The organism is Nostoc sp. DedQUE02 (assembly GCF_034531035.1).
Classification (GTDB): domain Bacteria; phylum Cyanobacteriota; class Cyanobacteriia; order Cyanobacteriales; family Nostocaceae; genus Nostoc.
In genome coordinates this window covers 1-56,666 of record NZ_JAVRBY020000038.1, presented here as the reverse complement: position 1 = coordinate 56,666, position 56,666 = coordinate 1, and the positions used below count along the sequence as shown (strand labels likewise).

The 56,666-nt window shown below is 41.3% G+C and carries 66 protein-coding genes, 1 tRNA gene and 1 pseudogene (1 of these 68 running past the window's edge); 28 read left to right on the top strand and 40 right to left on the bottom strand.

Features of this window, described 5'->3' with window-relative positions; genetic code table 11:
* Positions 1-857, top strand: the 3' portion of a protein-coding gene (locus RMX98_RS24230; protein ID WP_322681532.1) for an alpha/beta hydrolase. 64 nt of this gene lie to the left of the window's left edge; 857 of the gene's 921 nt are visible here — the last part of the coding sequence; its start codon lies off the left edge, out of view; its stop codon occupies positions 855-857.
* Positions 858-1,026: 169 nt separating this feature from the next.
* On the opposite strand, the gene RMX98_RS24225 is transcribed toward RMX98_RS24230, so the two are convergent.
* The 9 genes from RMX98_RS24225 to RMX98_RS24185 all read right to left on the bottom strand — a co-directional run bounded on the left by RMX98_RS24225 (position 1,027) and on the right by RMX98_RS24185 (position 7,296).
* Positions 1,027-1,134 carry a type II toxin-antitoxin system ParD family antitoxin gene (locus RMX98_RS24225; RefSeq protein ID WP_409881477.1) on the bottom strand — a complete coding sequence of 36 codons (108 nt, stop codon included), beginning with the start codon at positions 1,132-1,134 and terminating at the stop codon, positions 1,027-1,029.
* Positions 1,135-1,203: 69 nt separating this feature from the next.
* On the bottom strand, positions 1,204-1,521 hold the full coding sequence (locus tag RMX98_RS24220; RefSeq protein ID WP_409881478.1) for a hypothetical protein: 318 nt from the start codon (positions 1,519-1,521) through the stop codon (positions 1,204-1,206).
* Positions 1,522-1,583: 62 nt separating this feature from the next.
* Positions 1,584-2,354, bottom strand: coding sequence for an SDR family NAD(P)-dependent oxidoreductase (locus RMX98_RS24215; RefSeq protein ID WP_322681534.1), 771 nt, complete (start codon positions 2,352-2,354; stop codon positions 1,584-1,586).
* A gap of 6 nt (positions 2,355-2,360) precedes the next feature.
* On the bottom strand, positions 2,361-2,567 hold the full coding sequence (locus RMX98_RS24210) for a hypothetical protein (protein WP_322681535.1): 207 nt from the start codon (positions 2,565-2,567) through the stop codon (positions 2,361-2,363).
* Positions 2,568-2,626: 59 nt separating this feature from the next.
* The gene (gene arsS, locus RMX98_RS24205; RefSeq protein WP_322681536.1) at positions 2,627-3,634 is read right to left on the bottom strand and encodes an arsenosugar biosynthesis radical SAM (seleno)protein ArsS; all 1,008 of its coding nucleotides are present in this window, start codon (positions 3,632-3,634) and stop codon (positions 2,627-2,629) included.
* Positions 3,635-3,681: 47 nt separating this feature from the next.
* On the bottom strand, positions 3,682-4,641 hold the full coding sequence (locus RMX98_RS24200; RefSeq protein WP_322681537.1) for an inorganic phosphate transporter: 960 nt from the start codon (positions 4,639-4,641) through the stop codon (positions 3,682-3,684).
* A 157-nt stretch (positions 4,642-4,798) separates the two neighbouring features.
* Positions 4,799-5,767 carry an arsenosugar biosynthesis arsenite methyltransferase ArsM gene (gene arsM, locus RMX98_RS24195; protein WP_322681538.1) on the bottom strand — a complete coding sequence of 323 codons (969 nt, stop codon included), beginning with the start codon at positions 5,765-5,767 and terminating at the stop codon, positions 4,799-4,801.
* 331 nt (positions 5,768-6,098) lie between these two features.
* Positions 6,099-6,773: a response regulator transcription factor gene (locus RMX98_RS24190; protein WP_322681539.1), complete on the bottom strand. Its 675-nt coding sequence runs from the start codon at positions 6,771-6,773 to the stop codon at positions 6,099-6,101.
* 235 nt (positions 6,774-7,008) lie between these two features.
* Positions 7,009-7,296, bottom strand: a complete 288-nt coding sequence (locus RMX98_RS24185) for a Mo-dependent nitrogenase C-terminal domain-containing protein (RefSeq protein WP_322681540.1) — start codon at positions 7,294-7,296, stop codon at positions 7,009-7,011.
* 1,009 nt (positions 7,297-8,305) lie between these two features.
* On the opposite strand from RMX98_RS24185, the gene RMX98_RS24180 reads away from it, so the two are divergent.
* The 6 genes from RMX98_RS24180 (at position 8,306) to RMX98_RS24155 (ending at position 15,350) form a co-directional block, all read left to right on the top strand.
* The gene (locus tag RMX98_RS24180) at positions 8,306-9,799 is read left to right on the top strand and encodes a sensor histidine kinase (RefSeq protein WP_322681541.1); all 1,494 of its coding nucleotides are present in this window, start codon (positions 8,306-8,308) and stop codon (positions 9,797-9,799) included.
* Positions 9,800-9,819: 20 nt separating this feature from the next.
* Positions 9,820-10,248: a response regulator gene (locus tag RMX98_RS24175; protein WP_322681542.1), complete on the top strand. Its 429-nt coding sequence runs from the start codon at positions 9,820-9,822 to the stop codon at positions 10,246-10,248.
* Between the two features lie 74 nt (positions 10,249-10,322).
* Positions 10,323-11,405 carry a sensor histidine kinase gene (locus RMX98_RS24170; protein ID WP_322681543.1) on the top strand — a complete coding sequence of 361 codons (1,083 nt, stop codon included), beginning with the start codon at positions 10,323-10,325 and terminating at the stop codon, positions 11,403-11,405.
* 21 nt (positions 11,406-11,426) lie between these two features.
* Positions 11,427-13,898, top strand: coding sequence for an EAL domain-containing protein (locus RMX98_RS24165; RefSeq protein WP_322681544.1), 2,472 nt, complete (start codon positions 11,427-11,429; stop codon positions 13,896-13,898).
* Between the two features lie 606 nt (positions 13,899-14,504).
* Entirely contained in the window at positions 14,505-15,122 is a 618-nt protein-coding gene (locus RMX98_RS24160) for a class I SAM-dependent methyltransferase (protein WP_322678158.1), read from the top strand.
* Between the two features lie 9 nt (positions 15,123-15,131).
* Positions 15,132-15,350 carry a hypothetical protein gene (locus RMX98_RS24155; protein WP_409881483.1) on the top strand — a complete coding sequence of 73 codons (219 nt, stop codon included), beginning with the start codon at positions 15,132-15,134 and terminating at the stop codon, positions 15,348-15,350.
* Here RMX98_RS24155 and RMX98_RS24150 read toward each other — a convergent pair.
* Positions 15,335-15,832, bottom strand: a complete 498-nt coding sequence (locus RMX98_RS24150) for a GNAT family N-acetyltransferase (RefSeq protein WP_322678157.1) — start codon at positions 15,830-15,832, stop codon at positions 15,335-15,337. The two genes, RMX98_RS24155 and RMX98_RS24150, sit on opposite strands and share 16 nt — an antisense overlap.
* A 321-nt stretch (positions 15,833-16,153) precedes the next feature.
* Between RMX98_RS24150 and RMX98_RS24145 the strand changes: the two genes are divergently transcribed.
* The 3 genes and pseudogenes from RMX98_RS24145 to RMX98_RS24135 all read left to right on the top strand — a co-directional run bounded on the left by RMX98_RS24145 (position 16,154) and on the right by RMX98_RS24135 (position 18,202).
* A complete protein-coding gene (locus RMX98_RS24145) occupies positions 16,154-16,348 on the top strand; it encodes a hypothetical protein (protein WP_322678156.1) in 195 nt (64 codons plus the stop codon).
* Positions 16,349-16,516: 168 nt separating this feature from the next.
* Positions 16,517-16,740 (top strand): annotated as a pseudogene (locus RMX98_RS24140) (sensor histidine kinase); the annotation flags it as partial.
* A gap of 283 nt (positions 16,741-17,023) precedes the next feature.
* Complete coding sequence (locus tag RMX98_RS24135) at positions 17,024-18,202, top strand: ATP-binding protein (protein ID WP_322678155.1); 1,179 nt, start codon at positions 17,024-17,026, stop codon at positions 18,200-18,202.
* 65 nt (positions 18,203-18,267) lie between these two features.
* Here the strand turns inward: RMX98_RS24135 and RMX98_RS24130 are convergent, their stop codons facing one another.
* From RMX98_RS24130 to RMX98_RS24065, 14 genes are all read right to left on the bottom strand, one after another.
* Positions 18,268-19,923, bottom strand: a complete 1,656-nt coding sequence (locus RMX98_RS24130; RefSeq protein WP_322678154.1) for a glycosyltransferase family 39 protein — start codon at positions 19,921-19,923, stop codon at positions 18,268-18,270.
* A 237-nt stretch (positions 19,924-20,160) separates the two neighbouring features.
* Entirely contained in the window at positions 20,161-20,955 is a 795-nt protein-coding gene (locus RMX98_RS24125; RefSeq protein WP_322678153.1) for a GNAT family N-acetyltransferase, read from the bottom strand.
* Between the two features lie 591 nt (positions 20,956-21,546).
* On the bottom strand, positions 21,547-22,467 hold the full coding sequence (locus tag RMX98_RS24120) for an NAD(+) kinase (protein WP_322678152.1): 921 nt from the start codon (positions 22,465-22,467) through the stop codon (positions 21,547-21,549).
* A 6-nt stretch (positions 22,468-22,473) separates the two neighbouring features.
* Complete coding sequence (gene nuoK / locus RMX98_RS24115; protein ID WP_006199065.1) at positions 22,474-22,779, bottom strand: NADH-quinone oxidoreductase subunit NuoK; 306 nt, start codon at positions 22,777-22,779, stop codon at positions 22,474-22,476.
* A gap of 153 nt (positions 22,780-22,932) precedes the next feature.
* Positions 22,933-23,547 (bottom strand): NADH-quinone oxidoreductase subunit J, encoded by a 615-nt coding sequence (locus RMX98_RS24110; protein ID WP_322678151.1) that lies wholly within the window; start codon positions 23,545-23,547, stop codon positions 22,933-22,935.
* Between the two features lie 132 nt (positions 23,548-23,679).
* The gene (gene ndhI, locus RMX98_RS24105; protein WP_322678150.1) at positions 23,680-24,264 is read right to left on the bottom strand and encodes an NAD(P)H-quinone oxidoreductase subunit I; all 585 of its coding nucleotides are present in this window, start codon (positions 24,262-24,264) and stop codon (positions 23,680-23,682) included.
* Positions 24,265-24,339: 75 nt separating this feature from the next.
* Positions 24,340-25,458, bottom strand: a complete 1,119-nt coding sequence (gene nuoH / locus RMX98_RS24100) for an NADH-quinone oxidoreductase subunit NuoH (RefSeq protein WP_322678149.1) — start codon at positions 25,456-25,458, stop codon at positions 24,340-24,342.
* Between the two features lie 321 nt (positions 25,459-25,779).
* On the bottom strand, positions 25,780-26,916 hold the full coding sequence (locus RMX98_RS24095; protein ID WP_322678148.1) for a citrate synthase: 1,137 nt from the start codon (positions 26,914-26,916) through the stop codon (positions 25,780-25,782).
* Positions 26,917-27,024: 108 nt separating this feature from the next.
* The gene (gene sixA / locus RMX98_RS24090) at positions 27,025-27,519 is read right to left on the bottom strand and encodes a phosphohistidine phosphatase SixA (protein ID WP_322678147.1); all 495 of its coding nucleotides are present in this window, start codon (positions 27,517-27,519) and stop codon (positions 27,025-27,027) included.
* Positions 27,520-27,570: 51 nt separating this feature from the next.
* Positions 27,571-27,831, bottom strand: coding sequence for a hypothetical protein (locus tag RMX98_RS24085; protein WP_322678146.1), 261 nt, complete (start codon positions 27,829-27,831; stop codon positions 27,571-27,573).
* On the bottom strand, positions 27,828-28,862 hold the full coding sequence (locus tag RMX98_RS24080) for a hypothetical protein (RefSeq protein WP_322678145.1): 1,035 nt from the start codon (positions 28,860-28,862) through the stop codon (positions 27,828-27,830). Before RMX98_RS24080 ends, RMX98_RS24085 begins: the two co-directional genes overlap by 4 nt.
* Complete coding sequence (locus RMX98_RS24075; RefSeq protein ID WP_322678144.1) at positions 28,859-29,269, bottom strand: RusA family crossover junction endodeoxyribonuclease; 411 nt, start codon at positions 29,267-29,269, stop codon at positions 28,859-28,861. The genes RMX98_RS24080 and RMX98_RS24075 overlap by 4 nt, the downstream gene beginning before the upstream one ends.
* A gap of 105 nt (positions 29,270-29,374) precedes the next feature.
* Complete coding sequence (locus RMX98_RS24070) at positions 29,375-29,845, bottom strand: DUF29 domain-containing protein (RefSeq protein WP_322678143.1); 471 nt, start codon at positions 29,843-29,845, stop codon at positions 29,375-29,377.
* Between the two features lie 175 nt (positions 29,846-30,020).
* Complete coding sequence (locus tag RMX98_RS24065; protein ID WP_322678142.1) at positions 30,021-31,304, bottom strand: bifunctional oligoribonuclease/PAP phosphatase NrnA; 1,284 nt, start codon at positions 31,302-31,304, stop codon at positions 30,021-30,023.
* A gap of 340 nt (positions 31,305-31,644) precedes the next feature.
* Between RMX98_RS24065 and RMX98_RS24060 the strand changes: the two genes are divergently transcribed.
* Positions 31,645-31,863 (top strand): hypothetical protein, encoded by a 219-nt coding sequence (locus RMX98_RS24060; protein WP_322678141.1) that lies wholly within the window; start codon positions 31,645-31,647, stop codon positions 31,861-31,863.
* Between the two features lie 126 nt (positions 31,864-31,989).
* Here the strand turns inward: RMX98_RS24060 and RMX98_RS24055 are convergent, their stop codons facing one another.
* On the bottom strand, positions 31,990-32,487 hold the full coding sequence (locus RMX98_RS24055; RefSeq protein ID WP_069070622.1) for an HNH endonuclease: 498 nt from the start codon (positions 32,485-32,487) through the stop codon (positions 31,990-31,992).
* 487 nt (positions 32,488-32,974) lie between these two features.
* On the opposite strand from RMX98_RS24055, the gene alr reads away from it, so the two are divergent.
* From alr to RMX98_RS24010, 9 genes are all read left to right on the top strand, one after another.
* On the top strand, positions 32,975-34,162 hold the full coding sequence (alr, locus tag RMX98_RS24050; RefSeq protein WP_322678140.1) for an alanine racemase: 1,188 nt from the start codon (positions 32,975-32,977) through the stop codon (positions 34,160-34,162).
* A 102-nt stretch (positions 34,163-34,264) separates the two neighbouring features.
* Positions 34,265-34,346: transfer RNA gene (locus RMX98_RS24045), tRNA-Leu, on the top strand.
* Between the two features lie 961 nt (positions 34,347-35,307).
* On the top strand, positions 35,308-36,375 hold the full coding sequence (locus tag RMX98_RS24040) for a response regulator (RefSeq protein WP_322678139.1): 1,068 nt from the start codon (positions 35,308-35,310) through the stop codon (positions 36,373-36,375).
* Positions 36,376-36,451: 76 nt separating this feature from the next.
* Positions 36,452-36,817 (top strand): four helix bundle protein, encoded by a 366-nt coding sequence (locus RMX98_RS24035; RefSeq protein WP_322678138.1) that lies wholly within the window; start codon positions 36,452-36,454, stop codon positions 36,815-36,817.
* Between the two features lie 73 nt (positions 36,818-36,890).
* Positions 36,891-37,268, top strand: a complete 378-nt coding sequence (locus tag RMX98_RS24030) for a response regulator (protein WP_322678137.1) — start codon at positions 36,891-36,893, stop codon at positions 37,266-37,268.
* A gap of 4 nt (positions 37,269-37,272) precedes the next feature.
* Positions 37,273-37,770 carry a chemotaxis protein CheW gene (locus tag RMX98_RS24025; RefSeq protein WP_322678136.1) on the top strand — a complete coding sequence of 166 codons (498 nt, stop codon included), beginning with the start codon at positions 37,273-37,275 and terminating at the stop codon, positions 37,768-37,770.
* A gap of 61 nt (positions 37,771-37,831) precedes the next feature.
* Positions 37,832-40,636 (top strand): methyl-accepting chemotaxis protein, encoded by a 2,805-nt coding sequence (locus RMX98_RS24020; protein WP_322678135.1) that lies wholly within the window; start codon positions 37,832-37,834, stop codon positions 40,634-40,636.
* Between the two features lie 244 nt (positions 40,637-40,880).
* Entirely contained in the window at positions 40,881-43,916 is a 3,036-nt protein-coding gene (locus RMX98_RS24015; protein ID WP_322678134.1) for a hybrid sensor histidine kinase/response regulator, read from the top strand.
* 677 nt (positions 43,917-44,593) lie between these two features.
* Entirely contained in the window at positions 44,594-45,166 is a 573-nt protein-coding gene (locus RMX98_RS24010) for a Uma2 family endonuclease (RefSeq protein WP_322678133.1), read from the top strand.
* 383 nt (positions 45,167-45,549) lie between these two features.
* Here the strand turns inward: RMX98_RS24010 and RMX98_RS24005 are convergent, their stop codons facing one another.
* Positions 45,550-45,834 (bottom strand): DUF427 domain-containing protein, encoded by a 285-nt coding sequence (locus RMX98_RS24005; RefSeq protein WP_322678132.1) that lies wholly within the window; start codon positions 45,832-45,834, stop codon positions 45,550-45,552.
* Positions 45,835-46,401: 567 nt separating this feature from the next.
* Here RMX98_RS24005 and RMX98_RS24000 point away from each other — a divergent pair.
* Both RMX98_RS24000 and RMX98_RS23995 read left to right on the top strand, forming a co-directional pair.
* Entirely contained in the window at positions 46,402-46,626 is a 225-nt protein-coding gene (locus tag RMX98_RS24000) for a hypothetical protein (RefSeq protein WP_322678131.1), read from the top strand.
* A 202-nt stretch (positions 46,627-46,828) separates the two neighbouring features.
* Entirely contained in the window at positions 46,829-47,227 is a 399-nt protein-coding gene (locus RMX98_RS23995; RefSeq protein WP_322678130.1) for a hypothetical protein, read from the top strand.
* 55 nt (positions 47,228-47,282) lie between these two features.
* On the opposite strand, the gene RMX98_RS23990 is transcribed toward RMX98_RS23995, so the two are convergent.
* The 11 genes from RMX98_RS23990 to RMX98_RS23940 all read right to left on the bottom strand — a co-directional run bounded on the left by RMX98_RS23990 (position 47,283) and on the right by RMX98_RS23940 (position 52,134).
* Complete coding sequence (locus RMX98_RS23990) at positions 47,283-47,474, bottom strand: hypothetical protein (RefSeq protein ID WP_322678129.1); 192 nt, start codon at positions 47,472-47,474, stop codon at positions 47,283-47,285.
* 13 nt (positions 47,475-47,487) lie between these two features.
* A complete protein-coding gene (locus RMX98_RS23985) occupies positions 47,488-48,672 on the bottom strand; it encodes an IS110 family transposase (protein WP_322678128.1) in 1,185 nt (394 codons plus the stop codon).
* 333 nt (positions 48,673-49,005) lie between these two features.
* A complete protein-coding gene (locus tag RMX98_RS23980; protein WP_322678127.1) occupies positions 49,006-49,227 on the bottom strand; it encodes a hypothetical protein in 222 nt (73 codons plus the stop codon).
* A 1-nt stretch (position 49,228) separates the two neighbouring features.
* A complete protein-coding gene (locus RMX98_RS23975; protein WP_322678126.1) occupies positions 49,229-49,531 on the bottom strand; it encodes a hypothetical protein in 303 nt (100 codons plus the stop codon).
* Complete coding sequence (locus RMX98_RS23970; protein ID WP_322678125.1) at positions 49,531-49,815, bottom strand: hypothetical protein; 285 nt, start codon at positions 49,813-49,815, stop codon at positions 49,531-49,533. Before RMX98_RS23970 ends, RMX98_RS23975 begins: the two co-directional genes overlap by 1 nt.
* A 95-nt stretch (positions 49,816-49,910) precedes the next feature.
* The gene (locus tag RMX98_RS23965; protein WP_409881790.1) at positions 49,911-50,852 is read right to left on the bottom strand and encodes a hypothetical protein; all 942 of its coding nucleotides are present in this window, start codon (positions 50,850-50,852) and stop codon (positions 49,911-49,913) included.
* Positions 50,853-51,111: 259 nt separating this feature from the next.
* Positions 51,112-51,234 carry a hypothetical protein gene (locus RMX98_RS23960; protein WP_322678123.1) on the bottom strand — a complete coding sequence of 41 codons (123 nt, stop codon included), beginning with the start codon at positions 51,232-51,234 and terminating at the stop codon, positions 51,112-51,114.
* A complete protein-coding gene (locus tag RMX98_RS23955; protein WP_322678122.1) occupies positions 51,231-51,404 on the bottom strand; it encodes a hypothetical protein in 174 nt (57 codons plus the stop codon). The genes RMX98_RS23960 and RMX98_RS23955 overlap by 4 nt, the downstream gene beginning before the upstream one ends.
* Positions 51,388-51,609, bottom strand: coding sequence for a hypothetical protein (locus RMX98_RS23950; RefSeq protein WP_322678121.1), 222 nt, complete (start codon positions 51,607-51,609; stop codon positions 51,388-51,390). Before RMX98_RS23950 ends, RMX98_RS23955 begins: the two co-directional genes overlap by 17 nt.
* Positions 51,606-51,821 (bottom strand): hypothetical protein, encoded by a 216-nt coding sequence (locus RMX98_RS23945; RefSeq protein WP_322678120.1) that lies wholly within the window; start codon positions 51,819-51,821, stop codon positions 51,606-51,608. The genes RMX98_RS23950 and RMX98_RS23945 overlap by 4 nt, the downstream gene beginning before the upstream one ends.
* Before the next feature lie 70 nt (positions 51,822-51,891).
* Positions 51,892-52,134 carry a hypothetical protein gene (locus tag RMX98_RS23940; protein ID WP_322678119.1) on the bottom strand — a complete coding sequence of 81 codons (243 nt, stop codon included), beginning with the start codon at positions 52,132-52,134 and terminating at the stop codon, positions 51,892-51,894.
* 560 nt (positions 52,135-52,694) lie between these two features.
* On the opposite strand from RMX98_RS23940, the gene RMX98_RS23935 reads away from it, so the two are divergent.
* The 3 genes from RMX98_RS23935 to RMX98_RS23925 all read left to right on the top strand — a co-directional run bounded on the left by RMX98_RS23935 (position 52,695) and on the right by RMX98_RS23925 (position 54,448).
* Complete coding sequence (locus RMX98_RS23935; protein ID WP_322678118.1) at positions 52,695-52,973, top strand: helix-turn-helix transcriptional regulator; 279 nt, start codon at positions 52,695-52,697, stop codon at positions 52,971-52,973.
* Positions 52,974-53,043: 70 nt separating this feature from the next.
* A complete protein-coding gene (locus tag RMX98_RS23930; RefSeq protein ID WP_322678117.1) occupies positions 53,044-53,739 on the top strand; it encodes a hypothetical protein in 696 nt (231 codons plus the stop codon).
* Positions 53,740-53,800: 61 nt separating this feature from the next.
* Positions 53,801-54,448, top strand: coding sequence for a DUF4102 domain-containing protein (locus tag RMX98_RS23925; RefSeq protein WP_322678116.1), 648 nt, complete (start codon positions 53,801-53,803; stop codon positions 54,446-54,448).
* A 71-nt stretch (positions 54,449-54,519) separates the two neighbouring features.
* Here RMX98_RS23925 and RMX98_RS23920 read toward each other — a convergent pair whose 3' ends face one another.
* Complete coding sequence (locus RMX98_RS23920) at positions 54,520-54,840, bottom strand: hypothetical protein (RefSeq protein WP_322678115.1); 321 nt, start codon at positions 54,838-54,840, stop codon at positions 54,520-54,522.
* 21 nt (positions 54,841-54,861) lie between these two features.
* Between RMX98_RS23920 and RMX98_RS23915 the strand changes: the two genes are divergently transcribed.
* Positions 54,862-55,011: a hypothetical protein gene (locus RMX98_RS23915; protein WP_322678114.1), complete on the top strand. Its 150-nt coding sequence runs from the start codon at positions 54,862-54,864 to the stop codon at positions 55,009-55,011.
* Positions 55,012-55,037: 26 nt separating this feature from the next.
* On the opposite strand, the gene RMX98_RS23910 is transcribed toward RMX98_RS23915, so the two are convergent.
* Entirely contained in the window at positions 55,038-55,190 is a 153-nt protein-coding gene (locus tag RMX98_RS23910) for a hypothetical protein (protein ID WP_322678113.1), read from the bottom strand.
* Positions 55,187-55,774, bottom strand: coding sequence for a tyrosine-type recombinase/integrase (locus tag RMX98_RS23905; RefSeq protein ID WP_322678112.1), 588 nt, complete (start codon positions 55,772-55,774; stop codon positions 55,187-55,189). The genes RMX98_RS23910 and RMX98_RS23905 overlap by 4 nt, the downstream gene beginning before the upstream one ends.
* Positions 55,775-55,995: 221 nt before the next feature.
* Here RMX98_RS23905 and RMX98_RS23900 point away from each other — a divergent pair, with 221 nt between their 5' ends.
* Positions 55,996-56,346 (top strand): hypothetical protein, encoded by a 351-nt coding sequence (locus RMX98_RS23900; RefSeq protein ID WP_322678111.1) that lies wholly within the window; start codon positions 55,996-55,998, stop codon positions 56,344-56,346.
* Between the two features lie 2 nt (positions 56,347-56,348).
* Positions 56,349-56,666 (top strand): hypothetical protein (locus tag RMX98_RS23895; protein ID WP_322678110.1); only part of this gene is annotated, 318 nt, incomplete at its 3' end.

Genomic DNA, 56,666 nt, shown 5'->3' with positions numbered 1-56,666 from the left:
TTGACCTGTATTACCAAAGCTGGCATCCAGAGGGTAAAGTACGGGCAATATTAGCAATTTCACATGGACTCGGAGGGCATGGCGATCGCTACGGTAATATAATTGAGCATTTAATACCTAAGCAATATGCTGTCTACGCCTTAGACTTGCGTGGTCATGGACGCTCACCAGGTCAGCAAGGTTATATTAACGCTTGGGGTGAGTTTCGTGAAGATTTGGGAGCCTTTTTAGAGTTAATTCAGACTCAGAATCCTGGATGCCCAGTTTTTCTCTTGGGTCATAGTTTAGGCGGAGTGATTGTCTTAGATTACATTCTGCGCCATCCCCAACAAGCATCATTATTGCAGGGTGCGATCGCTCTTGCGCCAACCTTGGGAAAAGTTGGGGTTTCACCGATTCGGGTACTTTTAGGAAAAATGCTCTCACGGGTGTGGCCGCGTTTCACCCTGAATACAGGCATTGACATCAGTACTGCTTCACGAGATCCGCAGGTTTTAGCTGCGATCGCTCAGGATACATTGCGACATACCCTTGCTAGTGCCCGTCTAGCTACAGAATTCTTTGCAACAGTTGATTGGATTAATGCTCATACAGGTGATTGGCAATTACCATTGTTAATTCTCCACGGCGGTGCAGACCGAGTTGCTTTACCTGCGGGAAGTGACATCTTTTACCAACGGGTAAACTACACAGATAAGCTGAGAATTGAATATCCGGGAGCCTATCACGAACTTCAGAGTGACCTAAATTACCGCGAGGTAATGGCTGATTTAGAAGATTGGTTGGAGCGACACTTACCATCTGAACTGGTACAGTTAGGACGGGGAAGCGTTGAGTTAGAATTTCCCAGTTCTTAGAACCTAAATTTTAAAAGTAGCTTAGGCAGGCATATTGAAAAATAACAACTACAGTGTTGTTGGATCAACCCCTACAATTCCTTCAGACGCATAACGAACGAAATCTTTAGTATTGAATGTCAAAATATGCGTCACACTATTTGCCTTCATATTAGCAACGAGACGGGCATCATGCACCTGACTTTTCACGGTATGCTGAACTATAACCGCCTTTAGCTACTTGTTCTTCGACAAAGACTTTCATCGACTCAGGTAAGGAAATCTGAATGTTAGTCATACCTTGAGATATCTGGTGGGCGGTTTTATCTACTACATTACCAGAGCGATCGCCTATTAAAATACAAAGTCAGTTATTTACATTATCTGAAAAATATGTTGCTGAAGATAGAGAGTTTTTGCTAACCAAGATAGGTTCTCCCTTTATTCCCCCACGGGTAAGAGTACAAATTTTATAAAAGTTTTCGCATTCAAAGATTGCCATAACTAGCTCTTTCCCGGTTTGATAAGAGGATGGTAAGGGTTTACCTACCTCGCATTCCATATCAATTTCGCGATCGCGCCACTGTAACTTCCAAATACGCTTTTCGGTTATTGGTGCTTTGAGTGACTTAGCGATTGCACCATACACTTGCTCTGCTTTGATATCATCCCTAGCTGCTGGCACAAAAAACTTCATAGGCTTTGGTTACAAATAACGTGAGTTTTACTAGCACAAGCGTAACGCAGTTACCAAGGCAATCTGCTTCCATCCCACGAGAAAAACTGTCCACTATCGCCTTCTTGAAGCTGTTCGATGACATCCAATAATTGGGTAACGGTGCGTTCCACTGAAAATAATTTTTCCGCAGGGACATTTCCCTGGAAAGGACGAGAAAGGCGGGTATCAGTTGTACCAGGATGCAATGTTACTATTAATGCTTTCGGACAACTTCTTTTATACTCAATTGCCGCAGTTCGCATCAACATATTGAGTGCTGCTTTAGAAGCCCGATAGCCGTACCATCCGCCAAGTTGATTATCGCCAATACTGCCCAATTTAGCAGAAATAGTGGCGAACACGCTGCGTTCTCCATGACGAAACAGAGGCAATAAATGTTTAGCCATTAAGACAGCACCAATACTATTTATCTGAAAGTAGCGCAGCAAATTTTCTGAATTGATCTGTCTTAAGCTTTTTTCAGGTTGCAAAGTATCTTCATGCAATAGTCCTACGCAGTTGACTACTAAATGCAGTTTGTCAACTTGAGTATGTATTTTTTGAACAGCTTCAATAATCTGTAACTCGTCAGTAATATCTATCTCCAAACAAATTAATCGCTCAGGACATTCGTCTGCAAGAGTTATTAACTCTGAGGCTGATTCCGGCTGACGATAAGTTGCATAAACTTTAGCTATTTTGTCATCTTGTAGCAATTTTTTCACAAAACCCAAACCAATACCTTGACTAGCTCCCATAATCAAGGCATTGGCAAGATTAATTTCATCGATAAAAGACATATCAATTTAGGTAACTTGTGGAAGTATTTGATATTCATAGCGAGAGGCAAAATAACCACCAACTTGTCTGTCGCTGTGATGATGGAAACCAAAGCCTTCATGTACTGCTCCTAGGCGCAAACGCAAAGCATCGCAATCTAGACGTAAATAACGTTTACTAAGTCTTTGTGAGTATTCAACAACCCAAGCCAGCAGTATCGAACTGCGAAGCAATGTACAAATGCTGACTCTTCCTCAGAGATATCGGGCCACAAAAGTAAATGCTCTAGTTCTTAGAGCAAAGCGCCACCACAACTAGAGCCACACCCAGCAGTACAACCATAGCAATAAGCAGCTGTTTGTATCTCACTAATCAGGTCTAAACTGCCAGCTTCTAACAATTTGCCAACCGTTAAAGTTTCACCATTGCAAGTTTTTGCAGGCAAATTCATCATTTGGTTAAAGTCGCAATCATATACATTGCCCAGATAGTCAATTGAAAGTTCATCACGACACATTAAATATTCAACTGTGCTGGGATTAAAATGCAACTCTAAAAACTTCAAATAACTGGTGTACAGTTTTCTCCGTTCTAAATGCATTTTAGTTCTACCAACTGGGAGGTTGGTAATGGTAAAGAGGTTGTTAAACACAATATTAAAATGTTCTTGTAAGAACATTTTGTAATTTCGTTCTAGATTACTCTGTTCGGGAGCTAAGGAAAAATTTTCATCACTGGGCAACTGGGGATTAAATATCAAGTCCAAAATTAAATTTGGTTCTTTACCATAGCCAACTTGGTTAAGCCACTGCAAAGCTTTGACTGAACTATCAAAAACACCAGCACCGCGCATTTTATCAACATTATCTGCCAGGTAGCAGGGTAGAGAAGCTACAACCCTGACTTGGTTTTTAGCAAAGTATTCTGGTAAATCACCAAATCCATCTTCAAAATAAATAGTCAAATTAGACCGGACAATCACTTGTTTACCAGTTGCTCTTGCTGCTTCTACTAGCGGCTTAAATCCATAGTTCATTTCTGGCGCGCCACCAGTCAAATCCACAATTTTAATTTCGGGAAATTTTTGAATTAGCGAAATCAATTGTTCGCAAATTTTAGGAGAAAGTTCTTCTGTACGTTTTGGCCCTGCTTCCACATGACAGTGTGTACAGGCAAGGTTACAACGCTTACCTAAATTAATTTGTAAAACAGTGATTCCTTTTTTTGTCAAAGGAGAACTGAGTTTGTGGTTAAACGGTGTAACTGCTGTATCTAGTGTAATTTTTGATTGAGTTTGCATGATTTACAAGTCCTTAAAAACTGCACAAATATATTTAGACAATTTTTCTAACCTTGCAATAACCTGTAAGTTATTCCACTAATAATTGCAGCAGTTGGTAAAGTTAAAATCCACGATAGTAGAATCTGATAAAAAACACGTCTATTGGCGTTTCTGCTAATCAATCCTACACCAAAAATTGAACCAACCGAAACGTGAGTGGTAGAAACCGGAAGCCCAAACCGACTAGCTGCAATAACTAAAATTCCGGTTACTATATTTGCTGATAAGCCTTGAGCATCATTCATGGAGGCAATCTTTTCACTCATGGTGACAGCAATCTTTTGGGAGTTGAGTAAACCGCCAAGTGCCATTGCGATCGCTATTGTGATCATACCTCCCTGAATCGAAAAATACTCAATAATCAGAATGAGTGAAACAATTTTAGGAGTATCATTTAATCCTCTAGCAAAACTGACAATTCCAGCGCTAATAAAATGACAAGTATCAATCATTTTTTGGTTGACTTGTAGATGCCATTTGGAATTAATATAACCAGATAAGCTGTAAATTCCTGCGGACAAAGGAATAGCCATGATTGGACTGAGTAGTAAAGGCAAAATAAAGGAAGTTCCCAAAGCAGCAAAATTAAGTTGCAGTCCGATCGCAACTAATCCAGCGCCAACAATCGCACCTGTTAAACTGTGAGTAGTGGAAATGGGAAACCCCATGAAAGTAGCAATAAGTACAGTTAAACCACTAGCGATCGCTACTGCGATATGAAACTCTGGGGCATTAGCGATCGCATCAGGTAATAGTCCTTTTCCAGAAAAGTTTTTAATTAGTGTCTGTGCTAAAAAAGTTGCCGTTATTGCACCAGCAAAAGTTGTAAAAGTTGCCCACAAAATTGCTGTTTGATAGCTACTTGTTCTGCTACCAAACAACGTTGCTACACCTTTAAAATTGTCATTAGCACCATTTGAATATGCTAAAAAAAGTGTAGCTAAAAACAGAATAATTAACAACATTTCGGGGTTTATAAGGAGAAATCAGAATCCAGAACTAAATTATTGAAGTATTTGAATTGTGCATTAATTTCCCAGTCACACAGAATTATTCTGGATTATGACTGGTGCTTCAAAGCCGGAAGCTTTGCTACTGAAACCTGAATCCTGTCTGAACAAATTAACAGCAACCACCACCGCTATAGTGCCAAGTTGAATTGGTAACAATAATTTCTACTGGCTTGATTGCAGCAAGTTTAGCAGCCGTTTTGTCACACACTGCTGCGGGAATACCTCGCTGAAGTACATGACCTGCTGAATCATCAAAAAATGGTTCTGAACCAGCATAAATTGCTGTTTTACCCGTAAAAATGCAAGCACCATCTTCTGGAATTAAAACTTTAAAAGAAACAGAATCCAGACTTTCTAAAAGTAGATTTTCTTCTAAATTATAAGTCTGTGAATCTAAGAGACGGTAAGGACGACGGGCACGAATTTCAACTTGACCAAAACCAGCATTTATAATCCGTTCAGTATACTGTTGATATGTAAGTGCGCCTGATAAACACATAGCTCTCAGTCGCTCATCTTGTTGAAGATGTGCTGGAATTGGAAAAGTCGCTATGGGATCGCTCATCTGCAAGCGTCCACCTGGTTTTAATACCCGATATGCTTCTTTTAAAGCACGAGTTAAATCTTCTGGTTCAAAGATGTTGAAAAGGCAATTCTGGGCCACGATATCAACGCTAGCATCAGCAACAGGTAAGTTAAAAGCATCACCTTCGCGAATTTCTACAAAGCTGGTGTCAAACCAAGGGTTTTCTTGAGCAGCAATTTCTAGATTACGTGTGGCTGCTTCCCGCATAGCCTCAACTGGTTCAACGGCAATTACAGCACTTGCATAGCGGGAAAAATAAGCGAATTGCAAGGCTTCTAAGCCGCCCCCAACGCCAACATACAGTACAGTAGGTTGGTTTCCTAGTTCCGTAGGGTGAACAGTGGTACCACAACCATAATTCATTTCTTGCATTGGCAAAGGAATTTTTAATCCTGGTAATCGCAGGGGCGTACTTTGCACACAACAAAGTCCAACTTGCGGGGTCTGGGCAACTTCGCGGTAGAATTGTGCTGCGGTTTCTAGATAGGTCATGCAATTTTAGATTTTAGACGATGACAGCTTTGTGCATCCTAGTATAATTAGCTCTGAGTTGGATGAGTTTTTGCTGAGATTGCCAAAAACTTCAAATATTCCTAAAATAGAAAAATTTGGCATTTTCCCGTTATTTGACACTGGAAGGTAGAGGGAGCATAGAAAACCCGGATTTCTCACCACATCTTGATTAAGCCTGCGCTTGAGCAGGGGAGCAGAGGGGCAGGGGAGCAGGGGAGCAGGGGAGCAGGGGAGCAGAGGAGAAGTGGCAGTAAGTTTTTCCGCTCTGCCCCTCTGCCCCTCTGCCTCTTTTCAATCCCAATTGCCCAATTCAATCACGCAATGTGTAGCCAACACCGTTCACAGTTTGAATGAGGCACTTTTCGTTATTGGCTTCAAGTTTCAGGCGCAAGTAGCGAATATAAGCTTCAATGGTGTTAGCATCGCCCATGAAGTTATAGCCCCAGACTTCCTCTAAAATGCGATCGCAGGTAATTATCTGTCGCGGATGGGCCAGTAAATATTCTAGTAAATCAAATTCCTTAGCAGTTAACTCAATTAACCGCCGATCTCGATACACTTCCCGTGTGCGACGATTTAAACTTAGGTCTTCAAATTCTAAAACATCTGCGGCCCCTGCTTGGTGGCTTCTTCGCAGGTGAACACTGACTCTACCTAATAATTCATCAACACTGAAGGGTTTAACGAGGTAATCATCAGCACCAGCCTCTAAGCCTGCAATGCGATCGCTCACTTCATCTTTGACGGTTAATAAGATTATCGGCACTTTATCAACAATACTTCGCAGGCGGCGGCAAATTTCCAACCCCGACAAACCAGGTAAGATCCAGTCTAAAATTACTAAATCTAGATGTAACTCTCGCGCTGCGGTGAGTGCAGTTAATCCATCGTAGGCAACACTGACTTGATAGCCTTCATAATTCAATTCCAATTCGACAAATCGTGCCAGTTTGACTTCATCTTCAACCAGTAAGATGTGCGTCATGATGATGTTAATGATTTCAGCAGGATACGGTAAGCAAGAATACGGTCTGGAAACACTGTCTTCGAGGTGTCAGCTACTTAATAGCCAAACATCTAATTAGGTGTACGTTAGCTTAGTATAAACCTGAGTAAGTAACAACCGTAAGTCTGCAATTTGCGTCGGCTGTGCCCGCCGTTCGCGTAGCGTCTTGTAGAGAAGGCATCGCTGCTCGATCAAATAACGATCCAACTGGCTATTAGCAATAGGCTGTGACATCTTCACCGCATTCATCGGCAAGATAACAAAGTGCTTTAAAACGCAAACCAACCACCTCCTCGTATAGAGGATTTAATTTGCACATTGGTGGAATGTGAAACAACTTCCGACCAAACAGCGTGATGTCTCGCTCAAAGGGACACTGAGCAGGAATAGCTTTGCACAAGAAATGAGCCAATTTGGAGTTATGAATTTCTATTGTTTCTAACCATTCACGGACTGGGTGCAGTAAATCATTGTGTAATGGGGTTTGAATAAAGCTTGTCATAATTTTTCACCTTGATAATTTCAAATTAGATTGAGTTTGTTGTATTTGAACCTTTATAAATTAAATACAGTTAGATTTTGTAGTTTTATGCACTTATTGCTTGTTCTTTGGCACACTATTAACTACACATTCAAGTCCTACAGTTCCTGATAATTTGTCCTCACTTTTCACGTCAGATTGAAAAACCAACGCGAAACTAAAATTTGGTGGGCTATATACTTGCTAATACTAGTTAGCAGACGTTAGCAATATAAAACTATAGGACTGAAATGCATACACAACAACGCTTTTCAGCAAAGTGATACCAATACGGTTCGGTTAAAGGGGAAAGGGGAATAAAAAACCTTTAACCCAAATCCAGTACCCTTTTCCCCAAACCCTATTCTGAGTTCAAAATGCTTATCCGAACTGTATTGAAAGTGATACTATTTGACAAACATTTTGTCTGAATCCCTTAACGATGCAAAATTTTTTGGTTTACTGATAGTACTTTATGTCTTTTTTAATCTCAGTTCTTAAGCAATCAAGTTAATATCAAGCTAATAATAGCTAACTTTTTTAAGTATAATTACTGTAAACGCATATCACATTAGCATAATTTATGCAAGCGTAAATCTAGTGAAGATGGCTGCGGAAATATGCAGAATAATTGAACAAAACTTATTATTTGCCTTCCTATGTCTCAGAAAATATACGCTCACAATCATTAACTAATATAGATATCCTTTACTTTATTAGAGCTAATTCGCTCTCAAAGTTAAGAAACTTGATATGAGTTACTAAGACTATGACGAGTAAGTAGTGGGGCTACTAGTCACCTTTCTCCTCCAGAGACAAGAACGCGTGACAATCCTAACGGCGCTAACGCTGCATTCGCAAAGCGTCTCATTGGCGCAACCTCTCGTAGAGAAGACAGCCAGTAGAGAGCGACTATTATCGCTCTACAGCACTGGCTCACCGTTTTTACCACTTTAGTCAGCAGCTACTTTTTCAACTAGGAAGGTAAAAAATGGAATGGGCTATTTACAAAAAGAATACGGGCAGTTTTGTAATAGCAGTCGCAATTATGGCTGGTGTTGGCGTAGTCTCGTATCTTAGTTTGCTTCAGTATAGAGAAAACGCTCAATGGGTTACACACACACGCGAGGTGCTAGAAAAGACAAAAGAAGTAATGTCACAGATCAAAGATGCAGAGACTGGACAACGAGGCTATCTTCTCACGGGCAAAGAACGTTATCTAGAACCCTATCGCACTGCAACTAGCGAGATTACTCAGAAAGTTAAGGTTCTGCGCCAATTAACTGCGGATAACCCCAATCAACAGCGACGGCTCGATCGCCTTGAACCCCTGATTGTCAGAAAACTAGTTTTGATGAAACAGGCGATTAACGCCAGGAGCAAAAATTTAGAGTCCGCGCTGCAAATAATTCAGACAGATCAGGGTCAGCAGATCATGGAAGAGATCCGAATGCTGACTACAGGTATGGAGAACGAAGAGAATGAGTTATTGAAACAGAGGTCGATAGAGGCAAACATCAGCGCTCATCAAACAACTTTGCTGACTATTTTTGGCAGCATTATTGCTTCTGCGATCGTCGGTTTAGCAACCACGATCACCAATCAGGAACTCGTCAAACGCAAGCGGATGGAAATTTCTCTACAAAAAGCTCGCGATGAGTTAGAAATAGAGGTTAGCAAACAGACTGCTGAACTGAGAAACACTAACGAAGAATTGCAAACTGAAATTAATGAGCGCAAAAAGGCAGAGTCAGAGATTCTGCGCCTGAACGTCCAGCTTGAACAGCGAGTCGCCGAACGCACAGCACAACTCGAAGCCACTAACAAAGAGATAGAAGCATTTAGTTATTCTGTGTCTCACGACCTGCGAACCCCCTTGCGGAGCATTGACGGCTTTAGCCAAGCACTACTAGAAGATTATAGTGATAACCTCGACGCACTAGGTCAAAATTACCTCCAGCGAGTGCGTGCAGCCACCCAGCGAATGGCACAACTGATCGATGATTTACTGAATCTGTCACGATTGACGCGCAGTGAAATGCGTTGTGAAAAGGTTGATCTGAGCGCACTAGTGGAAGCGATCGCTACAGAGTTGCACAAAACCCAACCAGAACGCCAAGTGGAGTTTATCATTACGCCAGGATTGGTTACTAATGGTGATACTCATCTGTTACGGATTGTGCTAGAAAACCTGCTGGGTAATGCGTGGAAGTTTACAGGAAAACATCAAAAAGCACGGATAGAATTTGGGCTTTTAGAGCAAGATAAAACCCCTGTATATTTTGTCCGTGATGACGGCACAGGCTTCGATATGGCTTATGTTGAGAAACTCTTCGGTGCTTTTCAACGCCTGCACGCCATGACTGAGTTTGAAGGCACTGGCATCGGATTAGCTACTGTGCAGCGTATTGTTCACCGTCATGGTGGCCGTGTCTGGGCTGAAAGCGCAGTGGAGCAAGGCGCAACATTTTACTTCACCCTTTAACTATAAGGAAAATATACAACATGATTCTATTAGTAGAAGACAATCCTGACGATGAAGCGTTAACCTTACGGGCACTGAAAAAAAATAACATTATGAACGAGGTGGTAGTAGCACGCGATGGGGTAGAAGCCTTAGATTATCTCTTTGGTAAAGGTGTTTATGCCGATCGCGACATGAGCCTTATGCCCCATCTTATCCTCCTAGATTTGAAGTTGCCTAAAATGGATGGTCTGGAAGTTTTGCGACAACTGCGAACCGATGATAGGACAAAAATCCTTCCTGTGGTGATTCTCACTTCATCCAAGGAGGAACAAGACTTAATCAATGGTTACAGCTTGGGTGCCAACAGCTATGTTCGCAAACCAGTAGATTTTTCCCAATTCAGTGAAGCAGTGCGACAACTAGGGTTGTACTGGTTTGTCTTAAACGAATCACCGCCGAGGGTATAGCTTACTAATCCTCCAAATCAGGTTATGGATGCAAGGCTGACTTTCTGAATTACGAATTACAAATTACGAATTACATGGGTATACCACTGCGCGTATTACTTGTTGAGGATTCAGAAGATGACGCTTTCTTGCTGCTGCGTGAACTGCAACGCGGTGGCTATGAAGTAACCTTTGAAAGAGTTGATACACCCACAGCTATGAAAGCTGCGATGGGCGTTGGCGGGGCTTCTCTCCGAGAGGCTTCGCCAACGCCCATCGCAGAGCAAACATGGGATATCGTCATCTGCGATTATTCCATGCCCACCTTTAGCGCTCCTGCTGCATTAAAGCAGGTCAAGGAAAGTGGACTTGACTTGCCATTCATTATTGTCTCAGGCACAATTGGTGAAGATACCGCAGTAGCCGCCATGAAAGCTGGCGCTCATGACTATATCATCAAAGGCAAGTTAGCGCGACTTATCCCTGCTGTTGCACGGGAGTTGCGTGAGGCACAGATAAGGCGGGAGCGTAAACAAGCAGAGGAGCAAATTAAAGCATCTCTTCAAGAAAAAGAGGTGCTATTGAAAGAAATCCATCACCGGGTCAAAAATAATTTGCAGATTATTTCTAGTCTGCTCAACCTGCAAGCAGAATATCTCAAGGACAATCAAGCCATTGAGGTATTCAAAGATAGCCAGAATCGGATTGAATCAATGGCTCTAATCCACGAGAAACTGTATCAATCTCAAGACTTGGCTAGAATTAATTTTGCTGACTATATCCGAGATTTAGTAACTAATTTATTTTATTCATACAACGTTAATTCCAGCGCTATTACCTTGAAAATGAACGTTGAGGAGGTTTTTCTAGTCATTGATGCAGCTATTCCTTGTGGCTTGATTATTAATGAACTTATTTCAAATTCCCTAAAATATGCCTTTCCTCAAAGAGAACCGGGAGAAATTTATATTGAATTTTGCTCTATAGAAGAAAATTTATTTACACTTACTATCAGTGATAACGGTGTCGGTTTTGCACCAGATTTTGATTTTCAAGCTACAGAAACATTAGGGCTACGATTAGTAAAAGGTCTAACACATCAAATCCAAGGCAATATCGATTTTAGCAGTCATAATGGAGTTAAATATAAAATTATATTCCCGAATATAGTTTTATAAATTTATAACTTAAATAAAAATATGAACCCAGTAAATATATTAGTTGTTGAAGATGAATTCATCGTGGCAATGGATATACAAAGTCGGCTACGAAAATTTGGATACACTGTTATGGGGCTTGCCGATTCTGGAGAAGAAGCAATTAAAAAAGCAGGAAATGATTCTTTAGATTTAGTTTTAATGGATATTCACCTCAAAGGAAATATGGACGGTGTGGAGGCCGCTCAGATAATTAATAATCTTTTTAAAATTCCAGTCATATATCTTACTGCTAATGCCGATGAATCAACGTTGAATCGAGCCAAGGTAACAGAACCATTTGGTTACATTCTTAAGCCATTTAAAGAAAAAGAATTAAAGTTTACTATTGAAATTACTCTTTCTAAACATCGGACGGAAAAAAAGTTAAAACAGAATGAACAATGGCTGACTACTGTACTTAAAAGCATTGGAGATGCTGTAATTACTAGCGACGAATCTGGAACTGTAACCTTCATGAATCCTATTGCGGAGGAACTCACGGGCTGGAATTATTCAGATGCATTTGGTAAAGAAACAACAGAAGTATTCAACATTGCTCATGAAAAAACTCGTATAGAAATTGAAAATCCGGTAACGCGAGTTGTTCAATCGGGCATTACTGTCGCTCTACCAGAACAGAGAATACTTATTGCTAAAAACGGTACAGAAATACCAATTGATGATAGTATCGCACCGATTAAAGATGACAACGGTAACATCATGGGTGCAGTTTTGGTCTTTCAGGATATTACCGAGCGCAAGCAAATTCTGGAAGCACTAGCGCGTCGCCAGCAAGAATTTAAAGCACTAATTGAAAATGCACCTGATATTATTTCCAGATTTAACAATCAATTGCGCTACGTTTACGTTAATCCAGCTATTGAAAAGGTTACAAGAATATCAGCCGAAACATTTATTGGCAAAACAAACGCAGAGTTAAATCTGCCGGAAGAATTTTGCCGGATATGCGATCGTAAACTTCAGCAAGTTTTTCAAACTAAGCAAGAAACAGAGTTTGAATGCAGTTTAGCGATCGCCTCCCAAACAAAACATTACCATACCCGTCTTGTACCTGAATTGGCTAGCGATGGTTCAGTATATTTTGTATTAAGTATTTCTCGTAATATTACTGCTCTAAAACTCGCGGAGGCGCAATTAATTCATGATGCCTTTCACGATATACTAACCGGTCTGCCAAACCGTGCCTTATTTATGGAACGGCTAGAGCGGGCGCTCATGCTGGCAAAACGACGTGCAAACTATACATTCGCTGTTCTATTTTTAGATTTAGATCGCTTCAAAGTTGTCAACGACAGTCTCGGTCACATGATTGGCGATCAACTCCTAACTGCCCTTGCTCGCAGATTGGAGAATTGCCTGCGCTCTGGAGACACAGTTGCCCGTCTAGGGGGAGACGAGTTTACAATTTTGCTTGACGATCTCAAAAACATTAATGACGTAACAAGCGTGGTGGAGCGGATACACGAAGCTCTGACATCTGCGTTCCAACTCAGTGGGTACGAGGTATTTACCACCGTCAGCATTGGTATCGCTTTGAGCAAGGGTGGTTACAACCGACCGGAAGAACTCTTGCGCGATGCTGACATTGCAATGTATCGCGCTAAGGCATTGGGTAAGGCACGCCATGAGATATTTGACTCAACCATGTATACCCAAGTAACGCAGCTATTAGAGTTAGAGATGGATTTACGACGGGCAGTTGAACGCCAGGAGTTTTTGGTTTACTACCAGCCAATTGTTTTATTAGAAACTTACAAAGTTATTGGCTTCGAGGCTCTCGTTCGTTGGCAGCACCCGCAACACGGATTAATTGCTCCAGAGAACTTTATTCCCTTGGCAGAAGAAACTGGACTAATTATCCCTATTGGTTATTGGGTACTAGGTGAGGCTTGTCGTCAGATGCGTGCTTGGCAAATACAATTTCCTACTGACTCACCTTTAACAATCAGTGTAAATCTTTCTACTAAACAGTTTTCACAACCCGGACTGATTGAACAAATTAACCAAATTATGCAGGAGACTGGTTTGGAAGCTGGCAGTTTAAAGCTGGAGATTACCGAAAGCGTACTAATGGAAAATATTCAATTAGCAACTTTTATGCTTTTGCAACTGCAACAGATGAATATCCAATTACACTTAGATGATTTTGGTATAGGCTATTCATCCTTGAGTTACTTGCACCGCTTTCCAAGCAATGCCTTGAAGATTGATCGTTCCTTTATTAGTAAGATTGGTGCTAATGGAGAAAACTTAGAGATTGTTCAAGCGATCGTCACCCTAGCACAGAGTCTAAATATAGATGTAATCGCAGAGGGCGTAGAAACACTGGAGCAACTGGCACAACTTAGAGCCATGAAATGCAAATATGCACAGGGATATTTTTTCTCCAAACCCCTGGATAGCATGTCGGTAGAGAGATTAATTGTATCTAGCATTGAACCTAGATGCTAGCTAGTCTTTAACTTAACGTGAGTTCGACAAGTCCTTTTTTGACCTCTCCCCCAACCCCTCTCCGTGTGGGAGCTACGGTGTACACACAAGTTTTAAAAACCTAGCTTGATTGGGCTTAACTCATTCTCATACAAAGTATCGGAACGAGAGAAATAGCATTGTTATTCTATGCAATTCCATTGTTATTCGATGCAATTCCATTGTTATTTGATGCAATGCCATTGTTATTCTATGCAATGCCATTGCAGTTAAGAAACTTGTGTGTACACCGTAACCGTGTCGGAGAAGGGAGCCAAAACTCTAATTTCTCGTTGCTCCTCCCTTTCCCCGTGGGAGAGGGAGGTTGTCCGGGAGAGGTTCATCGAACTCACGTTAACTTAGTATAACTAACCTGACAAAAGCCTGGTATTATAGCAAGGGACTGGGTGAAAAGTCTTTTTGTGTCTAAGTTTTATCAACAGATGATGTCCTACTAACTACCAAGGCTTGTGCTATACAATCAATTCAGAATCGCTATAGTTAACTTGTATTGTGAACCAAATTCTTGGAGGCGCAGCTAAACTTAGCAAAAAAAAGCATCAAGCTTTAAGGAAGCTGCGAAAAGTAATGACTGATAACTTTTTCAGTAATAAAAAGCTACTTTTTGACCGATGGGCGCCAAGTTACGACTGGCTCTTTCCTTCAGTGTTTTATCGAGCTGTTCACAAACGGTTGCTGGAGTACGTCGAATTACCAAAATTCGCAAATGTACTTGATATCGGCTGTGGTACTGGTCGCTTACTTGAGCGCCTTGCTACTCAGTTTCCCGATTTGCGAGCTACCGGATTGGATTTATCTGCTAATATGTTGCGGGTTGCAAGACAAAGCAACCGCCACCGTCCACGTTTAATTTATATTGAGGGTAAAGCTGAGTCTCTTCCCTTTGCTGATGGCCAATTTGATGCTGTTTTCAGCACTATTAGCTTCTTGCACTATTTAGAACCAAAACAGGTAGTTAGTGAAATCGCACGGGTACTTTCTCCCGGTGGACGTTTCTACTTGGTTGATTTTACCTTCCAAAAAGAGACAGAACCTCAATTATTGCCAATCTCTCCCCTTGGAATTAGACTCTACAGCCCTAATTACCGTCAATTTCTTGGCTCCTCTGCTGGGCTATTGTGTTTGAATCACCATTATTTGCTAGGGCCTGTCTTACTAACGATTTTTGCTAAACCTGCAATTTGAAAATGGGGAATGGGTGACAGTAAAGGGTTGGAAACATCTTGTATCAAGCCTTGTTCTGTATATATTAAATTACGAATTACGAATTACGAACTTGTACTGCCCTTCGACTTACCTCGACTTCTCTACGAGACGCTACGCGTTAGCGGAGCTTTCGCTTTAGCGATACGCTCGGCACAAGTCGCTCAGGAACCGCGTAACCGAAGTATTACGAATTACGAATTAGTCTGACCTTGATATTTCATAAACACCACAGGAACTTTGAGCAACTTTTTAGCTAACTGCGAGAATCTAAATTTTTCCTTGAGCGTAGACAATCCTCTTGTCTGTGGAAATTGTGGTAAGTCTTCAAAAGATATTGGCACAAAATCAAACCGACTATAAAATTGCGCCAGTTGCTGGCCTAAGCATTCCAAATAAAGTGGTTGCGTTGCTGTATTAATCAAATGCTGCGTTAGCAAAGTACCCAAACCGCGACCTCTCCAAGCAGAAGCAACCACCAAACTACCAAGTTCTTGTGCCCCTGAAAAGTTACGTAATTGTCCGCAAGCTACAAGATGATCATTGCATTCAATTACCCAAAATTGCTGCCAATTTAATTGAGTTGGGTCGAGTTTCGCTGAAAATACCAGCAATCGAATCGACCACTGATCCGCAGAAATTGCCTTGCGAAGGATACATCCAGATGGTAACGATAGATTGCTCTGGTTCATTAATTAGACTTTGATAGTTTGTATCATAATCATCACACCATATTATTCAGTCAGATTATTTGTCATTTCTTGGCAACTATCAATAAAGCAATTTTAAAAGCATCTCGGAGATAAAGCCCCTTCTAGGTTATCCATTAACCATAGCAAGGGTTCTCAGGTTAACAACTTCTATATTTATGGATTTTTGTCAGCAGACATGAGTAGTACAAAACAATACTTATGATAGAGGGAGGAATCAGCCATAACTATATTCTAGATAGATGCACCGATACTCCTAATTTTTTAAGATAATCCCAAGGATAAATAATTAGGGATGTAATCATGGCTGAACAACAAAAATCTAATAACGAACAAGCTGCGTCTACTGCTTCTCCTAACAGCGAAACCCCTATCGACGAAAGTATCCGCAAAACTGGTGATGCGGAAAAGAGTGATGCTAAATCTACTGCTACTCCAGAAGCACCAGAAAACGATGGTGTAGCAGGTAGCCCCAATCAAGGAACTGAGTCACGTTAATTAGTTTGAACTTTCCCAACTTTTAATCAGCTTGTGGGGTCTTTTGTTGTAACCCCAATACAGTAAATTTGAGTGGAGATGTGGTATTACACTACATCTCCACTTGTTTAGTGTAGCGATCGCTCAAAGCAAAGCCATTATCACCCATGACTCTTTGCCAAAATTACTTCCGAATGGCTCATCTGGGTACAGGATAATGGCATCGGTATTAAGCCTCAGTATCTTGAGCGAATTTTGGAGGTTTTCCGCTATCTCCATACTCGTTGAGAATTTCCTGGTACAGGCATTGGTCTAGCTATTTGCAAAAAAATGAGCGGTATGGCGATCGCATCTGGGCTGAGTCAGAACCGGGCGCAGGATCAGTATTTTATCTTACTCTCAACGCAAATTAAGGTATCTTTAGTATATATACTAAATATATGCTTAGTATCATCTTAGTAACAGCATGATTTATCATCAGGCATTGTGACCCATTGAAGTCTTACTAGTTGAAGGCTCTCCTAGTGATGCTAACCTAACCATCAAAGGCTTTTTAAATGCTCAAATCGCCAACGACTTGCATTGGATTGAAAATAGTGAAAGTGCCATGAACGACTTACAACACTAAATAATTAAGCCCTATCTGACAAATAGAAAATCAGGTGATTATCTAACAAATTGATATAACCCTGTACTATGGAAAAGCTCACAATTCACATTCTATTAGTAGAAGATAGTTCAAGTGATGCCAATCTGCTACGCCGGATATTATTACATACAGATCAAGAACAATGGCAGATATTACATGTTGAACGGCTATCTGAGGCAATAGATGCTAGCACGGAAAACTCCGCTTCCACCCTTGATAATTCTCACATAGCGAGTCGAAAGCAACGCAGATTCGACTTAGTTTTGTTAGACCTCGGTCTCCCAGACTCTATTGGACTGGACACGTTGAAAGAATTTCGGGCAGCAGTATCTGACATCCCAGTTGTGGTATTAACAGGTCTTGATGATGAAGATTTAGCATTGCAAGCATTAGCAGAAGGCGCACAAGACTATCTAGTTAAAGATCAAATAAATATACAACGGTTAGTGCGTGCCATTCGCTATGCCATTGAAAGGAGCGAAATTCTTAACCAATTACGGGAAAGTGAAGAACGCACCCGTCAAGCACTGGCAAAAGAACAGGAACTCAACGAATTAAAGTCGAACTTTATCGCAATGGTTTCCCACGAGTTTCGCACTCCTATGACTACGATTCAGACGGCTGTAGATATCTTAGAATATAACAACGATAAAATAACTAATGACCGGAGAACTAAATATTTTGAGCGAATCCAAAATGCTATTAATCAGATGCTTCATCTCTTAGATGAGATATTATTCTTGAGTAAAACGGAAGCAGCCAAACTTGAATGCAAACCTACACTTTTAAATTTAGAGAACTTTTGTAGCGAACTCACAGATATTTTTCAAATCAATGCAGGGAGCAAACATCAAATTATTTTTACTTTTCAAGGAGAACCGACTCAAGCGCAAATTGATGAAGACTTACTAAATTGTATCTTAACCAATTTGATTTCCAATGCCATCAAATATTCCCCTCAACATGACACTATTTGGTTTGATTTGATTTGCAAAGATAGCCTCGCAACTTTCCAGGTAAGAGATCGGGGAATGGGCATTCCTCTCAAAGACCAAACCCGCCTGTTTCAAACCTTCTATCGCGCCAGTAATGTGGGTGTAATTCAAGGAACAGGATTAGGACTTACTATAGTTAAAAAATGTGTGGAGCTACATGGTGGCTATATTCAATTAGAAAGTGAGCAGGGTGTTGGTACTACAGTAATTGTGACTCTGCCACTGCAATGATTAAGCAAATGAATTAAAATACTCTATATAATTGTTGGGTATGGTGCATTGGGCATGTTTTTCTACTATAAACTAGCAGGTAGTTTATTATTAAGTGAGATATTACGTTGGCGCAAATTACGAGTTTTAACCAATTTCCATAGCGAATAATAGTTATCACTATAAACAATATCTGTTTTTAATTTATACTTTTTTTCTATTGTTTCGCGCCAAGTATCTGAAGGATTCAGTAAAAACACATCACTAAAACTATCAGGAATTTTGGGAGGGTTTTGATTATTCACCAAAAGAAATCGTACTTTTGATTCCAAAAGATAGCTTAAAGAAAATACATTCCCATAATTATTGCCCAAAGCATTACTAATCAAAAGCGGACTAGTCGTCTGATTGATGATTTGGGCAACTTGTGGATTATTATAGTTCATACCCTTATTCCACCAAGTTTCTGCTTGGGAACTCACCTTAAAAGAAATCAGACCACAAATAATCACTAATGCCATGATTATGTGCCAAATGCTCCGACGTGATACGCTCCCATTATATAACTGTGTAGTTAGTAGATAAGCAACACCTATTTGGATTCCTAAATAAGATGGTATTAAATATGGTTCGATAGAAGATCGTATATCCCCAGAAATTAAATCTGGCATTATTAGGGGTAATGCTGGTATCACAATTAATATGATGATAAAAGACCAAACTTTATAGCTAGTTGTTTGACAGATAAAATAAATTGAATATCCTACCAAAGTTAACAAAGCTGGTATAATTAAATAGCCCAGATAATTTTCGTAACTAATATCTATATCAAAAAATATCCGGCTTAACTGCATTAGTAAAAATGGAAATATAGGTATTAAAGATGGCTGTGCGGTTGTTTTATCCGCTGAAATCAAAAATTGAAAAAATTCACCGATCGCAACTGTTATCCAAGGCATGAAGGCTAAAAAAGCTACGAGTGATGTTATTAGATAAGTTCTAACAGTTTCAGTAAACCCAAATTTGGCAGCAATTATCACATAAATTCCGTGAGCAAGTGCTACAAATGCACTCCAAAGAGATGTATAAAGGCTGATTGCTAAAGTTACTGCATAAAGGCTCCAGATAGCAAATAAATCTGGTCGTTGTCGTTCTTTTGCTAGCTCATCTTCTACCCGCATAGCTCGCAGGAGAGACGCACTAGATAGTAAAATTGTAACTAACCAAAGAATATATTCTTGTGCTTCTTGGGCGTATACTAAGTGAATTGGAGAGATGGCCATAAGTGCGATCGCTACACCAGGAACCGATAATGGCACATTAAATAATTCTCGGCATAGCCAATAAACACAAGGGAAAACCAGCAAACTAATACAGGCAGATAAACTTCTAATCGCCGTCACCGAATTACCAAAGACTTCCATCCACAATCTGGCTATTATGTAATACAACGGTGGATGTTGAGAATCTTGTTTTGCTAAAGACATAATTGTGTCATTTAAATTTTTTTCTGGATTTGCACCTTGAAACTGGGCAAAGCTTTCTTTGCTAATGACACGATTATTAAAAAGTTGCTTTTTTGCTTCATTAATTGTGTAGCCAGAAATCCGCAATGAGGCGTAAGTTTCATCATGCCAGTAAACTTTTCCATCAAGGTTAGAAAAGCGAAACAATATACCCATTGCCAATAAGAAAATAATTAAAAATCGCAACCAACTCGGAGCAAATTTGAGATGGCGCATAAGTAATTTTTCCCAATAATTTGTCTAAAAGAATTCAGTTAGGCGGACTGAATAGAGTGCTATGCCTTCTGTACGAGACGCTACAAGTAGCAAGATACCCGAAGTGTATGGCGGGCTATGCCTATCCTAGAAATTATCTGGAGTAGAATATCATAAATGTTTCTATTCTTCCAGTTTGCGTAGGTAGACTTTGTTTCTGTAACCGTGACCAAGATTTGTTAGTAAAAAAGCGAATTTCTATAAAATTTGGTAACGCCATCTCGCAAAGTCTTTGCTGTTCGATATAGTTAAAAAATCAATAGTCTTAAACTGCGTATCAATAGCTGGAACACTGCATATTTTAGCTCCAATATTCAAGTATGCCTGCAAAATTTTAGGAATTTCAACATTATATGAATCTGGGCAAGTTTGAGGCAGTTCTAAACAAGATTGTGAATTTGGATAAACCAAAATACTCGGATGCATCAAGCCATTCTGCCGAAAATAATCATAAGCGCAAGTAGCTTGCCAAGGACATTGTGTTAGTAATGATGCACAGCCAAAGAAATATTGGTTTTTACTCCAGAGGAGATAATTTGCCAGCCCTTCCCAGAGTATTAAAAGTGCCTGACTATTTCGATATTCTTTAGCTATACATGCGCGCCCAACTTCTACTGATACTTGAAGCACAGAATTAGGAATTCCATTAAGATTAAATATATCAGCAGCATCAAAGCCTAATCTTTGAGAAGCCATTGTATAGGTTTGCATCCGATAAGTTCCAATCGTTTTACCCGTCTGTTTGGAGATCAGCATTAAATGATGGCAAACTGCATCAAATTTATCTATATCCATCTGAGTAAAGTTAGAAGTAGATAATCCTAAGCCTAGTTCAAGATTAAAAACTTCAAAACGTAACCGAAAAATTGATTCTAATTCTTCTTCTGTTGAAGCAAGTTGTAGGATATATTTTTCAGTTTTAAGGACGGGAAAATCTTCAAGAGGGGAAAGAGGATTCAGTGGATAATTGATGTTGCGCCCAGAAACTTCCATCTATCTTCCTATTTAGATTTGCGAAAATATCCTACTAGGATTTAGGTACTATACAAATAGGTCACATTATGAATTAATGTGTCGAAGAGTGATTGAGACGGTTTTCGACAAAAAATCCTTTCGAGAGCTTTTTTACTTTCTTGGATTAGAAGTAGAGTGCTTTTATTATGGACATTAATTACTAAAAAATCTGGCAATAAGATACAAAATTTTCCTTGGATATACGCTATAAATGCAAGTCAGTTAAAATAATCAAAATCAGAACGGCCGCATCTAAATTAGTCCTGACCAAAACCAAGGTTCAGAACCAACGCAAAAACTAGCCTTTATCATTCGATTTATTGTCCCAGGCTCAAAGCGATCGCATGATTGCTGATGGATTTTGAAAGTGTTCAACAATCATATAAAGTATATCAGCCTTGGATTATCTAAATTGAATCTCTTTCTAATTCATCTGGGGGCTTCCCTTGAGAAAGCCCCCGGATGAATCCAGGGGCTTGGATGGTTTTGATTGCGATGCTTGCAGTGAGTGTAGCGATATCTACGACGGGCTACGCCTACGCAATTTGCGGTAAATGCACTCTAAAATACTTAATTACGGTGATTGTTGCTGTAGTGAACCCGTGTACCTGCCCAAAGCAACTTCTCCCGTAGCGTCTGATAGTAGGAATTGTTCTCGCGCAAAATAATAAATTTAGCCCGACAATCTGCCATCCGCACATCAACGCGGTTTCCCGGCCAAATTGAAGTCCCCAAAACCCCATCTGTCCACAGCTTGGTGCTCAAATCGTAATCCCCCAAAGGCCAAATACTCACCACAGAACCAGGGGGTAAAACGAGGGGGCGACTAGAAAGGCTCATTGCACAAATGGGAGTAATGGTAAGCGCCTCCATACCATCGTGCATAATTGGGCCATTAGCAGAAACGGTGTAACCAGTCGAACCTGTGGGAGTGGAAATAATCAACCCATCCCCGACGTATTGATCGACTACCTCACCATCAATTTCCATTTCTAGAATTGAGGTAATCATCCGGTCAGCAGAGGCGGGTTTGACACAAAATTCATTCAAAGCCAGGTAACGCTCACTCACTGGTTCCAAATTAGACCCGTGACCCTCATACACCGCAGCTTGTAACATCATCCGTCGTTGGATAGCATAGCGATCCTCAAACAGTCGATCCCAAACTTTCTCCGTATCCTGAAACTCTTCCACTGACTCAGTTAAAAACCCCAGATGGCCTCCCACATTCACTCCCAAGATTGGGATGCCAGCTGGGGCTAAATGTCTGGCACCAGTTAAAACAGTACCATCGCCACCGAGTACCAAAGCGAGATCGATTGGTTGACCCGCCGAAGCCAAAAAGACAGGATAGGGGTTGTCTTTCGGCCCGCTAGGCCCCATCAACACCTGGCACTCGCGGCTTTCTAGTTGTTTAGCACAGATTTCTGCCCATTGTTTACTCCGGGCATCCCGCGCTTTATAAGCAATGATTACCTGCTTGAGTTGCACGCACAGTTACCACTTCAGGAGATTAAACTGCTCCATATCGACGGTATCGCGGTTGCGATAAATGGCCAGCACGATCGCTAAACCCACCGCCGCCTCGGCTGCGGCCACGGTAATCACAAATACTGTGAAAACCTGACCCTTAATTAATGTTGAGTCGAGGAAGTTGGAAAATGCCATTAAATTCAGATTAACAGCATTCAGCAGTAACTCAATTGACATCAGCACCCGCACAGCGTTGCGGCTGGTAATTAAACCATAGATGCCAATACAGAATAAAGCTGCTGCTAGTAATAAAAAATACTGGAGTTGCATGAATCTAAGTATCCCTCCTGGAAAATCTGGCTGTTTATTTGCGACTTATGGCTGTTATCAATTCGGCAAAATATAAGTTTTTATACTGGCGCACGGCTGTGCGCCACTACCTACCTATTCTGTCCAAAAAATAACTGCTATAAATCACAAATATTACTCTTTGGTTTCGCTGGTTGTTGATACCAGTTCTCTGGGGCGTTCTTGCAAAGTCAAAACAGTTTGCCCCAGTTGGGATGGTGTCAATAAGTCTGGCAAATACTCGCGGCGTGCCAAAATAATTGCTCCTACCATTGCGATCAGCAGCAAAATGGAAGCCAGTTCAAAAGGCAGTAAAAAGTCAGTGAAGAAATGTTCTCCAATTAAAACTATAGAACTTTCACCGCCCGCCACCGGAGCAGCTGAGTAGGCCCAAGGAGTAGCCAGCACCATCGTACTTAAAAGACCAAACAATCCTATACTGACTACACCCGTAAGTACTTTACGCACCCAAGAGTTGGGAAATACTACAAAATTCTGCCGTTTGTTCACCAACATAATGGCAAACAAAATCAACACGTTAACCGCCCCAACGTAAATTAGTATTTGTGCAGCTGCAACAAAATCAGCATTTAGCAACAGGTAGATTCCCGCTATGCTGATGAACACACCCCCCAGCATAAAGGCAGAATAGACGATGTTGGAGAACAGCACCACACCAATAGCTGCCCCAATCATCATCACGCCCAGTATGCCAAGCGATACAAACTGTACTCCTTCCGCTAGATTCACTGTTTTTTGTCCTTAGTCATTGGTTATTGGTCATTGGTCATTGATCATTGGTCATTGGTCATTGGTCATTAGTCAAATAACAAAGGACAAAGGACAAATGACAAAGGACAAATGACAATGGACAAATGACATTTATTTTTCCGTTTGTTCTACCAGGTCTTCTGGACGCGCACCTGCACGCGGCGCATCTGCGGGCAGTCCATGTGGTTCGAGGACGCCCTTGGGTAAGTAAACTAGTTCGCGCAGTGGTGTAACCATTGAGTCATCTGTTACCTTATAGGGCAGACGACCTAGCGCCACGTTGTCATAGTTCAATTCATGGCGATCGTAGGTGGAAAGCTCATACTCTTCTGTCATCGATAGACAGTTAGTTGGGCAAAATTCCACACAGTTACCGCAAAAGATACAAACTCCAAAGTCAATGCTGTAGTGGTTGAGTTTTTTCTTTTTGCTGGCTTTGTCGTATTCCCAATCTACTACAGGCAAGTTAATTGGACAAACGCGAACGCAAACTTCGCAGGCGATGCACTTATCAAATTCAAAGTGAATCCTACCGCGAAACCGTTCGCCAGGAATCAGTTTCTCGTAAGGGTATTGTACGGTAATCGGCCGTCGCCGCATGTGGTCGAAGGTAACAGAAAGCCCCTGACCAATGTATCGCGCAGCTTGTACTGTTTCTTTGGCGTAATCACCAACTTGTTTGAGGAACTTTAGCATTTTGTCTCACTCTCTCTTTATTTGTCCTTTGTCCTTGGTCATTAGTACAAATGACTAATGACTAATGACCAATGACTAACCCCCGAAGGCGAAGGGAAAGGCTAGTTTTAGGGCGGCAGTTAATAAAAGATTAACTAAACCAACTGGCAACAAAAACTTCCATCCTAAATCTAACAGTTGGTCAATCCGTACCCGTGGCACTGTCCAGCGCAACAGGATGGCGACAAACACTAGTAAATAGGCTTTGAACACAGTCATAGTGATACCCAAAGCCGCAGTTACTATCTGGAACACGGGATTTACTTCACTGACTCCCAGCCAACCAGCGATGAGGTTGAGGGGAATAGGAAAGTCCCAACCGCCCAGGTAGAGAATTGCTACTAGTAAGGAAGAAAGGATCAAGTTAACGTAGGAACCCAGGTAGAATAGACCGAATTTCATACCTGAGTATTCAGTCTGATACCCTGCGACGATTTCTTCTTCTGCTTCGGGTAAGTCAAAAGGTAATCGTTCGCATTCAGCTAGAGCGGCTATCCAAAAGATCAGAAAACCGACTGGTTGTCGCCAAATATTCCAGCCTAGAATGCCGTAGCCCGATTGCTGATTGACGATATCAACGGTGTCGAGGCTATTAGACATCATAGCGATCGCTAACACCGCCAGTGCCAAAGGAATTTCGTAACTTATAGATTGCGCTGCTGCCCGCAAGCCCCCTAAGAGGGAGTATTTGTTATTAGATGCGTAGCCAGCCATCAGCAAGCCAATGGGTTGAATGCTTGATAAGGCAATCCACAAGAATACGCCCATGCCGACATTGCTAATAACGATGTTCTGCCCAAAGGGAACGATCAGGAACGACAGAAACACCGGAATTACAACAATAATTGGACCAAGGGTAAACAGCCAAGGGTCAGATTTGGCTGGTACTATATCTTCTTTAAATACCAACTTCAAACCATCCGCTACAGGCACTAGCAATCCAAAAGGCCCCTGGTATTCTGGCCCAATTCGCTGCTGTGCGGCGGCGGAAATTTTTCGTTCTAGCCAAGTAGCAACTAATACCCCCACTGTTGCCCCAATCAGCATCAGTATCATTGGCAGGGGCATCCAAATTGCTTTGGCTGTTCCTGCTGGTAAACCTAAATCCCGGAGGGATTCAATAAAAGTTCCTTGGAGGTCAATTCCTGAATTCATGTTTCCGCTCTTTAAGACATCGAGTCATGGTGAGTTACAACTATTAGTTAAATTAATACCTGTAAATTCACCCATTTTTAATTTTTGCCCAGATGATGCTTGATAGAAGATTTGTTGCTAATTCCCATGCCTAGTATATCCTTGGATGGTTTTAGCTCTCTGAAGCGATATGAGAACTTCTACTTATGATTGGCATTGGAATTGGCCATTGAGGAGACGCAAAGACAAGGGGACAAGGAGAATTACGAAAGTCTAATTCCCAATCCCCATTACCCCTTATCCCCAGAGGGGGCCCCACCTTCCCCAATCCCCAGTCCCCAATTAGCGTTTGTCAATTGGGGTATAAGTCACTTCGTGCAGACCGTTGTAAACTTGGGTAGGACGGAAAATCCGGTTTTCTGCTAGTTGTTCTTTCCAGTGGGCTAGCCAACCGGCAACACGAGCGATCGCAAATATTGGCGTAAACAAGTCTGTAGGAATCCCCATCTTCCTATACACTAAACCGGAATAAAAGTCAATATTGGGATAAATCCCCTTGCTACCGAGTTTTTCCTCTACTACTCGTTCCATTTCTTGAGCAATGTCATAAAACTTGTCATGGCCAAACTTTTCAAACAGTTGCTCTGCTAGACCTTGTAAGATTATGGCTCGTGGGTCTTTCACCTTATAAACACGATGTCCAAAGCCCATAATCTTAGATTTAGTTTCTAGACAATGCTCTATGTAAGGACGGACATTTTCTACAGAGCCAATTTTTTCCAACATCTGAATTACTTCTTCATTGGCTCCACCATGCAGAGGCCCACCCAAAGTCCCTACGGCACTAGCAACCACAGCATAAGGATCGGTCAAGGTGGAAGCTGTCACCCTGGCACTGAAGGTAGAAGCATTCATTGTATGCTCAACTTGAAGTATCAAGCAGATATCAAAAATCCGCGCCATCAGAGGATCGGGTTCTTTCTCATCGAGCATGTATAGAAAGTTGGCGGAGTAGTCTAAGTCATCACGGGGACGCACCGGATCGTTACCTTTTCGCATCAGTTGGAACGCCGCCACCATCGTGGGAATGGTTGCTATCAGGCGCACCACCGAATCTCGAATATAGACAGGATTATGTAAATCGCGGAGCGAATAAAATAAGCCTAAAGCAGCAGCAGAGGCTTGCAAGGCATCCATTGGATGGCCGCTTTCTGGAAAGCATTTCATCATGTCCCGAATGCGGTATTTTATCCGCCGATGGTAACGAACTTCATGCTCAAATGTTTCCAGTTCTTCCTTGCTTGGCAGTTCGCCCCAGATTAAGAGATAAGCAGTTTCCAAGAATGTACTTTTTTCTGCTAGTTCTTCAATCCGGATGCCACGATATTCTAGTATTCCCTTTTGCCCATCAACATAGCTGATACTTGATTGGGCGGCGGGAATGCCTTCTAGACCAGGCTTGTATTCGCACACCATCATGGCACCACCATTCGCTTTGTGAAATATCTGATCAAGCTAACTTACCAGAAATTTATTATCGCCATAACAGTAGCCGTTCTAGCAACAATCGAAAATGTTGAAAAACTGTTATAGCAGGTACTTGGGTGGTGTCAACCAAAACATCTGACTACGACCCAGAGGAGAACCTGTTTCTGGTAGTTTTATCCCAATCATACCTGCTTTTTTCAAGACTAAGCTTGCTTTGACTTCTCTCCACAGGAGAATTTCTGCCCAACTGGTCAAATCAGGTTCGTGTCCAACCAGCGCCAGTTGGGTATTTTGGGAATAATTTCTTGGCTCTAACCACTCTTTTAGCCAACTAGAAATTTGACCATCGTGAGCGAGGTGGCTAGATTCCTCTAACTGGGAGCTTAGTTTTTCTGCTATCAGGATTTCAGCCGTTTGGCGCGCCCGCACCAAGGGGCTGGTGAGAATTAAATCAAAGTTTAAACCTAATTTAACAAGTTTCTGGGCAACTTTCTCAGTTTTTTGCCTTCCTTCTTTGGTTAGGCTGCGCTCCTCATCTTTGATGCCTAATCCCTTGTCTTCGGCGATGCCATGACGAATTAAGTATAATTCCATACTTTGTATTGTGAACGATCAGTTAGGCTGCTCTTAGGCAATGTTAGAACGCTATCCACCACTTAGCAATCTGTCATACTCTGGATGCGATCCAATCCAAAACCATACAAAATTTTCATCTTCTTTTACAGCAAGCGCCCGATAATATATACCAATACGCACTAACCAAAACTGACCGACTTTTTTGAAATGCAATGATGGATACTTAGGATCTTCCCGAAGAAACTCATAACATCGATCAGCAAGCTCTTGGATATCAATTGGTAACTGGCGATAGTAATACCAAAAATCAGGGGTTGCTCGATGTTTCACAGATCGGTACAACGCCCTTCTCGGAGATGTTTGAGTGCTTTCTCTGCCAATACATCTAACCGACCAGCAGCGACATCTTCTTCAATCTGTTTATCCCAGGCTGCTGCATCGAATTCCGCAAACCAGGCACGAAAAGCAGCCAGAGCCTTTGGTAAAAGCTGACTAACATCTAATTCGACATTTATAAGCTGTTTATCGTTTACGTTTAATTCCTTATTTAGTTTCTCATTTCCTAGTGATAAAAAAAGGATTAGATTGAATAAATTTTGGCTTAATTCTTGTGGTTTATCCCGGTCTGCTACATCGAATTCCACAAACCAGGTACGAAAAGCAGCTAGACCCTCTGATGAAAGTTGACTAACATCGAATTGGATTTTCCATTCAGTTAACAATTCACTAACCAAATTGTCCAAATTACATACCAATGGCAAATTTAGGTTTTCAATATATCCGTGAGCAAGACGATTATTAACTTCAAAACAAGCTTGAACAAGGTCGAATTGAGAGATTGATAACTCTCCTAAAGAGTACATATGTTTTATTAAACCTATAACAGGGAAACGTTCAATAGGAATTGATACATCGATTGCCCGCTTCCTTAAAACTCCCTCAAAAATACTCCATAATAAAAGAAAAGCAGACTGAATTTCCTCATTTTCAGTAAGTTTATGTGCTTGATCAAACTGCTCCTTTAGTTCTTGCCATGAAGGAAGTTCTTCAGATGTTCCAGGTAATGATTTGGCTTCTATGTCTTCAAGCGTTACCAATAAAAAACGCCAGCCTGGATGTTTGCTCACTTCCTTTGCTAAAACTTGTAAACGATCGACCGACAGACGGCTGAGGCTGTTTTTTACTTCAATTACTAAACCTGAACCGTCTTTAATCGCAATTAAATCTGGCTGATAGTTACCCAAATCGAATGGTAATTCATCTGTTTTGAGTCCAGTTAAAACTTGAAACCCTTGACTTTCGTACTTCTGTGCCAGAGATTTCAGTTTTTCCTCGTATATAATTTTAGTATTGTTAGTCATAAGTATTTTTCCAATGGTTGAGATTCACTTACTTTTACATAAACACACTCTTTACCTGTGTCCACAGCACGCTGTAATAACGAAGGTAGATTTATTTTATCAATTCGGTCAGACATAAATCGACGATGGCTCTCTACATCTGATACTAAACTATCATCTTCAAAAACTAAGCCTACAAGTGCATCCTGGATCGGCTTGATAATATTATCGGTATCAGCCGGAAAATCATCACAAAGATAAACTAGCGTCAGTTGTAAATTGCCGTTTTTAATGACGCTCCGAGTTTGCCAAACTTTTTCAGCTTCAACGCGCACAAAATTCTTCCATGCCTGAAGGTTTTCTTTTTTCTTTGTCTGTAACGAAACAGGGCGTCTGGGAATGAGAAATTCAAAAGGTATTATTCGCATTCCAAGTGCATATCTTGATAATTAGTTAACAAAATTGCAGCAATTTTCACAGATGGCTCCTCATCATATTGAGCATATTTATACTTATACAAAAATTCTATATGGTTATTCGTCAGCGTTAGGATAAAAGTCCAAGTCTAAAATCTGATCGACAGAAAACGGACAAGCGATCGCAAAGTTATCTTCTGATAAACTTGTTTCCACCATTGCTTCTCGCCGCGCTCTTTGATAGGTAGTATTAATCCACTCGGCATCATTTAAAAAACGCTGCAAGCTAGGACTTTCTTGCAGTAATTCATCTATATTTAGTCGCTCACGGGTAATGGTCACTTGCCAACAGTGACTACGACGTTCTGATTGATACTTCCATTTCAACAAATGCGATAAGACTAACCGCAACGCACTTTGCAACGCCCGTTGTTGACTCTTACCCAAGTCCACCACTTCCTCAATTAAGTGTTCTAAATCCAGCATGTCCCAGTGGTGCAATTGCAAAAGCTCTGCTGTCTGCTCTACCCAAGCATAAAAATCTTGCTCATACAGAGTTTGCAAGATTTGCAGTTTTATAGACTTCATAGCGCTCCTTCTTCACAAATAAATAGGTAGGCGCAAGTTAACTTTGATTTAGTTCAGCATTCGCCATAAAACCCAAATTCCCGACTTTTATCAAAAATCGGGAAGGGATGCTATCTTAACAAACACTTTGACTGCTGGATTAGTTAGGAGTTCTCCGCGTCTCCTTGATATCTCTCTACTCCGACTGAATCGGGTTGTCTCTGGGATTAACTAACCTCAGCAGTTTTTGCTTAATTTGAGCGTCGAATACTTCCCATTTCATTTTCGCATAAGCGGAATTTTCGTTGCTGCCGGATAAGAAGCCCATTGGAATTTCAAAGCCGCCTGCGCTTGTCCTTCCACCGCCGAAAAAGCGCCCTGCACTATCTTGTCCAAAGGCTTCTTTGATGAATTCATCGGGGTCAAGGGTAAGTTTGCTGGTTCTCAGGGAGCCAATGACTATTTCCAATTCTTCGTCTTCGTCATGTACAATGCCATAAACTACGGCAGTGTGGACGTTTTCTTCTGTGACGAGAAAATCAGCCGCTTGGGGGATGGCGTCACGGTCTTCGTAGCGTAGATAACCAACACCAGCAATGGAAAAGTTATTTTGGACGATGCGATTTTTTAGCGATCGCTCGATCACATCCATTACCCGCTTGGAACGGTTCGCCTGTAAAATGGCGTTCAGCAATTGGGCGTCATAAAATCGGCTTAAATATGCAGCTGCCATAAAATCTTCTTCTTGCGCTTGCATTAACCGATTTGTATCTGATCGCAAGCCGTGCATCAAAGCAGTGGCACATTTAACGTGTTGATTTATGCTACTATCTAACGCCAGTAATCCTGTTTGGAGATACTGCGTAAAAATTGTTGCCGTGGCTCTTACGTAAGGACGGATATCCTCAAACTCTGAGTGCAGATCGCCTTGGATACTGTGATGGTCAACGAGTACCACTAGGGGAATTCCGGCTTGCTGCACTGCTGATAGTAGCTGTGAAGTGGTTCCCTGGTTGTCAATTAATACAAAACCTTGATAACATGACAAATCTTTAGTTTTCAAGGTTTGCGTTGTCCAGCGTTGGATAGGTAAGTTAGTCAGCCTTACCAAGGCAATATTTTCTTGATGGCTCAATGCACCTGCATAAATGATTTCGCATTTGATATCATATTGCTGGGCAATTAACTGATAAGCCCACGCACAAGAAAGGGCATCAGGGTCAGGAAAGTCCTGTAGAATTATCAGTTGGCGATCGTGTCGGTGTGCCAAAAGGGTTTTTTGCAATTCTTCTGACTTTTGTTGTGCTAGAGAATTACCACGGTTACTAAGATATATAGCCCCATCACCTACCGATGGCGGTAATGACGGACTCTTAAATGCAACTTCCACTGGCGCTTTCTCGATTTCAGGTTCCTCTGGGTTTGGCTCTGTGGTCAATGACAAACTCTCAAACTGAGTAACGGGAGAATTAAAGTACATAAAGAACTTTTTTAAAGTGTGAGGCTCCTTTAATTCAGAAATACCACGAGCAGCAATTCACTGAATTTAGCCACATTATTATGATCTTCGCAAAAATCCCAAGACATTGCACTATACATCTAAGTATATTTTTTGTCAGTAACAGCGCTTAACATCAACTAAATTCCACTACAGGGCATACAGCAAGGAAGTTTAGTATATCGGGCTGTATCTGGCAGCATAAATCTGTTTTGGGAGTTTTTTTGTCTTCTGTAAATTGAATCAAAGGGATTTTATCTAACTTAGGGTATACTTTCTATCTTATACTTTAGAATTAGTCCTTGATATTTGAAATCTTCTTATGCTTAATATTCTCATTATTGTGACTATTGAGCAATTAACAATTATTTTTGATGAACAATGCGTGTCTCGTATCCCTTTTGAAAATTCTGAAAATTTAGAGTTCACTCTCATGGAAAAGGGCAGATCACTTTTAGCGTTTCCCCTTGGGAGAAGGCAGAGGGGAGAAGAGCAAAGGGAAAACTCTATATCCATGCAAATGCAGAAGCTTGAGCGTTGACACATTGCGTCTTCGTTGCAAGCCATATAGCTGCCAATTTTTCAAGACTTCATAACTAAAGTTATTGGCTATTTCCCAAAGTAAAAGGGTATTTCTTCTTTTTTCTTTGCTCCTCAGCTTTTTTGTTCAAAGACCTATAACATACTTTTGCCACTCTGTATGCAGTCCACTCTTAAGATGTTTGCTAACCTCGAAATATAGGCTGCTATAAGGTTGGCGGGGAGGATGACGCAAAGGCATGTGAGCCTCGTGGGGAGTCCGACTGCCTTTTTTGACATTGCAACGGACACAAGCGGTAACAATGTTCTCCCAAGTATCGCCCCCGCCGCGCGATCGCGGTATTACATGATCTAGTGTCAACTCATCCCCTGTGTAACCACAGTATTGACAAGCATGACCATCACGGTGCAATATATTTCGGCGAGTCAGAGGAATTTCTTTATAAGGAACACGCACGTAATGACGCAACCGGATCACGGTCGGCAATGGAAAATCCGAGTAAAGGAATTTACCGTTGTGTTCCACGCGTTCTGCTTTGCCCTTAATTAACAGAACGACAGCGCGACGCCAGCTCGTTATATTGAGAGGTTCGTAAGAGGCGTTTAAGACTAAAACCTTCCCCATTTATCTGCGCTCAGGGTGTTAGCTTTACATAAATGTTAACACAAATACACCCTGCTAGGGAGATGAGAATAAATTATACTTTCGGAATAATTCGGAAATTAATTTATGAGTGAAAAGTTAAAAATTAGGAGTTTGAAATTCACGAGGTAGGGAAACATTCACGTAGCGTCTTGTAGAGAAGGCAGTCTGGCTTGAGATACTCACGCTTAAAAGTATGGCACTTGGGCTGTGGACGCGTTGCATCTCGCATTACTGATATAGATATATTTTTTTATACTAAAAATTTGAAGAAGTCACAATCAAGGGTCAACTAATCAAAAAAGTTCCACTAACTCCTCACTCATAACTCTTAACTTTAGTGTCGCAACATCTTGTATCAATTCCAATATGAAGGTTAAACTTCCTATTTAATCTGATCTTGCTTTTAGGAGCGGGTATAGATAGATAACTTGAAAGTTTAGCCGTGGCGGGATAGGAGTCAGTACAAATGTTAAGCCGCAAACAAATCCCTGGTGTAGTTCCTAATCAACAGTGCGACCCCTACGCGTGGTTTTCGCAACGCGCTTGGGTAGAAATTGATTTAGGGGCGTTGTCGTACAATGTGCAGCAATTGGTGCAGTTTTTATCGCCGCGTACCCAGTTGATGGCAGTAGTAAAAGCTGATGCCTATGGACATGGTGCGGTAACAGTCGCCCAAACCGTAATCCAATCGGGAGCTAGTTGGCTGGGAGTCGCTACAGTTCCAGAAGCTATTCAATTGCGAGAAGGCGGGATTCAAGCACCCATTTTGATTTTAGGGGCAACTCATACACCAGAGCAGATTCATGCGATCGCCCATTGGAAACTTCAGCCCACACTCTGTAGCCCTAAACAAGCTTTAGTATTTTCTGATACCCTAGAATCGATGAATTGTGATTCTCCAGTGTCCGTACACATCAAGTTAGACACGGGAATGTCTAGGCTGGGAACTAATTGGCAGCAAGCTGGTGAATTCGTGCAATTAATACAGCGTTTACCACATCTTTCTATTGCCAGTATTTATTCTCATTTAGCAACAGCTGATGATCCCGATCCGACGGTAATGGAAGAACAGCATAGACGATTTGAGGAAGCGATCGCTCAAATCAAAGCAATGGGAATCGAACCACCTTGCTTGCACTTGGCAAACTCTGCGGCTACACTGGCAAATCCGGCATTGCACTACGACATTGTGCGAGTAGGTTTAGCCATTTACGGACTCTACCCAGCAACCCATTTACAAAATGCGATCGATCTCAAGCCTGTTTTGCAACTTAAAGCACGAGTTACCCAAGTTAAAACAATTGCCGCCGGAACAGGTGTTAGTTACGGGCATCAATTTATTGCCCCACGTGAACTTCGCCTCGCCGTCGTCGGAATTGGCTATGCTGACGGTGTTCCTCGCAGTCTTTCCAACAAAATGCAGGTGCTAATTCGCGGTCAGAGGGTGTCGCAAATCGGCACAATTACAATGGATCAATTGATGCTGGATGTAAGTAATATACCTAATATCCAAGAAGGAGAAGTAGTTACCTTACTAGGAGAACAGGGAAAAGAAGAAATTTCAGCAGATGATTGGGCAGAACAACTAAACACTATTTCTTGGGAAATTCTCTGTGGATTCAAGCATCGTCTGCCTCGTGTTGCAGTCATATAATGGGGCATTGGGCGTTGTTATTCTTCCCTTGCCTCCCGCGCTTCCCCATTCTTTATTCCCTATTCCCAAAAATAATTTTTTATAGTATGATAGAGAACTGATGCGGATGTGGCGAAATTGGCAGACGCGCTAGATTTAGGTTCTAGTTCCGAAAGGAGTGAAGGTTCAAGTCCTTTCATCCGCACTTTGAACAAATTGAATTGCTTTATTTAGGCTGGTACTGATACTTGAGTTAAAACTTCAAGATATCGTTATCAGCCTATTTTAATGGTTTCTAAGTACAGTGTCTCATTTACTTGTAACTAATTTATCCTGTATCTCTACATTTAAATTTAAACGCTCAATTCGCCATGAATTTACGCAAAGCTGTACTAAATAGGGGTTCTTTATAGCAGTTCTTGGTTGAGTAAGGTAGAAGAACCCCAACCCCCTAAAAGCAAGCGAGGAGCAGACTACGATCTACTTTGTATGATTAAGAAATACAACTTAAGACTTTACAAATATCTCTAAAAACGTGGATTTTATAACCTACAATTTTCGTAGGTAAGATGCGTTAGAAACGTAACACACCGTTGAGAGTGGTTTCGTTGCTGTACTCTCGGCGATAAAACATCCTACAAAAGATAAGTTTTGTAGGGTGTTTTATCTGCATTTTTAAGTGTGAGTATTAAAAAATAAATTTATTCTTGCCAAGAAATCAGTATTATTGCTGTGGTCAAGTTGAAGTTACTCAATGCAAAGTGACTTCATATAATCCTTGTATAGTGAAAAACTTAATTTTACTTAAGTATAAATACTGTAGTTCAAATATATTAACCTTAACAAAATCAGTATTATTCCTGTGGTCAGATTGGGGTTACTCAATGGAAAGTGGCTTCATCTAGTCTTGACATTTTTATGTCTTATTTTTCGAGAGATGTTGATAAATCTCAGTAACAGTAAGTAAATCAATCACAATTTACGAATTTACTAAGATTTGCTCATCTGAAATAACGCTACTGTCCTTGAGTTTCACCACAAACCTAGATATAAACTGATGTACTTTAAAATACAAAAGTTTGATACTTTTTACTTGATTTCAATTGTGGAATAACTCTGCACGAATTTAGCTTACACGTATCGAATTTAGCTGAAGTAAAAGCAAAATGAGCACAACTCCTATAGGTAGCTACAGGTTGTTCCAGAAACTACATCCGCTATCTCTGTTGGCACAATTAACTAGTCGCCATGCTACAGGTTGCTTAAGCGTATTTACCGGGATAGTTTCTTGGTCAATTTATCTCGAGGACGGTAAACTTACTTATGCCTCCTATTCAGATAAACTATTTGAGCGCCTCGACAGCCACTTACGGCGCTTGAGCCAGCAAATTCCTGCTCTCAACAGCGCTACCCGCGTGCAGATGCGGCTGATGTTTGAAACGAAGAATGAACATCAATCAATACCAAATGCGGATTACCAAGCTATTTGTTGGTTAGTAAATCAGGACTATATTACCTCTGTGCAAGCAGGAAGCCTGATAGACGAATTGGCAAAAGAAGTAATGGAATCATTTTTGTGTTTAAAAGAAGGTAGCTATGAATTTAGTCCAGAAAGCTCTTTGGATGAACTACCAAAGTTCTGTCGTCTAGATTTACGGTTACTTGTTGAACACTGTCAAAAACAGTTACGAAATCGGCAAAATACCCAGTCATCAATTCCGGCTGGTGGGGGTTCCCAAGTTTTGTCTACAACACAAACGTCTCAAGTTCAGCCACAACTGCAAATAAAACTTGGGCAAAAATTGCCGATACCAATCGCTTTTGATATTCCTGAAAAAAATAAAATTACTCAGCTACCTGCTGGCAAAAAACTATATACGATTGCTTGCATTGATGATAGCCAAACAGTTTTGAATTCTATCAAACACTTTTTGGATGAAAACACATTTTCAGTTGTGATGATCAACGATCCGGTAAAAGCTTTAATGCAAATTCTGCGGAGTAAGCCCGATCTGATTTTGCTAGATGTTGAAATGCCAAGTTTAGATGGCTATGAGCTATGTTCCTTATTACGGAAACATTCAGCTTTTAAAAATACACCAATAATTATGGTGACTGGTAGAACAGGATTTATCGACAGAGCGAAGGCTAAAATCGTCAGATCATCAGGATATTTAACTAAGCCTTTTACACAATCAGAATTGCTAAAAATGGTTTTTAAGCATCTTGGTTGATTTATCAGAATTCAGAATTCAGGAGTCAGAATTCAGGAGTCAGAATTCAGGAGTTAGAATTCAGGAGTTAGAATAAATGAGACAGCCAGCGAAGACATTTCAAGATTTGATAGTTTGGCAAAAAGCACATCAATTTATTTTATTAGTGTATCCATTTACTGCTCACTTTCCTAAATCCGAAATATATGGGCTTACTTCTCAATTTAGACGGGCAGCAATTTCTATACCAGCAAATATAGCTGAAGGTTTTAAGAAAAAAGGTTTAGCAGATAAAGGACGTTTTTTAAATATTGCACAAGGCTCTTTGGAAGAATGTCGTTATTATTTAATTCTTTCCCATGATTTGGAATATGGTGATATTTCGGAGTTAAAAATTCAACTTGAAGAAGTTAGCAAACTACTAACAAGCTATGCTAGTTCTATTCTTAATTCAGAATTCTGACTCCTGAATTTTGAATTCTGAATTCTTATAAAAAAGCTAATATGTTTAATTTATTTTTTTAGGAGATTTAATAGTGAGCCTGACTTTGCTTGGCACGATTCTGATTGTAGAAGATTCTCCCAGCGAATTGGAATTAATGAGTCATTATCTCAAAGAGAGTGGTTACAACGTAATTAAGGCAAGTGGTGCAAAAGAGGGTTTAGAAAAAGCTGTGTTAGAAAAACCAGATGCGATCGTTACTGATGTCGTCATGCCAGAAATGAGCGGATTTGAATTGTGCCGTTCTCTGAGAAGAAATCCGATTACTGCAAAAGTGCCGATTGTGGTTTGTAGTTCTAAAAATCAAAAAATTGATCGTTTGTGGGCGATGAGACAAGGTGCAGATGCTTATATAACTAAACCTTACACCCGCGAACATCTCCTACATACTATTAAATCAGTGGTAATTTGAATCAATGACTACTACAAACATTACTCTTCCTTCAAAAACAAGCCCAAATAACTTAGCAGATGGTTATTTGAAGTTTCAGCTAAATCAACAAACTACTGCTGTTTTATCAATGAAGCATACACAAGAAGCTATTCTTGTGCCCATTGAATCTATCACCTCGATGCCCAATATGGCTCCCTGCATTTTAGGATTAATGAATTGGCGGAGTCGGATAATTTGGGTAGTTGATTTGCCCAAAATGCTTAATTTAGAATCCCTAGATTATCGACTGCGACAGTACAATATAATCGTTATCCAAGTGGAATCATTGGTGTTGGGCTTAGTTGTGCAAGAAATAAAAGGTACAACCAAGTTTATAGTTGATGATATTCATTCTCCTATAGGACAAGTCGCATCCAGTTTAGTTCCTTTTTTATGTGGATGCGTTGTGCAACAAGAAGAAATATTACTGGTATTAGATGCACAGGCAATTGTGCAGTCTTCTATTCTCCGCAGTGATTAGGGTGTATTACTAAAAAAAGATTTTTAGTGTTCTTATTCACATACTTAGGAGAACTACTTTTATGTTTAATAAAACCAACACGAATCAAGGTAATGGCGCTCAAAATCGAGCATCACTGATTTCATCTCAAAAAGCTATTGGGACTGTAGTAAAGCTACCAACTAAGCTAACTACTGGAACTGCTAATAATTCTTCTTCAAATCAGGGTATTGCCTTTTTTACAAGGCTGGGATTGGTTAAGAAAGCGACTATTTTGGCGATCGCAATCGGTACAATACCAGTATTGGGCATCGGCGCGATCGCTTTTGGTTTTGCCAACAAATCTATTACTAAGCAAATTACTCAATCTCAACAAGCCGAAGCCACTGGCTTAAGTGATAAAGTTAACCGCTTCATGTTGGGACGCTACGGAGATATTCAGGTAATATCAAACTTGCTATTTTTGACAAATTCTCAAGCTAGTATCACTACTCAAGAAAAACAAGCAGTCTTAGATCGAGTTATTGAAGCCTACAAAGCTTACGACAGTATTGCTGTTTTTGATCGCCAAGGTAATTTGATTGTCCAATCCACAGGCGAACCCCTGGAAAATCAAAAAGACCGTACTTATTTTCAAGACGCTTTACAAAAAGATACTCCTGTTATCAGTAAACCGGAAGCAGCAACAAATACTGGTGTAGTGAGTATTTATCTAGCCGCACCCGTGAAAGAGACAAGGACGGGCCAAACTATTGGTGTGGTACAAGCACGTATGCCCGTAAAATCTTTAGAGGAAGTCATCAAAAATTACGTAGCCAATGGACAACAATACCATTTGCTTGATGCTTCGGGAACAGTTTTCTTGAGTCCCCGAAAGGAATTATTGGGGAAAGAAGCTAAGGCAGAGTATTCTAATTTACCTAAACTGCTGGCAGCCAAAAAGGTAAATAGTTTTATAGAAGTTCCGAAAACTCAGAAGAAACAAGAACTAGTTAGCTACGTACCAGCTAGTACGGTAGATGGATTGCCTGATTTAAACTGGCAGGTACTTTTATCTACAGATACCGCAATTGTATTTGAGCCGCAAAGACAATTGTTGTGGATTATAGCCATCGGTACAGGAGTAACTGCATTAATTGTAGGTGCGATCGCATCTCGGTTAGCGAAACTGACTACACAGCCAATTCTCAATGCCACTGCGGCATTAGCAAAACTCGGTCAAGGTAAATTCAATACCCGTTTGGAAATCGAAAGAGAAGACGAATTAGGGGTACTGAATGCAAATATCAACCAGATGGCCGAACAATTGCAGGTCTTGGTTAAGGAACAGGAAATCGACCTTGAAGGCGCAAAATTACTAGCAGATATTACCCTACAGATTCGGAGAACTCTCAAAACTGAAGACATTTATCATGCAGCAGTGAAAGAAGTTCAGCGATCGCTAAAAACAGACAGGGTAATCATTTATAGTGTAAATCCACACACTTTGGCTGGCGTTGTCGTTGCGGAATCGGTAAATGGGAATTGGCCGGAAATGCTGGGAGTGCAAATTGACGACCCCTATTTTCGGGAACGTTATCTAGAAAGTTATCATGATGGACAGGTGCAAGCGGTTGCCAATATTCATCAAGACCAAAACTTGAAAAATGCCGACGGTTACATCCAACTTTTGGAAAAATTTGCTGTCAAAGGTCATTTAATTGTACCGATTCTGGCTCAAGAGAAACTTTTAGGCTTATTAATTGCTCATCATTGCGAAACTCCTCGTGTTTGGCAACAGCCGGAACTTGACTTATTTCAACAAATAGCAACTCAAGTCGGCTATGCCTTAGAACAAGCCAAGCTATTAGAAGAAATAGAAAAAGTCAGAAATGTTGCTGTAACTGGGTCAGATGAAACACTGCAACAACAACTTTTACAACTCCTCAACGATGTAGAAGGTGCAGCCAGTGGCGACTTAACAGTACGTGCAGACGTAACCGCCGGAGAAATAGGTACTGTTGCCGACTTTTTCAACTCCATTGTGGAAAGCCTGCGGGACATTGTTACTCAAGTTAAAAAAGCTGCTATCCATGTGAATAGTGCCATTGGCTCTAACGAAGGAGCCATCCGCCATCTAGCAGAGGAAGCGCTTACCCAAGCTGCCGAAATCAATCGCACCCTCGATGCTGTTGACCAAATGACCCAATCGATGAAAGCCGTAGCCGAAAGTGCCGAAAAAGCTGCCTTCGTCGCCAACCACGCAGCTCACACTGCTACCAAGAGTGGACACGCGATGGATTTAACAGTACAAAATATTCTGTCTTTGCGGGAAACCGTTGGTGAAACAGCTAAGAAAGTGAAACGTTTGGGAGAGTCTTCGCAACAAATTTCTCGCGTAGTTTCCTTAATTAACCAAATCGCTATTCAAACTAACTTGCTTGCCATTAACGCTGGTATTGAAGCAGCGCGTGCAGGTGAAGAAGGTCAAGGTTTTGCCGTAGTGGCTGAAGAAGTCGGCGAACTAGCAGTCAGGAGTGCCGCAGCAACCCAAGAAATTGAACAAATTGTTGAAAATATCCAACGAGAAACCAGTGAAGTGGTGCAAGCGATGGAAATAGGAACCACCCAAGTGGTAGAAGGGACTCGAATTGTGGAGGAGGCTAAACAAAGTCTGAGTGAAATTTTGGATGTATCGTGTCAAATCGATTCCTTAGTGCAGTCAATTTCCAATACAACTGCATCTCAAGTTGAAACATCGCAAAGTGTTAGCCAATTGATGAAAGATATTGCTGCTATATCACAACGTACCAGCGATTCTTCTCGCCAAGTTTCCCAATCGCTGCAACAAACTGTGGAGATTTCCCAGCAGTTGCAAGAGACTGTTGAGGCTTTCAAAGTTAGTTAAGTTTGTCATTTGTCATTTGTTATCTGTCCTTTGCTGTTTGCAAGTGACTAATGACGAATGACCATGCAAATTTTAGATTTTAGATTTTGGTGAGGTAGTGCGGTCTTGGGGGTTTCCCCCATGAGCAACTGCCGATAGCGCAGCGTTAGCGAGGCACGAGCGTCACCCGAAGGGATTGAAAAAAAATCTAAAATCCGCAATCTAAAATCCGAAATTGATTGACCAATGACTAAGGACAAAAATCATGCTACAAGACAAAGAACTAGAAATCCAGATGCAGTTTCTGGAAGAAGCAACCGATTACTTAAATACCTTAGAATCGGTATTGTTAGAAATCGATACTAGCAACCACATCGATTTGGATAAAATCAATGCTGCACTCCGAGCCGCTCATTCTATCAAAGGTGGCGCGGGGATGATGGGATTTAGATCGCTAAGTGATTTATCTCACCGTCTGGAAGATTCTTTTAAAGTTTTAAAAACTAAAAAAAATTCTCTCGAAATTGATACCCAGTTGCAAAGTTTATTGCTATCTGGAGTTGACTGGCTGCGTCAGATTGTAGAATTGCTCGCAGGAGGAAATGTTGTCGAAGATGCATGGTTAGCAACCTTTTGTTACCCAATTTTTGATGAGTTGCACGATCGCTTGGGCGACCCCAGCCCTGAGGATGCCTCAACCATGCTATCCCCAGAAGATGGGCAAGACGTTATTCCCTTGCTATTTAGCACAGAGGTAGAAGAGTGTTTGCAGCGTCTAGAATCTATATTGGCAGACAGCGAACAGCCCGGATTGCATGAAGAAATTGCGCTCATGGCGGCTGAATTGAGCGGTTTGGGTGAAATGCTTCAGTTGGCACCTTTTACCAAGCTTTGTGAGTCAGTAACGCAGCAATTGGAAACTGTTAGCAGTAGGCGTATTCCCGAAATTGCCCAATTAGCACTGCAAGCATGGCGGCGATCGCAAGCTTTGGTGCTGACGAATCAATTAGATAATTTGCCTACAGAACTTGACTTAAATAATAGTTATACGCCATCGCTGGCACTATTACCAGCAGAAGTAATACCAGATGTCGCCACAGACACAGAAGTGGTGTCAACATCTGTTTGGCAACCAGAAAACACTAGAGAAAATTGGACAAATGATGAAGCATTGACACAGCCAAGTGCAGGTATCGCTGCTAATTTTACATTTGTAGATGCAGAATTTGCCGATGATGTTAATGCGGTCAATGTCACTGAACACAATACAATCTTTACTAAAGAAAGTAATCCTCCAGATGCCAAGTTGGCTGAAGGCAAAACTGAGCAAAATGGTGTTGTTAAAGAACGGGAAACCCATGAAAATAGTGTCCGAGTTCCCAGCAAACAATTAGAGCAAATTAATGATTTATTTGGCGAACTGATTGTTCAGCGAAATGGCTTAAATTCCCAATTAGAAAGATTACGCAAACTCGTTCGTAACCTCAACCAACGAGTCCAAGTTCTCGACCGAGAAAACCAGGAATTGCGTATAGTATATGACAAAATTTCTACTCAAGTTGGGATGTCGATTGGGGTGCAGGGGCAAGCTGAAAATAGTCTACAAATACAAGGTACAGAGAGGGAATTTGATGCTTTAGAAATGGATCGCTATAACGATTTAAACCTGCGATCGCAGGAAGTTATGGAAACCATTGTTCAGGTACAGGAAGTTACAACTGACGTTCAACTCAGTGTAGATGATACAGACCATATCGCTCGGAAACTCAACAAAACATCCAAACAGTTACAAACAAAGCTAAATCACATCCGAATGCGGCCACTGTCTGATTTAATTGAACGTTTTCCTAGAGCTTTGCGCGATTTAAATGTAGAGTATGGAAAAAATGTCCAGTTAAAAATTGAAGGTGGGAACACTTTAATTGAACGCAGCATTTTAGAAGCATTAAACGAACCTTTAATGCATCTCTTAAGAAACGCTTTCGATCATGGTATCGAAGACTCTAGCACTCGCCGTCTTCTGGGTAAACCAGAACAAGGATTGATTGAAATTACAGCGACTCACCGCAGTAATCGCACTCTGATTACTATTCGTGATGATGGTTGGGGCATTTCTCTAGAGAAAATTCGCACCCGCGCCCTAGCAATGGGATTGGATGCTTCTCTACTCGCTAATGCTAGTGATGAAGAACTTTTATCACTAATTTTTGAACCAGGTTTTACTACCTCCGAGCAAGTGACAGCATTATCTGGTCGCGGTGTCGGTATGGATGTGGTTCGCAACAACCTCAAACTGATTCGCGGAGATGTGAAAGTTGATACGGAACCAGGAGTTGGTACTACCTTCACCTTGTCAGTACCATTTACACTTTCGGTGGCGCGAGTTCTGCTGGTAGAAATCAACAAAATGCTATTGGCATTTCCCACTGATGTCATTTCAGAAATATCTTTACTCCAAAACGACCGAGTTTTCCAAATGGCTGGTAGCGAAGTCTTAAATTGGCAAGGAACAATGCTACCACTAATTCGCCTGACTCGTTATTTAGAATTTAATTGTCTGCGCTACGATACTTCAGAATTAGATACTCCAGCAGCAATTAATGCTAATAGTGTGTTAGTAGTCAAAGGTAATAATCAGCCAGTAGCAATCCAAATAGATCGTTGCTGGGGTGAACAGGAAGTTGCGATTCGCCAAGTCGAGGGAAATATACCTTTACCTGAAGGCTTTAGCAATTGCACAATTCTCGGTGATGGTCGCGTAGTGCCACTAGTTAATGTCAATGAGTTGCTGTATTGGATTGCTACAAGTCGGAAGACTCCCAGAGGTACTCAATTACCATCAGCAAGGTTAAAAACACCGTTCCTCATATTTGATGAAAATAAAATATCAGCAGCTGCTGTTAAGCAAAAAGGCACAATTTTGATTGTAGATGACTCGATTAATGTTCGCCGCTTTTTAGCGCTGACTCTTGAAAAAGGAGGATATCAAGTAGAGCAAGCTAAAGATGGTCAAGATGCCTTAGAAAAACTCCATAATGGATTGAGAGTTGAGGCGGTAATTTGCGATATTGAAATGCCTCGCCTTGATGGTTATGGCTTTTTAGGTAAGGTAAATTCAGACGTTGAGACAAAAAATATTCCAGTTGCCATGCTGACTTCTCGTAGCAGCAATAAACATCGGCAACTAGCTATGCAATTGGGGGCGCGAGCTTACTTTTCTAAACCTTATAACGAGCAAGAGTTACTCCAAACGTTGGAGGAAATAATTCATCCTGTAGCAGATAAGGCAGCGTCTAATTGATAATTGATAATTCATAATTAGGTTTCACATATTTTTGTAGGGTGCGTTAGCCTTTGGTTAACGCACCGCTTTTAGTGCTTTGGCGAACGGCTATACAAACCAAACTCACTTCCGTGGGTTAAAAAACTGAGTTATACGATCGCAACACCTCGTGCTTTTGTTAGCAACACAAAAACAGACGTAAGAAATAAAGTTGTTGTCGTTACTACAGCTTATCCGTTCGTTACCAACACAACCTGTTTTGTTACGAACGCTTATCCGTTGGTAACGACAACTTATGCGATCGTTACCAAAACTTATTTATTTGTGGCAAATGCTTATGCGATCGCTACCACAGCTTAAGCAAAACTTATCAATTAAATTGTTTCGTTACCAAAACTGATCTATTTGTGGCAAACACTTATGCGATCGTTACCACAGCTTAAGCAAAACTTATATATACAAGTCCTATACTATTAACAGCACAACTCAGATTCAGGAAAATGAAAGCAATTGAAGTCAAGGGAACCTTTTAGTAACCATCTACTCAAAATCTGAACAAGAAGACATTTCAGCAGAAGAAATTCAACAAATATTAGCTAATTTTAAGCAAAAACATCAAGAAGAATAGGCTCACTCCCTAAAATCCCAGGACAGAAAATGCTAAGATTCCAATCAAATATGGCATTTGCACAGCTATGACAAGTACGCTGCACAAATCAATCTCCTTAGCAGAGTTCCTCAAACTGCCAGAAACAGAGCCTGCTAGTGAATTTATAGACGGTCGTATCTACCAAAAACCAATGCCACAAGGCAAACATTCCCGGCTACAACTAAAACTTTGCAATGCAATTAGCCAAATTGCTGAAGAACAAGAAATTGCCTTGGCTTTTCCAGAATTACGCTGCACATTTGGCGGACGTTCGATTGTACCAGACGTGAGTGTATTTGCTTGGGAACGGATTCCCTTTGATGCTAATGGGGAAATTGAAAATGTTTTTGGAATTTACCCTGATTGGACAATTGAAATTCTTTCGCCAGAACAGAATACAACCAAGGTAATTATAAATATTCTTCACTGTCTAAAACACGGCACTAGATTAGGGTGGTTGCTCGATCCCGATGAACGCTTAGTATTGGTATTTTTGCCAGGACAGCAACCTATAGAAATGACTGGAGATGAAGTATTGCCTGTACCAGAGTTTTTGCAACTTAATTTAACAGTTACGCAGGTTTTTGCATGGCTAAAACCAACAAAAATTAGTCAATAAAGATGATTAATATTCAGTTAAAATATGTAAGAATAATATCTCAGGCTTTTTGAATTTTGACAAATTAATCCGAATTCTTACAAGAGTACCCGAACGTAGTGCGATCGCTGATACAGCAGAATTCAGGAGTAAAACACGCTTTATACCTGGGTAACAGACTTAGATTGTGTACCTCGCTTTCTTTGAAATCTGCTGATAGTATATAGCTGGCGAAGACAAAACAAGCAGCATTTCGCAAGGCGAAGCTATAATTACCTATTAAAAGAAATTCCTAAATAAAATAGTTTAAATAATTAGCCCGCCTGTGCGGACTAATTATTTTATGGGCAATTAGTTGAACGTAATCTCAATACCTGAAACTAAAATAATTCCAGGAATCTTTATTAAGCCTCAACTTTTACACCCTTCCAGAAGGCTACATAACCTTCAATATTTTTAGCCTTCTCCTTGGTGCTGGGATAATACCAAGCAGCATCTTTATTGATTTGCCCATCAACTTCGATACTGTAGTAACTAGCGACACCTTTCCAAGGGCAAGTAGTATGGGTGTTGCTTTCTGTAAAATACTGCTTGTTAATGGCGTCAACAGGGAAATAATGGTTGTTTTCCACAACTACAGTATTATCACTCTCGGCTAAAACTGCTCCATTCCAAATTGCTTTCGGCATAAATGACCTTGTAAATAAACTATACACATAACATTTTGACACTATTAGCTTATTTGTAGTGCATTTATGGAACCTGTAACCCTGCCAAAAGAGTTCAGAGGTCACGAAGAGGCAATATGTTGCAGGAATTTCCCTCCAGTATTAATTACAATCACTTTTATTTATTAATTTGAAAATTAAAAACGTTTGTTTCTATTAAAAAGATTTTCTAGGATATTGGTATCGAAAGTTTAGCCAAAATAAAGTTGAATTTTGGTTTATAACCTTAAGTAAAAAATATCTAGATATGTGAGTAGACGATGCCTGCGGTAAGTTACCCTAACGCATCTTCTATAAATACTTTTCAGCGAAGTATTTTCTCTAGCATATCTTTGCTTCTTTTAAGTTATTACTAAACCTTCTCCAAATTCCCAATTTCTCTATTTTGGGTAAATTTGACTCACCCGTTTGGGTAATTAATAAATCAACCCATCACCTGAAATCACTATAAAAAGTTGAGATTAATAAAACAGTGAAATCTCTTACTATAGACTACTGATTTTATCTTGTTCTGTTGAGGATAAATCTATGAAATTTCCAAACTTGATAAATTCTACTCAGATTATTGCTTGGATTAATTCTATGCCTAAAATCACTAGCTTTCATCCAGCCAAGAATCACAATAGCCCATCAATTAAGATAGCCGTTAATTCTGATGCTTTTCCCAAAAATTCTACAAATGTCAATTATCTCAAACCCTTTGATAGCGCTTTTATCGCCTATTACATGATGGGTTATGGGAATTTTGAATGAACTAAATTCTCTCTGTAGACTTGAGTTTTAACTTAGATATTTTTATCAAAGTTAATTTATCAAAGTTAATAAATTTTTCAAACTTTTCATTATTACTCTGTAATAGTTTTTTAAAATTTTGACTCAAGTTTTTAATAAGTTATCTAACCTAAACGGTTGATTGATAAATAAACAAAGATGAATCTCTACTGAGGATAAAATCATGAAACTCACAACCTTGTTAAATTCTGTACTTATCATTACTTCCATTGCTTTTGTACCTGGGATTGCTGGCGCTCAAACAGTTAATAATAACAATGGTGGACAAGTAAATACAGATGTCAACTCTAATACTTTACGTGGAAATCCTACAGAGACTAAATATCTGCAACCCTTTAATATTGCCTTTTTAGCTTATCAAGGTTATTTAAAAGAGCAGGGTATTCCTAGTGGAGGCACTTTGTTATTCAAATACCAAACCGGATACTTGACTGCGAAAAATGTGGTTAAAGCTGCTATCAGAGCTAATAAGTTGCCAGCGAAAGTGTTGAACGATCAAGGTTACGTCAACGCAGTCGAGTTACAGATGAAATCATTTGGTGATACTAATGATTCACTCTAGACAATTGGGGCAGGGGGCGTAATCTCCATTTTGTCTCTTGGCTCAATCAAACTACCTACCCAAACCAGTCGCATTCTTCGCAACGGTTAGCTTCTTCCATTTTATCCCAGACAATCATGTGAGAGCCGCAGTTTGGACACTCTGCCCTATTTGTATAATTTTCAGGATCTAGCTCAAACCCTAAATCTTCTTTGATGCTTTCATAAACAAAATCTATTTCTTCTTCTGATTCAATATGCTGAGTCATAATTCCTTTTTTGTCACGTCAAGCCTTTAACTAATTCTCTAAACAGCAACCTTGCTCCTTTAGCTGCAATCCGATTCCTGACAAGCTTCACAGGACGGCCCGCAGCTTTTTCAGTATCTAACTGTTCGCCTAAAGTTTTGCCAATTTCATTTTTGAGTCGCGATCGCTTCGGTTCAATGCGAGTAAAAACCCACTGCCAGAGAGATTTACGGCACAAATCCGATCCGCCTACTACTTTAGATTTACGGCTATCGCCTGATGCTTCCATTGAGGGAGCAGCGCCGAGGGCTTTCTGAAATCTCCTCAATGAAAGGTGGCGTTTCGTGGGCTTTTTGGAGTTTCGCCCCTGGCGTATTCTAACCTCTGGCTTACCATCTAGTAAAAATCCCTCAATGGGGTAAATCTGGGAGAGAACGATCGCAGTTAGGCGATCGCCAAATCCAAACTTTTTGAAGACTGCGCGGTAATGCTCAAATCTAGAATCAGCAAGCAATTGGCGTAACTCTGTCTCAATGACGTGTTCCTCACGCTGGAGGTCGCAGATTCGTTTTGCGTGTTCTCGAACAGTGTCACTGATTCCTAAACCGACAGATTGAGAGTAAAGTCGGTCGTAGCGGCTGCTCTTGCGAATTCCAGCAAGCCAGCCCCAAAGCATTGGCGCTTCACCTAATTCACCCCGCCGGGACTTTACCAGTGCAACTTCTGGGAACTGCCACGCTAAATCTTGCCGCGCACGATTCATAATTGGTGATTGAACGCGGTTAAGGTGAGCAAGTCTCAGCACTAACTCGCGGATTCTGACTATTTCGCGATCGCGAATTTGGACAAACCGACGCGGATCTTGGTGGTAATCGAAGTAGTAACAGCCAAGGGCGAGAGCATCAGCATCATCGTCTTTGTCTGGTAATGCCAGGTGATTAGCTCGATAATTTCGCAATTCCTTGTGACCTACCAGCCGAACTTCTACCCCGGCGCGGGCTAAGTGAGTGCCCCAAAGCTTGCTGTAGTTGTTGCCAGTTGGTTCTAGTAGTGCAATGTCCGCGTTGAGCGCGAGTAAATCTTGAATACCCTTGGCGTTAGCACTCAACTTTAAAAACGGACACTCGTAGTAGAATTGACGTGGATCTGAGGGCTTATCCGTGAGCAGGCAAGCCGAAACTGAGGACTTGCTAACATCAAGTCCCAAAATTCTAATCATTCAGTTCCTCCTGGGTGGTTCTGTCTTATGTCCCTGGTGTCATGCCTGCGAATCACCCGAAGGCCACTTTGAGCCTAGTTCACTCTCAAGGCAATGCCGCAGCGCGAACTGCGGCGACATAGGGGGGGGAACAGCACACTCACAGCAGCCGAGCTTATGAATCATTGAAAGCCATAAGCTTGTTTCGCAATAAAAGCCCTAAGCTGCTGTGTGTATGTGCTGTACGTCGGATTTGGAGTCCGTCCGCGACGTGAGATAAACTCACGTTTCGGCTACCGGGTCAAGTAGCCCGCGCAGAAGAAAGCGCGATCGCAATTACGATTCATCAGGCGGTTACTCAGTCTCTATCTTTGGCAATGTCGATTCTAAAATTCTGAGAATCGTTGATAAATCTTTTTCAAAAAATTCATTAGTTTCAGTGCTGGCTTCTTCAAACTTGGAAATGTATTTAATCAATTCGTCGAGATGAAATTTACCCTTGAGTAGTTTGTGGTAAGTAATGTAGTAATCCCACGATGGATCTGGTTCTGCAATATTATTTGAATTTTTAGTCATTTTAAAAATGCTCGTTTGAGATTTGTTCAACTTCTAATTTATCGTTTAGCTCGAATAATTCCAATAGTTTTGAAGCTATAAATGAGCGATCGTAATGAGGAATGCCACTTCCAGAAAGCGCTGCAAGCAAAATTTTGATTTCTGCTTCTAACTCTGTATCTATTCTCAAGTTTTCAAAAAGTGCAAGCATACACCTTGCATAAGCTCTCACTTCTTTATGAGTTAACTTTCCTGAATCATCATTGCTGGCAATTCGTTTGAGAATAATTTTCAATCCCTTGGTATCACCATCAAAGCCAAACATCAAGCTTTTGACTCTCCTAAAAACTTCACAACACCCGCAATAATTTCTAATTTCTTAACTTCATCAAGTTCATAATCGGTCATGCAAATTATTGGGTAATCTTGATTTTCATATCTTAATTTCATGTGCCGGATATACATATTTGGATAGCCAAATGCACCAGGAATAATTTGCTCTCTAAGCACTAAAGTTTGTTCGTTAGGCGGAAATGCTTTGGAAGAAAAACCATGCTTGTTGTCTCTGTTTAAATCGTGAAAAGTAATGAATTCTATGTTTTTGGTCATGATGAATGTGATATGTTTTACAAGTCCTGTTTCAAGTGCTTGGATCGATTTATCAATTGCGATCGCACTCCTCCCAAAGCGCGATCGCTTTGAAATTATCCCCCGAACTGCTTCCTCAGTCGCTCCAGCAGCGCTGCCCCCTCCCCATAGCGCTTGCCAGTGAAGCCAAGCACCTCAGTCACGATCGCACTATCACTTTTTCCCTCCCCCAGGCGTTGAATTAACCGCCAAAGTACCCGGTCGTTATCGGAACAATTTTCCTCAAAATCCTTGCCCAGAGCGGGTTTGAGGTCATTTTCAGGTGATTTTTTAGGGTTGATCGCATTGTCATAGTATGGTTGGAATATGGTTGAACCACCGCGCAGCACTGCGGCTTTCATCTCCCTGTATGGAGGGAGTTTGAGCGGCTGATCGTCGAGCAAACAGTGTGATTGGTCGGCTTTTAACCAGCTAATAAGCGCTTCGTTTTTCAAGGATTTGGCGTGGGCTAGAGCCTTTTTACCCAACCGAATACGGTAGAAAGCATCGGCTAAATCGCTCTTACCCTCAAGCCCCCAGGCGGCTACGCGGTCATACTGTGAGAGTAAAACTGTGAACCGTCTTCCTTTGCGTCCCCTTCTAGCGTGACGTTCCAGCCATTCGGACGAGCTGGACACTTTGGAAACCAATTCAGGGTATTCTTCAGCGATCATGACTCGTTCTGTACCATCCAAAGCAGCATCACCGCGTTCAGTTCTGGTTTGTAACTGGTTAGTTAAATCCTCCAGATCCTCAGCCATGCCGCGTTCAATGGCGGCCCAGTTCTCGCCTTTTCCTATCACCTCAAGCCCTTGCCAATCGGTCGGTGTGCCTTCGCACTCGTAGACGCGAACCCGTCCGCCCACTGTGTAGGCGAGGTATTGGGCTAGGGTGCTTTTGCCCGTGCCCATTTCACCAATGATCATCACCTGTTTGCCTTCTATGGCGGCGATGATATCGGTGATGATTTCCAGTGGTTCATCGACTGGAACGGCTGACGCTTCAATGACTTGGGTCATGGGAGTTCCGGCGTAAGGCAGAGCATCATATACTTTGAGCAAGCGCTTGACCCCCGATTCAAAGCCGTCACATAGCCAAATACCGAATTTAAAAGCATTCCGGCTAATGCTTACGGTGAATAAAGACGCAGAAAAACATAACCTACCTATTCCCCATGCACAGTAACGCAGTAACGTTTTACCGTCTGGCAAGTGCATCTCTACCCAAGTGTGGGCGTTTGCAGTTCTGGGAGGTGCAGCAACTTTGATATCTATTAGGTCATTTCCCATACTGCACCTCAATTTTCAAGTACATTGGGTGCTGGCTTTGCTGCTTGCACAATGCAATGATGCCGATGATTATCGCTGCTAGGGTGAGGATAAGAATAGAAATTTGGGTCATTTCGATTCCCCCTCTGCTCCCTGTTCCCGCTCTCGAATTGCCTTCCAAGTTTCGGGGTAGGTTTTGCGATCCATGCGCCGAATAGAAACTTGAACCTCTGGTGGCTGCTTCTTAAGTTCTTCGTTGATCGCGATCGCAGCTTCCAGCCACGGACTACGCTCTTGATTCATCAGTCACCTCAATTTCAGGAATTTCAGGAACTGTAATTACTGGTGGATTGATTTCAGAAGTTAGGTAAGCAAGCGCTGTAAAGGCATCACCCACGGTCAAGTCTGGGTAATATCCTTTTTCTATCAAAGCCTGGTGGTCTGGATGAAGGTAAATTTCACTAATTAGCAGTGAGGCTTCGGCTACTAGTTCAGAGAGTGTTTTCATCCGCCAATCCTCTTATACATAAAAGAATTGCTAGAGAAGCCTTCACGGGCTACCAGTTCATCCTCTGGGGTATCAGCGATGATGTCAGCCCAGCCGGTTTTATCGTTGTGGCGGATGTTATTTTCTGCGATCGCGCCCAACCCAGGGCGGCTTGATTCAAATTCATCAACTACTTTTTGTTGTTTGGGTGTTAGTGGTTGGTCGTTAGTCATGGTAAATTTTGATTATTAAGTAGAGACGGTTTAAAACAAGCTCTAGGGCAAGCTAAAGCTTGTTTTCTGTTCAGTGGTTAGACAACGAAACGCGGTAACAGCGTCCAGAGCCGACCATCATCACTTGACGGTCGGCAAGTCTCACCGCTTTGGAACGGCTGACTTTCATCATGGGAAACGAGCCGTCAGGCGATAAGCTGAACATCTCGTAATTTTTCAAAGAGTTCCATTCCACAGCAGTTTTGTCTGATAACCCAGAAAAAGTTACTGGGTTCATGTCTGCGGCAGATGCGGCACTTGGCAACGATGGCAAGTGCCGTTTCTGTTTGTCTTTTTTCGGTTTATCCTCGGTCTTCGGTGTTGCTTTATTGCCGTTACTAGTGGCTTCTAGTGTTTCCATAGTCATTGCATACCAGGGTCATGGTGGGTCTTAAATCTCTGCATAGTCACGCTTAATTCGCACTTAAATAGGTCTTAAGTGCCACTTCAACCTGTGTATACAGGTGTTTAGCTACTGCGATCGCAGTTGGGTCATTTTTGTTAAATGCTTGTTATCACTGGGTTTGAGCGTTTGTGAGTCGGTGTTTACCTCCGTTAATTTGGGTTTTGAGACGGTTTTAGGGTGTTTCCGCGCCGGGGCCGCTTGGCAATGGTGCGGGTGCTTGCTCCATACTTGCCACGCAAAGGTTTAGGCGTGGGGGAGCCACATCACAGCAGTTTTACTGCTGAGTGAGAAACTTAGACACAGAGAAGCTAGCCAAAAAATCAACCCGCTAAAGCCAGAATTTCTGGCTAGTCTTCTGTTGTCTACGTAAGCAAGCATACTTGCTTTTTCTGGCTTATGTCAAGCGTGCTTGCTTTTTTTCTGAAAATATGGCAAGAAAGAAGAGACCCGAAAATCCAGAAGATATGCCTCCTTTGCAACGTCTAAGAGAGGCGGCTAACTTGACCCAGGCACAGCTAGCAGGCCGAATACCGGACAAAAGTAGAACAAAAACCTTAAGCCGACAGGTTATTAGCGGATGGGAAAGAGGTGAATATGAACCAGAATTAACAATTCCCCAGGTTAAAGCATTGTGTCGAGCGCTGGGGGTGTGTTTAGATGATCTGCCTGATGATCTTGGCCCACCTATAAAACCACCAATTACCTAAAAAACACAAAAAGCCACCCAGATTTACAAGGTCGGTGGTGGCTTTCTGTTGAAATCAAACTAATAATATTATGCCAGAAAATAGAGAAAAAAATTCACTTCCGTGGACGGAAGAACACGAAGCATTCTGCTACAAACATCATATTTGCCCTGCTGCTAAATCACTTTGGCAATGGCTAATGAGGCAGGGTGTAATAGCTGAAGAAGTCGAGCCAGATTTATCAGAATTCAATGCCACCGTAGCCAAAGCAAGAGGTAAAGGATACTCACATAATTACCTCAAACATATTTTTGATACTCTTGTAGAACACAGAGTCATACAAGTCGTTAAACAGTACAGTTGGAAGATATTCAAGTTACTTGTAAGACCCCTCGAATGGTTGAAGCCACCGATAAAGAAGCGAGAAAAAAACTTACAAAACCATAATTTAAGTTACACTTCACACCCCTCAAATGATAAGTTTGTCGTTCCCGGTGATATACAGCAGCAGCATTCTAATTCTGATATCAACTTAGAAACTCTGGCTGAGAACGGTATACATTTTGACTCAAACGAGAAAGAGGTATTAAATAGACCAACTAACGAGATTAAACTCGCACTCATAATGTTTAATCTCCGTGGTGCATTAGATAAAATTCTCAATCCTGAAGGTTGGATACGTACTTGTTTGAGGAAACGAATCTGGGAACATCCAACCAATTACAGAACATTACTTGAGATGTTCGGGAACTCTACAGAGTGGGATGAATTATTCCCCTCTGGTTAATTCATTTGTATAAAAAAACGGCCGCTCCAACGGCCGCAAATTCTATTACTTCAAAAACATTATGAAACATAATTCTGATGTGCCAGGGCAATTAGCATTATTTACGATCGCACCAACAGTTGAAACAAGGACTACCATTCATGATCCTTACTGGGATGAAATACTTGCGCCCCAACAAGAGGAGGATAATCGCTGGAATCCTGCTGACTTTGGGGAAGTTCCCAGGAAGGCAGGCGACGACGGACAACTGACAATTTTTTATGAAGTTAGCCATGAACCACCAGACCCAGACGATTTTAAAAACTTGGATGATTATTATCAAGCCTGGGTGGAGTGGAGAACACGTGTTGGGGCGCAAGTTACTACAAGCACTATTACAACCACAGTAGAATCGCGTGTTGGTGGGAAGGTTACATTAGCTACTAAAAAAGTTGCGCCCCAACACGATACCCACTGGATAGAGAAGTACTGGGTTGAGCGGTCAGGTAATAAATATTGGTATTTTCGGTACTGTTGGATGCAGGGGCGGAAGAAAAACCGCCTTTACCTGGGCAGCGTGGATAGTGTCATCGCCAAGTGTAAAAAGGCAGATGTGGAAATTGCGATCGCAGATGGTAAGCTTCCATGTGAGATTGAGAAATTAATCCGAGGCTGGAAGAATGAATCGCCCACCATGCCCAAGGTGCAACCAAACAACACTGATTTTTAAAAACGGTAGCTACAAATTATCTGACCAGACAGTAGTGCAAAGGTGGTTTTGTCAGCGATGCCGTAAAGGTTTCAGTCCTGCAACAGTTCAGGAGATTGGCGCAGCAGTTCTTGAAGCTTCCGCAGCTCATCCCAGGTACGAGCGCTAATATCTGGTTTTCTGGATTGCTGGGTAGATCGGTAATTCTTGGCTCTCCAAGTGATGTAGCGGTCTATAAGACGCAGAAAATCCCCTGTGAGTTCGGGGATATCATCGTTTATCAGCTTAGAATCTACCGCTCTAGCGTAATCCAAAATCTGATCCTCTAGCACAATGGGCACGCGGATAGTTTTGGTTTTCCCGTGGTTCCAAGTTGGCGAGAAACTAGTGCTGTTTTTTCCTGGTCTGAGCATTCCCTCTTTCCCAAAATGCCTGTGTCAAGGCAGGATACAGCAAATTCACAAGGGAATGCAATCAGAAAATGGGCGATCGCCCATTCCCCAATGACTAATGAAAAGCGATCGCCAACCTTACAAATAGCGATCGCAATTGTTGCATCTGTGAGCGGAACATGTATCAGGTAGAGCTTACCCGCCCCGGCTGCGATTTGTCACAAATTGGGATAAATTCGGTCAACTTCCTCCCATGCCTGGTTACTCAGATTTTCTAACGCCATAGCCAAGTACAAGGGATGGTCGTACTCACCCTGTTGCAAGCGCTCAAAGAAAATCTCAATTTGCAGGAATAGGAGGTTGGGGTTCATAGAGTTGCGATCGCGCCCCGGCGTTCGTCCGTTTCGATTTCAAAATAGGGGTCAAGCCCTTTATTGTCGCGGTGTCCAGTAAAGGTACGAATAGTTTCCTTTGGAATTCCATTCTTTCTAAGTCGGTTAACAAAGCTCCGTCTCATCGTGTGAGTGGAGATCCCCTTAGCTTCATATCCTGCTTTTTCCACCGCAGCTATCAAGATGTTGTAAGCATTTTTCCAACAGATTGGCTTAAAGCCACATCTTGATGGAAATAGCCACTCGCTATCTGTCTCTGGTTTGTATCTCTCCAAGGACTCTTTCAAAATGTGATGCACCGGAATTTCTGTAGTATCGGCTGTCCCGTCTGGTCTGTGCTTTCTAATAATCGCGGGGAAAATGATGTCTGACTTGGGCTTGCCAGTGCGATCATCGTAAACATCGCTAACCCTCAGCTGCACCAAAGCACCCCACCGTTCGCCGGTAAACCATCCAATGTCTAAAAGCAATTTGTATTTTTCTGTTAGGATTTGCTGGCGGATTTTGGAATATTCAGCGTTTGTAATTACAGCTGCTTTTCCTTTTCTGTTATTTTTTGTCATATAGAAACTGAAATCGCGTGTTCTGCTTTTACCTCCCAATCAGGTAAAAGTGGAATTTCCTAAATATTCACTAATAGCAAATATTCGCTCAATCCTAATGCTGGCGAAGGATACGCGTCGTCAGGATATATACCACTTCTACATAAAAGTGGAACATTTACACAATTTTGATTAACTCATACAACGGATTTATTAACTTCATCAAAAATCCGTTTTTTTTTATGGCAGAACCAACTTTAGTACAGATTTTTGGAACTGGAGCAGTAAGACTTGCAAATGCAGCAGCAGCTCCTAGTGCCGGATTATTTATTCCTGATACTGCATTGCAAACTGCCGGATTAGCAACTCCAACAACCGCAAGTGCTGAAGGGCATCTCGCGGCGATTATTTTAAACGCCAAAAGTTATCTGACTCAGACCAATTTTGACGCTAATACAGACCAATCTTTGCTATTAGCAGATGGCTATTCTTCTTTTACTACGAGAGGAACAACTAATTACAGACTGGATCAAATAACTATTGGTTTAGCAAAAGTGGACACGGGCGCAACGTTAGATCCGGATAATTACTAACTATGGCGTGCACCCTGACAGTTACTATTGCTACCCCAGGTTTTGGGACTGGAAGTGTTACCAATTCCTATAGTGTCCCAGACGGAAGCTATCGAAGCGCTTACAAAGTAGTCACAGGAAGCGCGCCCGGCAATACTTATGACGTGCGCGTGGACGGGCTGGGTGGCACGATAGTCCTTGCTACTTATACACCTGGCTCAAACCCAACTTCCATATCAAGTAGCAGTGTAGTTTGCCCTGCCGGGACGGGCTATGACTGCATTAACGGTGCTTGCGTAAAGCAATCAATCTACAACTCACCAGGATTGTATACATCATTA

Coding starts and splice junctions, on each gene's coding strand:
- RMX98_RS23935 (WP_322678118.1), top strand. CDS start 52,695: ATGGCAAGAAAGAAGAGACCCGAAAATCCAGAAGATATGCCTCCTTTG.
- RMX98_RS23930 (WP_322678117.1), top strand. CDS start 53,044: ATGCCAGAAAATAGAGAAAAAAATTCACTTCCGTGGACGGAAGAACAC.
- RMX98_RS23975 (WP_322678126.1), bottom strand. CDS start 49,531: ATGTTTGGCTTTGATGGTGATACCAAGGGATTGAAAATTATTCTCAAA.
- RMX98_RS24190 (WP_322681539.1), bottom strand. CDS start 6,773: ATGACGCACATCTTACTGGTTGAAGATGAAGTCAAACTGGCACGATTT.
- RMX98_RS24010 (WP_322678133.1), top strand. CDS start 44,594: ATGACAAGTACGCTGCACAAATCAATCTCCTTAGCAGAGTTCCTCAAA.
- RMX98_RS24125 (WP_322678153.1), bottom strand. CDS start 20,955: ATGGAAGTTTCTGGGCGCAACATCAATTATCCACTGAATCCTCTTTCC.
- RMX98_RS24165 (WP_322681544.1), top strand. CDS start 11,427: ATGAACCCAGTAAATATATTAGTTGTTGAAGATGAATTCATCGTGGCA.
- RMX98_RS24225 (WP_409881477.1), bottom strand. CDS start 1,134: ATGACTAACATTCAGATTTCCTTACCTGAGTCGATGAAAGTCTTTGTC.
- RMX98_RS24025 (WP_322678136.1), top strand. CDS start 37,273: ATGACTACTACAAACATTACTCTTCCTTCAAAAACAAGCCCAAATAAC.
- RMX98_RS24070 (WP_322678143.1), bottom strand. CDS start 29,845: ATGAAGTCTATAAAACTGCAAATCTTGCAAACTCTGTATGAGCAAGAT.
- RMX98_RS24035 (WP_322678138.1), top strand. CDS start 36,452: ATGAGACAGCCAGCGAAGACATTTCAAGATTTGATAGTTTGGCAAAAA.
- RMX98_RS23960 (WP_322678123.1), bottom strand. CDS start 51,234: ATGACCCAAATTTCTATTCTTATCCTCACCCTAGCAGCGATAATCATC.
- RMX98_RS24060 (WP_322678141.1), top strand. CDS start 31,645: ATGCTTAATATTCTCATTATTGTGACTATTGAGCAATTAACAATTATT.
- RMX98_RS24180 (WP_322681541.1), top strand. CDS start 8,306: ATGGAATGGGCTATTTACAAAAAGAATACGGGCAGTTTTGTAATAGCA.
- RMX98_RS24170 (WP_322681543.1), top strand. CDS start 10,323: ATGGGTATACCACTGCGCGTATTACTTGTTGAGGATTCAGAAGATGAC.
- RMX98_RS23950 (WP_322678121.1), bottom strand. CDS start 51,609: ATGAAAACACTCTCTGAACTAGTAGCCGAAGCCTCACTGCTAATTAGT.
- RMX98_RS23995 (WP_322678130.1), top strand. CDS start 46,829: ATGAAACTCACAACCTTGTTAAATTCTGTACTTATCATTACTTCCATT.
- ndhI (WP_322678150.1), bottom strand. CDS start 24,264: ATGCTAAAGTTCCTCAAACAAGTTGGTGATTACGCCAAAGAAACAGTA.
- RMX98_RS24055 (WP_069070622.1), bottom strand. CDS start 32,487: ATGGGGAAGGTTTTAGTCTTAAACGCCTCTTACGAACCTCTCAATATA.
- RMX98_RS23925 (WP_322678116.1), top strand. CDS start 53,801: ATGAAACATAATTCTGATGTGCCAGGGCAATTAGCATTATTTACGATC.
- RMX98_RS23990 (WP_322678129.1), bottom strand. CDS start 47,474: ATGACTCAGCATATTGAATCAGAAGAAGAAATAGATTTTGTTTATGAA.
- RMX98_RS23900 (WP_322678111.1), top strand. CDS start 55,996: ATGGCAGAACCAACTTTAGTACAGATTTTTGGAACTGGAGCAGTAAGA.
- RMX98_RS24020 (WP_322678135.1), top strand. CDS start 37,832: ATGTTTAATAAAACCAACACGAATCAAGGTAATGGCGCTCAAAATCGA.
- arsM (WP_322681538.1), bottom strand. CDS start 5,767: ATGACCTATCTAGAAACCGCAGCACAATTCTACCGCGAAGTTGCCCAG.
- RMX98_RS23980 (WP_322678127.1), bottom strand. CDS start 49,227: ATGACTAAAAATTCAAATAATATTGCAGAACCAGATCCATCGTGGGAT.
- RMX98_RS24175 (WP_322681542.1), top strand. CDS start 9,820: ATGATTCTATTAGTAGAAGACAATCCTGACGATGAAGCGTTAACCTTA.
- RMX98_RS24150 (WP_322678157.1), bottom strand. CDS start 15,832: ATGAACCAGAGCAATCTATCGTTACCATCTGGATGTATCCTTCGCAAG.
- RMX98_RS24160 (WP_322678158.1), top strand. CDS start 14,505: ATGACTGATAACTTTTTCAGTAATAAAAAGCTACTTTTTGACCGATGG.
- RMX98_RS24200 (WP_322681537.1), bottom strand. CDS start 4,641: ATGTTGTTAATTATTCTGTTTTTAGCTACACTTTTTTTAGCATATTCA.
- RMX98_RS23910 (WP_322678113.1), bottom strand. CDS start 55,190: ATGAACCCCAACCTCCTATTCCTGCAAATTGAGATTTTCTTTGAGCGC.
- RMX98_RS23970 (WP_322678125.1), bottom strand. CDS start 49,815: ATGACCAAAAACATAGAATTCATTACTTTTCACGATTTAAACAGAGAC.
- RMX98_RS24095 (WP_322678148.1), bottom strand. CDS start 26,916: ATGATGGTGTGCGAATACAAGCCTGGTCTAGAAGGCATTCCCGCCGCC.
- RMX98_RS23905 (WP_322678112.1), bottom strand. CDS start 55,774: ATGACAAAAAATAACAGAAAAGGAAAAGCAGCTGTAATTACAAACGCT.
- RMX98_RS24000 (WP_322678131.1), top strand. CDS start 46,402: ATGAAATTTCCAAACTTGATAAATTCTACTCAGATTATTGCTTGGATT.
- RMX98_RS24145 (WP_322678156.1), top strand. CDS start 16,154: ATGGCTGAACAACAAAAATCTAATAACGAACAAGCTGCGTCTACTGCT.
- nuoK (WP_006199065.1), bottom strand. CDS start 22,779: ATGCAACTCCAGTATTTTTTATTACTAGCAGCAGCTTTATTCTGTATT.
- RMX98_RS23965 (WP_409881790.1), bottom strand. CDS start 50,852: ATGACCCAAGTCATTGAAGCGTCAGCCGTTCCAGTCGATGAACCACTG.
- sixA (WP_322678147.1), bottom strand. CDS start 27,519: ATGGAATTATACTTAATTCGTCATGGCATCGCCGAAGACAAGGGATTA.
- RMX98_RS24155 (WP_409881483.1), top strand. CDS start 15,132: ATGGGTGACAGTAAAGGGTTGGAAACATCTTGTATCAAGCCTTGTTCT.
- RMX98_RS23920 (WP_322678115.1), bottom strand. CDS start 54,840: ATGCTCAGACCAGGAAAAAACAGCACTAGTTTCTCGCCAACTTGGAAC.
- arsS (WP_322681536.1), bottom strand. CDS start 3,634: ATGCAAACTCAATCAAAAATTACACTAGATACAGCAGTTACACCGTTT.
- RMX98_RS23945 (WP_322678120.1), bottom strand. CDS start 51,821: ATGACTAACGACCAACCACTAACACCCAAACAACAAAAAGTAGTTGAT.
- RMX98_RS24015 (WP_322678134.1), top strand. CDS start 40,881: ATGCTACAAGACAAAGAACTAGAAATCCAGATGCAGTTTCTGGAAGAA.
- RMX98_RS23955 (WP_322678122.1), bottom strand. CDS start 51,404: ATGAATCAAGAGCGTAGTCCGTGGCTGGAAGCTGCGATCGCGATCAAC.
- RMX98_RS24080 (WP_322678145.1), bottom strand. CDS start 28,862: ATGACTAACAATACTAAAATTATATACGAGGAAAAACTGAAATCTCTG.
- RMX98_RS24040 (WP_322678139.1), top strand. CDS start 35,308: ATGAGCACAACTCCTATAGGTAGCTACAGGTTGTTCCAGAAACTACAT.
- RMX98_RS24135 (WP_322678155.1), top strand. CDS start 17,024: ATGGAAAAGCTCACAATTCACATTCTATTAGTAGAAGATAGTTCAAGT.
- RMX98_RS24215 (WP_322681534.1), bottom strand. CDS start 2,354: ATGTCTTTTATCGATGAAATTAATCTTGCCAATGCCTTGATTATGGGA.
- RMX98_RS24185 (WP_322681540.1), bottom strand. CDS start 7,296: ATGACAAGCTTTATTCAAACCCCATTACACAATGATTTACTGCACCCA.
- RMX98_RS24130 (WP_322678154.1), bottom strand. CDS start 19,923: ATGCGCCATCTCAAATTTGCTCCGAGTTGGTTGCGATTTTTAATTATT.
- RMX98_RS24005 (WP_322678132.1), bottom strand. CDS start 45,834: ATGCCGAAAGCAATTTGGAATGGAGCAGTTTTAGCCGAGAGTGATAAT.
- RMX98_RS24075 (WP_322678144.1), bottom strand. CDS start 29,269: ATGCGAATAATACCTTTTGAATTTCTCATTCCCAGACGCCCTGTTTCG.
- RMX98_RS24065 (WP_322678142.1), bottom strand. CDS start 31,304: ATGTACTTTAATTCTCCCGTTACTCAGTTTGAGAGTTTGTCATTGACC.
- alr (WP_322678140.1), top strand. CDS start 32,975: ATGTTAAGCCGCAAACAAATCCCTGGTGTAGTTCCTAATCAACAGTGC.
- nuoH (WP_322678149.1), bottom strand. CDS start 25,458: ATGAATTCAGGAATTGACCTCCAAGGAACTTTTATTGAATCCCTCCGG.
- RMX98_RS23985 (WP_322678128.1), bottom strand. CDS start 48,672: ATGATTAGAATTTTGGGACTTGATGTTAGCAAGTCCTCAGTTTCGGCT.